Genomic DNA, 57,671 nt, shown 5'->3' with positions numbered 1-57,671 from the left:
ACCCATAGCACCCATTCCTTTTTCGTTAACAACAGCAATGTTTTGCTCAATAATACTTTTTATCTCCTTTACAACGTCTTCTTCAGACATTGCGCTAAGTCCTTTAATTTCAAGTATTTTGTCAACATTTGCATATGGATTTTCAACAAATCCTTTCAATACATCAACGATTGCTTCTTTTGAAACTTTACCGTTTTCAATACATTCAAACAGTTGTTTAAAGTGTTCTTCTTCAAGTAATTCAGTATTAAATCCTTCTCTTCTAATTTCTTTAACAGTAGCTTCAATAGTCGTAGCAATTAAAGTCGGTTTAATACCAGCGTATGATTTTGCAAGCTCTTCAAATAAATCAACGTGGTAAGACATAACCATTTGTTTTGCTAAATCGTTGTTTAAGTCATATTCTTTTATAAATCTTTCCAATTTTTCTTTTGGCATTTCTGGAAGATTATTTCTAATGTTTTCAACGAATTCGTCCTCGATTGGTATGTTAGGAATATCTGTTTCAGGATACATCCTTGCAGCACCCGGTAAAGGTCTTAAGTATGATGTATTACCATCTTCTAATGCTTTTCTTGTTTCTTCTGGAATTCCTATTGTTATAGCTTCGTTTGCCCTATCTAAAACAGCACCTAACGCTCTAACAGCTTTATCTTCCCTATCCCCTACAATGATAACAGCATCTTTTGTTTCAGCTTTTGCACCCATGAATTCTTTAAGTGCGTCAACTTCTTCTTGTGTAATTCCGTATTTAGGCAATTCGTCAGTATGGAATAATCCCCCAACGCCTCCGATTACCTTTCCACGGTCGGAGAATTCAGTTCCCAATCTTCTGTTTGGCTGAACTTCTTTACCGATTAAACCATCAAATCCTTTGAGTAAAATTGCTTTAACTACGCCTTTTTTCTTTAAAGCACTTTTAATTACTTTTGATTCAGTATTTTTGAATAATTCGGTAACATCGACAATGTTTTCAATACCTGTTTTTACTTCGGCATTTCTTTCAATTAATTCTTTTTTAATTTCATTTAACTTAATTTGTCTTATTACTTCGTTTTTAATAATTTGCTCGATTAAATCAAGATTTTGAACCCCTTTAACCTCAATACGTGCACCTTCTCTAATAGAAATGTTCACATCTTGTCTAATGGTTCCCAATCCTCTTTTAGCTTTTCCTGTGGCTCGCAAAATTGTACCGATTCTTCTCGCAGCTTCTTTTCCCATTTCTGGGGTTGTGATGTCAGGTTCTGTGGTAATTTCCAATAAAGGAATTCCTAATCTATCAACACAATAAATTACTTTGTCTTTTTCATCTCTTACTTTTTTACAAGCATCTTCTTCTAAACATAAACTTGTAATTCCAATATTGCCGTATTCTGTTTCTATACTACCATCTTGCGATACAAACATAGTTCTTTGGAATCCAGATGTATTTGAACCATCAATAACCATTTTACGCATAACTTGAACTTCATCAACTACGTGCATGTTCATAAGCTCTGATACTTCAACAGCTGTGTAAACTCCTTCTTCACAAGGTCCTTGAGGTGGTTCATCATCTAATTCTACAAGACAATTTGTGTCATTATAGTACTGATAAACATAGTTTTTCTCTTTTTTAGATTCGATGAGGGCTGCTTTATCAATCTGACCCATTTCACTTTGTGAAGGCCTTAAAACTCTTTCAATTTCCCCGTGCGGTTCATCATCTCTAATTTTTGTAGGGCAATTACAAAATAATTTCCTGCTCGTGTTTAGCTGTTGGTGTATCTCCAAACCAACTTTTAAACCCAATTCTTTATAGTCTAAATTTAAATTCAAATCAGAATTTGACATAATATCACCAATAATCAAATGAATAAATAATTAAATAATTAAATGAAGTTATTTTTAAAGTTATTTTTAAATTTATATTAATATTTATGATATGAGATATTTAATTTACATCAATTAAACTAAATTCGGTTATTTCTCCCGCAATATTTTTTCCCATTAAGTCCTTAACTTCTTTAAAATCATAATTTGCCAATAAGTACATCATTTTTACAAGTGCAGTTTCAGCGGTCATATCTTCACAGCTAATTACGCCCATTTTTTGCAATTCTACACCGTTTGAGTAAACGTTCATATTTACCCTACCGTTGATGGTTTGTGTTGTCATGGCAACCAATAATCCGTTGTTTATAGCGTATTCAATACCTTCAAATAAAGTTTCTGGAGCGTGTCCTAATCCAGTACCTTCCAAAACGATTCCTTTGTAACCATTATCTGCATAATACTTTAAAATATCTGAATTGATACCTGGATAAATTTTTAAAAGTGCTACGCTTTCTTCTAAATTCGTGTTTATTTCAACATTTGAACTGTTATCCATAACATTCTGTTTTAATTTTCTTTCGTCTGCAAGATATTCAATTTTATAGTCTTTTTCATTTGTCTTTTTGTTTTTTGAAAGCATATTCATTTTAGCAACAGGTTGAGCGTTAACAGATTTAAAAGCATCTCTTCTTGAAGAGTGTAATTTTCTAACTTTTACGCCTTCGTGTAAGTAACAGTATTCGTCACCGTTTTCGCCGTGCATAAGTACGTAAACACCGCTTAAACCTTCTGTAGCAAATTTAGTCGAAGCAATTAAGTTTAAAGCAGCGTCTGAAGAAGGTCTGTCGCTACTTCTTTGAGCACCAACTAAAATAATAGGTACATTTGATTTAACCATAAATTGAAGGGCTGAAGCTGTGTAGTGCATGGTATCTGTACCGTGTGCAATAACAATTCCATCTGCTCCGTTTTTTACTTCCTGTTCAATATGTTCAGCTACTTCTTTCCAGTAAGCCGGTAACATATTTTCACTTAAAATGTTCATTACTGCCTTTCCAGAGATGTTCGCAATATTCAAAAGTTCGGGAACTGCCATAATTAAGTCGTCCGCTGTAAAAGCAGGGTGAACTGCACCGGTTTTATAGTCTACTCTAGAAGCAACGGTACCGCCAGTTGATATAATTGATATATTTTTCAATTTTTTATCTTTGTTTATGTTTAAGTCGGTTTTAACGTGTTTAGGTGTTTCTCCTTTACTTAAAAGCTTAATTTCTTCTATTTTTTCCTTTTTTATACCTGCGTTGTATCCGCTACTCATTTTTATCATAATAACGTCTTCTTTTAAACAAGGCATTACGGTACCCTTGTATGTGGTAGCGGTTTTGTTTTCCTCGGCTTTTAGTGTTAATTCTATTAAATCTCCAATATCTAAGTTCTCATTACGCATAATTCAAACACCTGATTTGTATTTTCCTAATTTATAAGTTTATAATATTTTTTATTACTTTTTTAAAAAAGTTTTAAGAAAGTTTTAATACAAATTACATATACAATACCTTAATATATATAATTTAATATCAAAGTTTTTATAATTGATTAACAAAGTCTATAATATATCTTTTATTTAATTAAATATCTTATCACAATAAATAAAATACTTATAAAATCCGTATAAAATAATCTAATTTAGATTAAAGTACTCTGAATTATTTATTAAGTGCAAAGTATTATATATTAGAAAATTATATCTATTCTTTACAAAATTTAAGCAGTTAATTTTTTATTGCGAGGTGTTAATATGATGGATACACAAAGACCATTAGACGCATTAGGAAAATCAATCAACACAAATATCACCGTATTTTTAAAAGACGGTAAAGAAATTAAAGGAAGATTAAAAGCATACGACTTACACATGAATGTTGCTTTAGAAAACGCTAAATTAGGAGAAAAAGAGTACCCTATGTTAGTTGTTAGAGGAGACAACGTTTTATACGTTTCATTATAAGTTATAGTAAGTTATAGTCTGAACTTAGCGATTAAAAAAGAATATAAGTTGTTAGTATAATTTTAACTACTAGCAATATTTATTCACTTTTACATTCACATTTATAATCGTGAATATTTAATAATAATTATGTTTTATATTTTCAATTGTATTGTTATCATATTTATCGAGTCATCACAAAAGGTGTTGTAGTTGATATTTATGGTATCATCATGCTATCGAGAATTATACAATAATATATTTATACTATAAGTATATATTATGTTAAAGTACTATACGTAACAATATAAACGTAATAAACGTAATAATGTAAATAAACAAAGCTTTAAAGTTAAAAATCAATAGATTGAGCTTTTAGTTTTGAGTTTATTTTTATAATTTATTATAAGCAAACACGGTGAAAAAAATGTCCAAAGGTACCCCATCACAAGGTAAACACAACAAAGGTTCCAACCACATTATCTGCAGAAGATGTGGAAAAAGATCATACCACGTTAGGAAAAAAGTATGTGCAGCATGCGGATTCGGTAGAAGCGCAAAATTAAAAAGATTTGCATGGCAATGGAAAAAATTCAACGGAGAAAGATTAAAATAATTGAATAATAATTAATTAAAATTATTAACTTAATTAAAATTAATTATGTATTCATTATTCTTAATCAATTCTTTTTTTAAAATAGATTACAAGATAGTTAACTAGATAGTTAACTAGATATTTTATTAGATATTTTACTGATTGTTTATTATGCTTTTTTTTACACAATGTTATTTTCAACAAAATTTAAACTATATTTAAACTATATTTTTGGCTTATTATATCTCCTAATAGGTTTATACATCTATTTTTATCAATAATTATTTATAATATTTTATTTAAGTATTTTTAAATAAGCGAATAATCAATTTTATTACTATATCATTTGAATAACAATTTAATACAATCATTAATATAATATACCTCTTGAAACAAATATTGTTATCAAATTATATATTTATTTAAATCTATAAATGATACTAAACTATACAATTCAATAAGTATTACAAATATAAAAAATTATGACAATTATGCTATAACGGTGATTTTTGTGACTAAAGTGAATAAGGTGAATGGAGCAGAGGCTTTAATAAAAGCATTGGAAGCCGAAGGAACTAAAGTAATATTCGGATATCCCGGGGGCGTTTTAGTATCTTTCTACGAATCTCTATGCGATAGTAATATGATACATATACTAACAAGGCACGAGCAAGCCGCTGCGCATATGGCAGATGGCTACGCCCGAGTTAGTGGAAAGGCGGGCGTTTGCATAGGCACATCAGGCCCTGGTGCAACCAATTTGGTAACTGGCGTAGCAACCGCGCACATGGACTCATCGCCGGTAATAGCTTTAACAGGGCAAGTTAGCTCAAATATAATAGGTGACGACGCTTTCCAAGAGATAGACTCTTTCGGCATATTTATGCCAATAACAAAGCATAATTTCCAAATACGTCAGGCTGACGATTTAGTGGACATAATGAGAAAAGCACACGAAATCGCTACAACAGGTAGGCCTGGACCAGTACACGTGGATATGCCATCTGATATATTAACAGGGGAGCTTAGCAAAGCTGTAAAAATACCTGCAGATATAAATATATCAAGTTACAAGCCTACAACCGTGGGACACCCATTACAAATAAAAAAGACCCTAGAAGCAATAATGAATTCCAAAAAGCCCCTTATATTAGCAGGTGGTGGAGTTTCAATAGCTCACGCAAGTGAAGAATTATTAGAGTTTGCAGAACTGTTGAATATACCAGTATGTACCACTTTAATGGGTAAAGGCTGTATATCTGAAAAACACGAGCTTTCAACCGGATTAACGGGTATGCACGGTACGCATGCTTCAAATAACCTTATAGATAAATGTGATTTATTGATTGCAGTAGGTTGCAGGTTTTCGGATAGGGTAACTGGAAAAGTTTCAGAGTTCGCACCAAATGCTAAAGTTATACACATGGACATAGATCCTGCGGAAATAGGCAAGAACGTTTCCGTTGATATTCCTATAGTAGGTGATGCCAAGAGAATATTACAGGATTTAATAAAACAATTGAAGAAACAGAAAAGAAAACACGAAGAATTATCGACATCTGAAAATACACTGGAAAATTCTAATTCTAAATTTTTGGATATATCAGAATGGTCCGATGAAGTTAAAAAATTAAAAGAAGAATCTGAAAAAGAATTAAGTGTAACTGCTGAAGAGAAACAGAAAACAAAAGAAACAAAAGAAACAAAAGAAGAAGAAAAAATAGAAAAAATAGAAAAAATACATCCCAAAGTTGCAATATACGATTTAATGGAAGCAATATATGATATCGACCCAGAACTTGAAAATACGTATGTTACAACAGACGTTGGTCAAAATCAAATGTGGATGGCAAGATACTTTAAATTTAAGAAGGATGCTTTAATAACATCTGGCGGTCTCGGTACAATGGGTTTTGGATTCCCTGCAGCTTTAGGAGTTAAGTTTGCAAAGCCTAAAGCAAACGTTATATCTATAAGTGGTGACGGTGGATTCTTAATGAACTCACAGGAGTTAGCCACAATGGCACATTACGACATACCGGTAGTAGCAGTTATATTTAACAATAGAGCTTTAGGAATGGTTCATCAATTGCAATCTGTACTCAATAACAGGCAGTCACAAATAGATTTGGGCGAAACACCAGACTTTATTCAATTAGCTCATAGTTACGGAGTTATGGCCGAAAGAGTTTCAAACTCCAAAGATTTAAAAGAAACACTTAAAAAAGCAATATTAATGAATAAGCCATACGTTATAGAAGTTATGATAGATTCAGGGTATGCTGTAAAGGTTGTAGCACCGGGCGCTAACTTAACGAAAATGATTGAGCCAGAAAATAAAGAACCTTGCTCAGAAAAAATATTGTTCAAAGATATGGTTTCAAAATTATAAAATAACTGAAAAACGAATTAAGAAAAGAAAAATTAAAAAAACTAAAAAAGAATTAAAAATTAAGCGTTATCAACATATATAATTAAGTTTAAATTTGAGTTTTACGGTGGTAATCATGGATAAAAGGCATATTATTACGGTTTTGGTTCTCCATAAACCGAGTGTCCTACAAAGGATTTCTGGACTTTTTGCAAGAAGATGGTTTAACATTTCGAGCATAACTGTTGGTACAACGGAAAATCCCGATATCGCAAGGATGACAATTGTTGTAAAAGGCGACGATACTCATTTAGAGCAAGTTTTAAAACAATTAAACAAATTGGTTGAAGTTGTTAAAGTAAAGGATTTGAAACACAATAATTACGTGGAAAGAGAATTGTGTATCGTAAAAATTCATGCACCTACCGAAAGCGGTAAATCCCAAATTACGCAGTATGCAAATATTTTTAGGGGTAGTATCGTTGATTTAAGTGCTGAGACTATAACTGTGGAAATTACGGGCGATGAATCTAAAATAAACGCATTTTTAGATTTGGTAAGACCTTTGGGCATTAAAGAAGTTGCAAGGACTGGGTTAACTGCTTTAATGAGGGGTTCTAAAATTTTAAAATCTAATAAGAAATAATAAGAAATAATAAGAAATAATAAGAAATAATAAGAAATAATAAGAAATAATAAGAAATAATAAGAAATAATAAGAAATAATAAGAAATAAATATATTTTTATTTTATTTAATCATTTTAATCTATTTCTAATATTTATTATCTTTTTTACTCTTTTTTACTACTTTTTATTACATTTAATTATTTGTCCACATTTATTTTAAATTTTTCAGGTTATTTTAGACAAGATTGGTTATTAAGGTTTTATATAATATAATGGGCAATAAATATATTTAATAATTATTAGGTTATTAAATATGACATATAATGAGGGATTTATGTATGTTAAAAACTAAAAAAGGACAATTATCGATGGAGTTGGCCATAGCAATATGTGCAGCAATAGTTGTCGGAGCTGTGGTTGGGTATTCGTCCCTATCCTTTGTAAAAGATACTGGAAATTCGGTGGGTGAGGCTAGTAAATGCTTCAATGATCCTCTTTCCGATTTAAAAAATGAAGACAATGAATCTTCAAGTTCCGTACTTACAGTAACTAATGATACGGGAAAAGGACAATATGTACACGACCGTTCAAAATATCCCCCCGCTTTTGGCAGTAATTTATCCTTTAAAGAATGCCCTCTTACTAAAAAAAGTAACGGTAACTATCTATTTAGGCTAAGAAACGGTAGTTCAAATGAGTGGGATTACATGATTAACCCTAATACAAATGAATTATTTATTAAAAATGGGAATTCAGTTGTAAAAAGATTACCTATTGGCGACGCATTAACTTTAAAATTAAATAGTGGCTCTATAACTGCAGATATCGATGATAAAAACGGGAAATATCATTCGATAACGCCGGCCCCTAAGTCTAACAAAAGAACAAATATCGTAGACACTACATCTTCCAAACCTTTTGAGGTAACAATCTCAAAAACAGAAGGTGGCTATTCGATTAGTACAGATATGCAAAGCGATACTACGGACTTCCCATACTATACATAAAAAATGATTAATTTTTTATTTTTTTAATTTTTTTATTCTTTTAGTTATTTAGTTATTTAGTTATTTTTTTTATTTTTATTTTATTTTATTTTTATTTTATTTTATTTTTATTTTATTTTTATCTTTAAATATGACATACTTTTATTATTTCATCCATTTTTTATTCATTTTTTAGTCACTTATCCCTTATTTTGAGTTTTTTAAATCTATTTAATAACTAATATATAGTATAAAAGCTTAAATTTTAGTAATTAAAAATTAAACGCGGGAAAGAAAATGAATAAGTTAAAAATTGCAGTTTTGTTGGGTACAAGACCTGAAATTATCAAAATGTCGCCCATAATACGATATTTAGAGAATGTTAACGAACTTCAAAGGATAAAAAAATTAAGCAAAATGGCAGGCTACGATTTATCCCATGATAGTTCAAAAGCTGATGCTGACGAAAATAATGAAAAAAAGGATAATGCTTTGTCTAAAAATACCTTAGATATTTTAGATATTGATAGTACTCGGGTGGAATATATAATTATCCACACAAATCAACATTATTCTCAAAATATGGATAAAATATTTTTTGACGAATTAAATTTGCCAAAGTCCAAATATAATTTAAAAATTGGTTCGGGAAGACACGGCGAGCAAACTGGAAGTATGATGATAGCACTTGAAAAAGTATTAGTTGAGGAAGAGCCTGACATTTTATTCGTACAAGGGGATACCAATACTGTGTTGGCAGGTGCAATCACTGCATCAAAAATGGGTATAAAAGTAGCTCACGTTGAGGCAGGATTAAGAAGTTTCGATAGGACAATGCCTGAAGAATTAAATAGAATAATGGCAGACCACATTTCCGACTTTTTACTTGCGCCAACAAACGTAGCAAAGCAAAACCTGTTAAATGAAGGTATCGACGAAAATAAAATTTTTGTTGTAGGTAATACCATAGTTGATGCAACCTTACAAAATTTAAAAATAGCTAAGAAGAAGGGTGAAAATCCAGAAATCTCTGATAATACGCTATTAAACATAACAAATGAAAAAAACACTGATTATTTCTTGCTAACGCTACATAGGGCGGAAAACACTGATTATTTTGATAGGCTATCAAACATCATTGAAAATGTTATCAATATAGCAGATAACTATTCAAAAATCATATTCCCAATTCACCCTAGAACTTTCAAGAAATTAAAAGAATATGACTTACTTTCAAAGCTATCCAATAACCCGAACATCCAAATAATAGAACCAGTGGGTTATTTGGACTTTTTACTATTGGAAAATAATTCTAAATTAATACTCACTGACAGCGGAGGGGTACAAGAGGAAGCATGTATTTTGGGCGTACCTTGCCTTACAATACGTGAAAATACTGAAAGACCTGAAACCGTGGACGTTGGTAGTAATATAATAGTTGGTTATGATTACGATAAATGGGTAAATGGATTAACTACAATATTGGGTTTAGAAATCGAAAAGGATACTGAGAAATGTGCTATTTGTAGTATAAAAAAATGGGATAATCCATTTGGATGTGGAAATTCTGCTGAAAAAATACTTGAAATAGTATTCTCAAAACTTAAAAATTAAATTAAAATTAAATTAAAATTAAATTAGAATTAAGTTAAAAATGAATTAAAAAAAATAAAAAATAAAAAATTAAATCATTTATTTTTTTATATTATTACACGATATATGTAGTATCTAGATAACACAAACGTGGTAAATGTCAAAAATTTAATATTAAACTTATTTAAATGTTGTAAACTATAAACTATACATACATTTTAAAGTTTTAATCTAAAAAATATCGAGAGGGAAAATATGGTAAAACTAAACGAAGAAATGCAAAAAGCTTTAAGTGGTTTATTATTCTTAGCAACTGCTTCAAAAGAAGGAATCCCTAACGTAGCGCCAATGGGTGCAAATATAATCGTAGATGACGAAACCTTGATTATCTCTGATAATTTCATGAAAAAAACAATTGCAAACATTAAGGAAAACCCGCTCGTAGCAATAAATGTTGTAGATTGTAGGGCTTGCTCATTACAGTTTAAAGGAAAAGCTGAGTACGTTACAGAAGGAGACTACTTTGAAATTACAAAAAAATGGATGGCTGAAAAAATGCCACACATAAAACCAAAAGGAGCAGTCGTTATCAAATTCACAGAAATTTACAGTGTTAAACCTGGTGACAACGCAGGTAAATTACTTGAAACTGATGATTAATTAATATTTACATATATTTAACTATATTTAAATAATATTAATATTATTTTTTTATTCTTATTTTTTATTCTTATTTTTTAGCTCTTTTTTTATTATTTTTTAAGATTATTTAAATAAAATTATGTACTGTTAATTTTAAAATACGATTAAATACCTTTTTATAACTTGTTTTAGATATACTATTGATACTAATGAGTTTCTATTTATTCTTAACTTTACCATATTTAGTATACAATTTAAAATTGTAACCTTATCAATATCTGATTACCTGATTACCTGATTATGTGTGATATTTATGAAAATAGGCATTATTTCTGAGGAAAGAGACTGGATAACTGACGAATTAAAAAATAAACTGGAACAAAACGATATAGACCCAATAATTATAAAGCCATCTAAAATAGTAAACACCCTGTCAAAAAAAGGCATAAAATTTGAACATAACAGTAGAAATTTATTCGATTTAGAATGTGCTTTTGTAAGAAATATTGGATTTGGCGACGAGATGATGCACAGATTCGATATGATAGAAAATTTAAGCCATTTTATACCTATTATAAACCCACCTCAGTCAATACAGGACTCGGGTAATAAGTACAGGACATCTTTTTTATTGGCAAAAAATGAAATACCTCAAGCAGAAACTATAATTTCCGAAGATATTAACAAAATATTGGCTTATTCGGATAAATTTGATGATAGTGTTTTAAAACCATTTTTTGGAAATGGCGGACAAGGTTTAGTCCGATTAAAAGGTAGGTCTACCGTTACAAAATTAAATACGTTAAATACATTTAAAGAGTCGAACCCTGCTTTTTATATGCAAAGATTTGTAAATAATCCAAACAACGTTTACCGAGATATTAGGGCTTTTGTGATAGGCGATAGAGTAGTTTCAGCCATGTACAGAGAATCTGACAATTGGATAACAAATATTAAGCAAAACGGTACGCCTAAACAATGCGAAGTAACCCGAGAAATAAGTAAGTTAGCATTAGCTGCAAAAGAAGCACTCGGTTTATACTACGCGGGCGTAGATTTAATAGAAAGTGAAACAGGTTTAAAAGTAATTGAAGTTAACGCTTGCCCATCATGGGAAGGTCTTTCAAAAGTTTCTGAAGAAGATATTACACAATTATTGGTCAATGAAGTCAGTAGAATTGTTAAAAAACATAAAATGGATAAATTAACTGAAAAATACGTTAGATAGTAATAAGATAATAATACTAATAAAAAATAATATAATAAAATAATAAAGAATATAATAAAATAATAATTATAATTTATTTAAATAATTCTTTTTTTAATAAACTAATACATTCAACAGAGTTTTTAGAATTTTTTTGAATGTTTAATAATTTTTCATCAATTTTACCGGATTTTATACGTTTTGTAGAATAGATATACTCAGTATAACCTTTTAATGACAAATTATTCTTAAATTCATCTCTAATAACATCCCTATTGAAAATTATTTCCTCTGAAGTTTTATCCAATTTTTCATCATGATATGGAATCCCAATAGGCGATAGGGCAATAAGTCTTTCATCTACTTCTGAAATCCTTTGAAGTTCACAATTATTATTATTATTATTATTATTATTATTGACATTGTCGTTTTTATCCGAATTATCTTCATTAATGACATTGGTATCATTACAGATGGTATGATAAACAGGTTTACCTTTAAAAGCTATTGTAATACCTCTTTTACGACCCACAGAAACGCCTTCATATACATTATATCCTATTTCAAACAAAGCACTCCTAAATGGAATTGAAGAAGAGTACGAAATAACCATACCTCCATCTTTAAGTTTTTCATACATTAATTCTAAAAATTCAACCGTATAAAGCACAGGATCACGAGCTGGCGAGAAAGCATCATGACAAACTACATCATAATAATTATTGGGCATTTTTTGTAATATAACTCGTGCATCGTCATTAAAAACTTGAATATTCCCATCATTATTTCCTTTACTATTTCTTTTAGAATTAATTTCATTTTTGATATTTACAATATCAATATCAATATCAATATCGTTAAAATTCTTAAAAAACTCAAAGTATGCCTCTTTGATAATTTCGTGCTCTTTTAATGGAATATCCAAACATAGGGAAAGAAATAAAGTTTCCTTACTTATTTCAACCATGTCAATACTGCAATTTTTATTTTTCGAAAGACAAGCCATCGCATTATAGCCCATACCGCTACAAAGGTCTAGCATATTGCAACTACCTCTGATTTCTACTTTTGAAGGGATTGCAAACTTTTGAATGCCTTCGGTAAGCGCGCCGACTCTAGAGTGCATTAATTCATTAGTGTCTTCCGATTTTAATGTATAAGTTCCATCATCCGTTTTAACAAGCATATCTATTTCAGTACTTGTTAATTCTCCTATTAAATTCTTTGAAAGTTCCAAAAGTCTAGTAGAGTATATGTCTTTTATTTCCTGAGTTTTTAACATTTCTAAAAATTTTTTTATATATCTATCAATTATTTCCGTAGCTTTTGAATTAGGCAACATAATAACACCAAATAAATTATAATAAAAATAAAATTAAAATTTCATAAAATTAAGTATAATATACAATAGCCATAAAGGTATAAAAATAAATCTAAAATATAAAATTAAAATATCTAAAAGAAAAGAAGTATATGAAAAAATAAAAGAAATTATTGTTTTTCAACTATTTTAACGATTTTATCAACAATCTTTTTAAATTCTTCTGAAGCTTTACAGTCTAAGGTAACCATTGGGATACCTTTGTCTGAAGCCTCTCTTGCTCTTACATCTAATGGGATAGGGCCAAGGAAGTTAACATTTAAAGCTTTTGCTGCTTTTTCTCCCCCACCTTTTCCAAATACATCTACCACTTCATCACAGTGTGGACATACGAAACCGCTCATGTTTTCAACTAATCCTATGATAGGTATTTCAAGAACTTTCGCAGTTCCTACGGATTTTCTTGCATCCATAACTGAAACTTCTTCAGGGGTTGTTACAATAACCATACCATCGATGTCTGGTATTGACTGTAATGTGGTTAATTGTATATCTCCAGATCCTGGAGGTGTATCAATTAATAAGAAATCAAGTTCGCCCCATGAAACATCGCTTAAAAACTGTTTGATAGCTCCGCTTGCTTTTGGACCTCTCCAAATGATAGGTGAATCTTGGTCAGGTAAGAAATAGCCAATTGACATTGTTTTTATGCCTTGTTGTGTAACGATTGGCATAATTCCGTTTTCATCACCCGTAGGTTGTACATCATGGACACCTAACATTTGGGGAATGTTTGGACCGTGAATATCTCCATCAAGTACGCCAACAGAATAGCCCATTTGGTTTAAGGTAGCTGCAAGGTTTACCGTAACTGTTGATTTACCAACTCCACCTTTACCACTTACAATAGCTATTTTGTGTTTTATTTTATCCATTTTTTCTCTAATTACTTTGTTTTGTTGTTCTATCATCTTTTTGGTGTCAGAACATCCTGAACTCTGTCCACAAGAGTCGCAATTTCCACTGCATTCTTCTGCCATAGTTTCACCTTATATCTAATTAAGTTATTATTTATGAAATTTTATTATGATATTCCATTTTTTATTTATTATTTTAATATTTTATCAATTTACCATAATTTACTATTTAATAATATCTTTGGTATTATTTAAATATTTAAACTTAAATCATTATGGATATTATTAAATAATATGTCATCTAATATAAACAGTTCTACAAAAACACACATATGAGTATAACTATGGGAATAAAATCGAAATAAATAATAAAAAAATAAAGAATAAAACTAAAAATAAAACTAAAAATAAAAAAATTAAATTTAAAATAATTTAAAATAATTTAGTGTGAAGTTGGTACAAATTTGTAACCGTAGCTGATTACGCCTGATTTACCATCTTCTTTAATTTTTCTGAATTCTGTTTGTACAGGCATTCCAATTTCAATTTTGTCAAGGTCACAGTCGATTTGACCAGTTATCTTTGTTCCTTCTTCCAAGTCAATGATTCCCACGATGTATGGTGAGTTCTTTTCAAAGTCTTTAGGTGGTGCTCTTACAATTGAGTATGTGTATACAGTACCTTTACCTGAGAGTTGGATATCTTCCATTTCTCCTTTTCTTCTACATTCTGGGCATACTTTTCTTGATGGGAAGTATACGTTACCGCAAGTTTTACATTTTTTACCGATTAAATTATATCGTTCTTGCATATGTCTCCAAGTTCTAACAACCATTATTCCACCAAATTTTTATTTATAATATCGTTGTTTAATTTAATATCCATTTCAATACGTATTTAATAAATAATTAATAATTAATTAATTATTGATTTTAATAATATTCTATTTTCCAATTATTTTCCGATTATTTTCCGTTTCCATTTTATTATATTATCTGTTAACTGACAATAAGTGTGTACAAACAGTACCGCCGGTACCTCCTACGTTAGCAGCAATACCGTATCCGTTGTTAATAGCACTTTGTCTGTCTTTACATTCCTTGTCTTGTTTAAGTTGCCAGTAAAGTTCCCCAACTTGTCTAATACCTGTAGCACCTAAAGCGTGACCAGCAGCTTTTAAACCACCACTTGGGTTGATTGTAACGAACTTATCGTTGTCAATTCTTGTGTTTCCTTCTTCGATGAATTTTCCAGCTGTACCTTTTTTACAGAATCCTAAATCCTCGGTTAAAACTAAACCGTTAATTGCAAAACAGTCGTGAACTTCTGCAACATCGATTTTATCAGCACCAACGCCCGCCATTTTGTAAGCGTAGTTTGAAGCTACTTTTGCAGCCTCGAGTGTGGTCATGTTTGGTCTGTCGTGTAAAGCAATTGTATCTGAAGCTTGTGTAAATGCTTTAATGTAGATAATATCGTCCTTATCTGCGTAATCTGTAGCTTTATCCGCGTCACATACAATCATTGAAGCAGCACCGTCTGAAACAGGTGAACAGTGCAAGAGTGTTAATGGGTCAGCAACAGGTGAAGCCCCCATAACTTGTTCAACTGAAACTTTTGACCTGAATTGTGCGTATTTGTTGTTTACTGCGTTTTCGTGTGCAATTGAGCTCCATGTGGATAATTGTTCGAGTGTTAAGCCGTACTCGTACATGTATCTTTTAGCCATCATTGCGTATAATGAAGGGAATGTAGCACCAACGAATGCTTCCCATTCTTGGTCTGAAGCTGTTGCAATAGCTCCTGTAGGGTCTGCAACATCAGTCATCTTTTCCACACCGCCAACAAGTACAACATCGTGTTGACCTGCTGCGATTGACATACAAGCACTTCTTAATGCTAAGCTACCTGAAGCACAAGCTGCCTCTACTCTAGTACATGGAATAGGGTTTAATCCCGCGTAATCTGCAATTAACGAAGCTGTGTGTTCCTGTCCAACGAATAAACCACCGCTCATTGTACCAACGTACATCGCGTCGATGTCATCGCCATCTACTTTTGCGTTTTCAATTGCTTTTACTCCTGAATCTACGAGTAATTCTCTAAATGAACTTTCCCATAATTCACCGAATTTAGTTTGACCATATCCTATAATCGCTATATCTTTCATTATTTTCACCTAATAGGTAGGTTTTTTAATTTTTAATTTTTAATTTATTATATATTCAATTTATTAATTTTCCAAATTTTATTCAATCATTCCGCAATTTAAATTAATCAGTAAATAACTCATTAAATAATTATTAAATAATTATTAAATTAATGATTAAGTCCTAAAATTATTACATTCTAATTTTTTCTCTGTATTTCATGTACACAGCATAGTCGATGTACTTTTTGTGTGCCAATAAAGTCTCTGTTGTAACTGCCTTTTCAGCTGCGCCTGCAATGTTGTCTGTAACAGTAATATCGAAAGCATCGCTACCTGCACCACTACCGTATGAAACCGCAAAAATCCTGTCTCCTGCTTTTGCGTGGTCTAAAATGTTTGATAATCCCAAAGGAACAGCTCCTGAGTAGGTGTTTCCTAAGTATGGAGTTAATAAACCGTATTTCCATTGTTCTTGGTTGAATCCTAATTTTTTAGCTGCGTTAATGTAGAATTTACCGTTTGGTTGGTGGAATACACAGTAATCGTAATCTGCTGGTGTTGTACCCATTTTTTCAAACATTCCTTTAGCTGCGTTTAAAACGTGCTTAAAGTAAGCTGGTTCTCCTGTAAATCTACCGCCGTGTTTTGGGTAGTGCTCATGTTCTCTTCTCCAAAAGTCTGGCGTATCTGTTGTAAAAGAGTATGTACCATTGAATTTTGCTAAAATTTCGCTTTTTTTGTTACCGATAATGTAAGCTGCACCACCTGCTGCTGCAGTATACTCTAAAGCATCACCTGGAGCACCTTGTGCGGTATCTGAACCTACGGCTAAACCGTATTCAATCATTCCGCTACCTACGAGACCCATACACATCTGGATACCTGCAGTACCTGCTTTACAAGCAAATTCTAAGTCTGCTGCTGTGTAATCTGGTGTAGTACATATAGCTTCTCCAACAATACCTGATGTAGGTTTAACTGCGTAAGGGTGGCTTTCACTACCTACGTATATAGCTCCAATCTTTTCAGGGTTAATATTTGCCCTAGCAAGTGCTCTTCTTGCAGCTTCTACTGATATTGTAGCTGTATCTTCGTCTGGTCCTGGAACGCTCTTTTCGTTTACTACTAAACCTCTTTTAATAGCATTAGCTTCTTTTCCCCAAACTTTAGCGATTTCTTCAACTTGTATTCTGTATTTTGGTATATGGCTTCCATATCCTACGATACCCACTTCGTTCATTTACTCACCATCATAGTATTTTTAGATTTTTAATTGATGATATTTACTAATTTATCGATTTTATTGAATTTTGTTAATTTTTATTACCCTTTATCAATTTTTATCGATTGTTTAGCTGTTAATGTGTTAATTTATATATTTAGTATTGATATTGATATTGATATAATATTATCAAATAATTTTTGCTGTATTCCCAACAAAATAAACGTTATAACAAGAAATAATAATTGTAATTATAATAATTACAGAACTATAGAATTATACAATTTTAATAGCAATAAATAATTAAAAAAAGCTTAACAAGCCTCTTTTAATTTTTTAAGTAAATCATTTGTATTCAATTCCGTTGTTATCAGGGTAATACCTTCTAACTCCGCTAATTTAACGGCTAATCTATCAAGATTTGATACACCGTTAAATATTACAACTCTTGGCTTGATGTTGCTTACTCTTATCGCAACCATCGGACTCCTACCTGCAGAAACTTCTGTAAATACCAACGCCCTTTCACTTGTCCAACCATACAAATTGATGAAATCTTGACCATTCATTTCTAAAATGGCCTTTTTACTATCAATAACTGTATGTCCGAATATTTGGTGGCTAATACCAGACTCTCCGCAGATAATTTTGCCGTCTATGGTTTCTAACATCTTTCCAACGGTTTTTGGATTTTGATACTCTTTTAATTGAAGTATCGCATTCATGGAGGTTGGATTTAAGACGTTTTTAAGAGCTTTAATAGTATGCCCACCCTTTTCCTTGTCAAGTGCTATAAGTGCGTTTACGTATTTTTTAACAATGTTTACTCCAGGGTTTTTTCTTCTTCCGACTTCGTAATCACTTATGACCGATGGAGAGACATCCAAGTTTCGAGAAATCTCGACTTGAGGAATGCCAAACATTTCCCTCCATTTTTTCATAGTTTTACCGATATCGTCGGAATATACTATTTCACCCATAATATGTACAGCTATTTTTTCCATATAATTCTTATACCTAAAAAATACTATATAAATATTTCGATTTTAAATGTATAGGTTTTCGATAAATGACGATGTCTATATATTTGCAATATCACTTAAAACAAAATGAAAAAATAATATTTATTAAAAATCTTGACAAAATAGGCTATATTTTATATACTAATTTAAAAATTATATTATTTTTACATAAATTTTACATTATTTTAAGGAATATCGGAAGATATACTATTATTTTAATATGTCCCACAAGGATTTTAAAAAAACTTACATAATCTTTTGACTTAATTTATTTAGCAAATTGACGAATTGTGTTATAATCACCCGATTAATAAAAAAAATACTAAGATTATTAATAGTATTAAGATTACTAATAATAATAATAATAATAATAATCAATAAAACATAATAAACTAAAATATAAAATATAAAATAAAAATAATAAAAGATAAAATAAATTAATCTGTTCTACCATTTCCTAATAATTTGTATTTAAATCCGAATTTTTGCCATAATTCATGATTTAATATATTTTTGGTATCTATAATATGTTTATTTCTAATTTTTGACTCGATAAATTCTATTTTTTCCGAAGTAGTTTCTTTAAATACGTCGTGGTCAGTTAAAACCAATATACAGTCTGCATTTAAAACACAGGTCTCTAAATCATAGAGTGGGTATTTAAATAACTCTGCATGTGGATCGTAAGTCATTACTTTATATCCTGCATCGTTTAATAAGTCAACAACCTTTTCAGAAGGACTTTCCCTTGTATCTTCAACATTTCCTTTGTATGTAGCTCCAAATATACAAATTTTCATGTCTTTTTTGGATAAATTAAACTCTTCTTTATACTCTCTTAATTCGTCTTCAACTTTTTTAAATACGAAATTTGGCATATTATCGTTTAATTCACGAGCAGATTTAATAAATTTGGCATTATCTGAAACTTCAACGATAAACCATGGGTCAATACTAATACAGTGACCTCCCACGCCAGGTCCTGGGTTTAATATGTTAACACGAGGGTGTTTGTTTGCTATACTTATAGCTTCCCAAACATTGACGCCTATTTCGTCACAGATTTTAGAAAATTCATTAGCAAGAGCGATATTAATATCTCTGTACGTATTTTCCATTAATTTTACCATTTCTGCAGATTTTGAGTTTGTAGTGTATATGTTACCTTCTACAAATGACTTATAGATGTTCTTAGCCATTTCTGCAGATTTTTGGTTTATACCACCAATAATTCTATCGTTACCGGATAATTCTTTTATTATTCTACCTGGTATAACTCTTTCAGGACAGTGAGCAACGTAGATTTCGTTAACTGATTTTTTAAGCTCTTTGTAAACTTTTTCAGTAGTTCCTGGCGTAATGGTACTTTCAATAATAACTAAATTACCTTCTTTTACATGAGGTCTGATATTTTCTACGGCACTATTTATGTACTTTAAATCGCAACTTTTGGAGCCATCACCATTTGTACGAGCTGGAGTAGGTACACAGATTATAAAAACATCTGCAGGTGCTGGCTGAGTACTAACTGTTAAATTTTTAGAGTTTATAGCCCCTTTTACGATTGTAGCTAAACCAGGTTCTTCGATTTTTAAGCTACCGTTTTTAATTTGATTAACTTTGTTTTGGTCAATATCAACACCTAAAACATTATAGTTATAATTGGCTAACATTGAAGCCGTAGGTAATCCTATGTATCCAAGACCAACAACGCAAATGTTATTAATCTCAAATTCTTGTTTAGGGCGTAAATCTATCTCGGAATTTACTTCTTTATCACTTGCCATATTTACAATACCAGGAATTTCCATTTTTTGTAATTCTTTGATATTTGAATTAGAACTGACTGCCTCAATTCCTAAATTTTCCAACTCTTCCATTTCACCCATGGTTACGTCATAGGATAAACTTTTAATTCTTTTTGAATCATTTGTATTGTTAGATTCACTTAATGAAGTGTTTTCAAATTTTTCGTTTTTTTCAGTAAAATCCTTTTTCCCCTGATTATTGCCCAATTTAAGGTTAGAATTTTCTACCTCCATTTAATCACCTACTAATTTGATATTGCCCACGTTACGCACACTAATTGTATTTGTATTTTAAATTATTTCAAAACTTTGATAATGTTAAGTTATAAAATATATAATTTTTTTATATTTTCTTTATTTTTTTATATTTTTGTTATGATGTTATAGATTTTTATTTTGTTTGAATATGCCTTAATTTCTTTTAAAGACCCAAAATGCAGATTTAATGAAATTACTTGTTATTCCAGGGATATTTTTAAGTAATCTTTAAATTTTAAGTAATTTATTTTTAATTAGCTTACTAAATGCCCTAGAATCTTATAAATCCTATAATCCATCTATATATTATTTTTTTATATTTATCGGTTTTTATTTTTCTAATAAGTCCTATTATTTTTTTAACTAACAGATTATACGTTAAAGAGTTTATTAGCAAGACGGTATGCCCAAGAACCTTCAATAATTACGCTGAAGAATATTGTTACAAATGTAGTAACTAATATGGACCCTGCAATTGCTTCTGCAGGCATGTAAGCGGTTATTGTCGAAGGTATAATTGATGGATTTGCCATAATGTTTGAATATATCATAGCACCCATAGCTGCAGGAACTACTCCACGAGGAGCCTCTAAAGCAAAGTAAGCCCTTTCTTTGAGGGTATTTACATTGGGGTATGCTGTACTTATTAAAACACCAATAGGTCTAGCAATGAATAATGCAGCTAATGCACAAACTGAACCCAATAAAGCATATTCTTTCAATACTGTAAGACTTATACTTGCACCCAGGAATACGAATATTAGAACTCTAATAAACACAGACAAATGGTTACCAAATTCTGCTAAATTGTCGAGTTCCTCGGTTTTTGCAGGGTTTTTAGTAACTACGTTACCAATGTATAATCCCATAATGGCAACAGCCATATATCCGCTAAATCCGTACCCTGTTAAGCTTGGTATTATTTCTTCGCCTATATACCATATTAAAAATGCGATACCCATAGTTAATGGCGATATATACTCTCCAAAGTTCCTAGTTCTAACGATATATTCGTAAACCTTTCCGCCAAGGTAACCGAGTCCTAAACCGCCTACCGCAAGGGTAAAGAATTCAATTATCGGATTTGCAGTACTTACAAATCCTAAACTCGTAAGGATTAATGATGTAGCAACAATACCTAAAGGGTCGTTAAATACGCTTTCAGCTTCTAAAGTAACGGCAATGTTTGGGTCAATATCGGAATTTGCAAATATTGGTATCAAAGTAGCCGGGTCTGTAGCACTCGTTACAGCACCAAATAAATAACCTATTGGACTTAAATTTGGAATTCCAAATATGATATTAAACAGTAACCCTGAGATAACAAGATAAATGATTAACCCAATAGTGTCGAGCCTTATAACTGTACTTAACACTCTTTTTAGTACGATCCATCGCATTTCAAAAGCTCCCATTAGTAGCAATACAATAAGACCTGCAGAACCAATAAATGAGAAAACTGTTTGAGCATCTACTGTTGATACAATCCCTAAAAATGGACCTACAAAAAGCCCAAAAGTTAGAAGTACCGGTATGTCCGGGATTCCCAATTTTTTTGCTATTTTGGCTAAAAATGACCCAAATACAAATAATAAGGCCATATAACCGATTAGTATCGGAACATCCATAGTAACACCCATTAATCCATATAACAAGTAATTATATAATTGATAATTTAATAAATTTTTAATAAATTAATAAATTAGTAAATTAGTAAATTAATAAGATATTTTAATCTACTTTAAATTATTTTTAATTTTTATTCAATTTATTCCAGTTTACTTTATTAATTTATCATATACTCTATTTATTATAATATTCGCGATAAGAGAAATAATTTAATAATCAAAAAGTTTAATTACAAACTGATTATTTAATATACACATATAATCGTTTATTTTTTCATTTGTTAAATAGTTTTTGATTAATTATATACTGTATATGATATAACAGATTTTTTAAATTATTGAACTTACCATATTCAGTTTTTTTTAATTTTAACCACCCTGACTATATTAACGATATTTTGAAATATATAATAACTAATATTTGCTAATATTGGTCATTATAACGTGTTATATATCGTTTTTACCGTTAAATATATTTTATAGTCTATTTGTGGTCTAAAACTGGGTTTTTCACATACTTAATAGAATTATATAATAATCTACATTAAACTATTTATAGTTAATTAGCTCTTTTAAATTAAAAAATAATATTTTAAAAATAATATTCTAAATTTCCAAATATAAATTTCTAAATACAATAATAAGCAGTATTAATATAACAAAGTGTAATTTATAAATAGTAAGGTTTAAAAACTATGATATAATATACTATTCAGCAAAACAATTTTAAAATATCCTTTAATAATTTAACTAATAGCTATAATTTAGTAATTGTAGTATTCTAACTATAATTATAATCATAATATACGCATAACTATAAAATTAAACTAAAATTAAACTAAAATTAAACTTAAAATTTAAAATTATACCAATCATAAATATTACAAAACTAACAACATTACTAAAAATATTACTAACTAATACTGCAAAATAATACAAGTATATAAATAAGTAATAAAACTACAACTATTAACAAGATACTAACATATTATGAATATGGTGAAATCGTGATTATACTCGTAAGTCCTAAAAATATTGAAGAAGCAAAAGAAGCTAACGCAGGAGGGGCGGATATCATAGATGTTAAAAACCCACCTGAAGGTTCATTAGGTGCAAATTTCCCTTGGGTAATCAAAGAAACAAGAGAAGTAACCCCTAAAGATAAATTAGTTAGTGCAGCAATTGGAGACGTACCATTTAAGCCAGGTACAGTTACTTTAGCAGCTTACGGTGCTGCTTTAAGCGGTGCAGACTATGTAAAAGTAGGTTTGTGGGGTACAAGGTCATACCAAGAAGCTGTTGAAGTTATGAAGAATGTTTCAAAAGCTGTTAAATCAACCGGTGAAGATAAAATCGTTGTAGCTGCAGGATATGCTGATGCTTACAGAATTGGCGCTGTTGACCCATTGGTAATCCCAAAAGTAGCAAGAGATTCCGGCTGTGATGTTGCAATGTTAGATACTGCTGTTAAAGATGGAAAAACATTATTTGACCACTTAAGCATTGATTTATTAAAAGAATTCGTGGAAGAATCACACGCATATGGTTTAAAAGTAGCATTAGCTGGTTCAATTAAAAAAGAAGAACTCCCAATGTTAAAACAAATTAACTGTGATATCGTAGGTGTGAGAGGCGCAGCTTGTACCAAAGGCGATAGAAACGAAGGAACTATTCAAAGAGACTTAGTTGAAGAATTAGTAAAAATATGTAGAGAATAATTTAACATAAATTAACATAAAATATCTCTCATAATTTATTTTTATAGAACTTTAATACTTTTATAAAATTATAAAAAGCTTTAAATAAAATGGGTAACAAGGCAATATATTAGCAAGTTATTAGCAAGTTATTTGATGAATGTATTATTTTACTTAATTTTAAGTACTATATTGATTATGCCCTCGTAGGCTAGTTAGGATAGACTCGTGGACTGCGGATCCATGGACTCGGGTTCGAATCCCGACGGGGGCGTTTTATTAATTTAATATTTTTATATTAATCTATTTTTTAAAATACAATATTAACTTTTTGAAAATAATATTTATACAAATTTTTATACAATTATATCCTTATACAAATATATTTTTATATAAGTATAAAGTTATATAATCCTAATTCAAGATTTTAATCTTATATCTTATGATAATCAATAGGAAAATCAACAAACGAAATAATATACCCTAAAATATGGTTAATCACGGTGTAAAAATGAAAGTAGCAATCACAAAATTTTTAGGTACAAACTGCGACGGCGATGTATTCCACGCGGTAGAATTAGCAAAAGGAGAACCTGAATACGTATGGTTTACTGAACAAAACTTAGATAACTTTGGCGGAGCAGTAATTCCAGGCGGTTTTTCATACGGTGACCACTTGAGAGCAGGTGCAATTTCAAGTAAAACCCCAATTATCGAAGCATTAAGAAAAATGGTAGACGATGGCAAGCCAGTTTTAGGTATTTGTAATGGTGCACAGATAGGGCTCGAAGCAAACTTCTCAAAAGGAATTCTTACAGACAACAACTGTGCTCATTTTATCTGCAAATGGGTTTACATTAAAGTAGAAAACAACGAAACACCTTTCACAAAACAATATGCAAAAGGAGAAGTTTTAAAAATTCCTATAGCACACGCAGAAGGTAAATTTTACGCAGACGAAGAAACTATCAAAGAAATGTATGAAAAGAACATGATAGTATTCAAATACTGTGACGCTGAAGGAAACGTTACAGAGGAAGCAAACCCTAACGGTTCAATTGATAACATCGCAGGTGTATGCAACGAAGCTGGAAACTGTGTTTTATTAATGCCTCACCCAGAAAGAGCAAGTGAAATTGAGCTTGGTTCTAACGATGGTTTAAAAATGTTTACATCAATGATTGAGTAAAAATAAAATGTAATATACAATATATAAAAATAAAATAATAATAAAATAATAAAATAATAAAAATAATAATAAAATAATAAAAATAATATTCTTTTTTTTTAAATTTAAGGTTAACATGCAGTTTAAAATAACAAATTTTTGATAATCGTAAAAACGTAAAAATATTCAATAAAACAGTTAAATTGTAATTAATAATATTAAAAAAGTAAAAGTAGTAATGATTATTTTAAAAAATTAATCTTTTACTAAATCCTTACCCTTTCTGAGTTCAATTTTACATGCTGTTGGCATTTTCATTGAACATCTTCTTAAAGCTTCTTTTGCAATGTTTGCTTTCTCAACTGTTGTTGAAATGGTAATGATTTCTTGTCCTTTTCTAACTCTTGCAGCTGTACCTGTAGCTTTACCAAATGACAATCTCATACCGTCAGAAATCCTGTCCGCACCAGCTCCCGCAGCCATTTTATTTTCTCTTAATATTTGGTGTGGGTAAACTCTAATATGGAATTTGTAACCTAATCTACCGCATTCTCTTTGGATAAATTTGTTACCAGCAATCCTTGCTGATTCCAATGCGTTGTGTCTAATTTGACAGTCTGTTTTTGATACTAAGTGGTATTCTACTGGGAATTCTGTAGCCGTATTACCCATAACGTAGTGAACTACTCTTGGTTGTGGGACAGCTCTTACGTATTCTTTTCTTGTGTAAGAAGGCTTGTTTATTTCTCTGTAACATCTTCCTGGTCTTAGTGCCATAATTATTCCTCCGTAATCGTGTTTTAGTAAAAGAGTCGTCTTTAAAATATGATATAATATACATCTATCTAATAATATATAAAGATTACCTCTATAAATTATCCAATAATAGTTAAATATATTGTATTGTACATATATAAAAATTTTATTTATTAATTAATGTACTATTTAGCAATATTTTATTAATTTAACATAAAATCATGCTTTATATCATATTATCTAGCCAATTATTTAAATGTAACTAATTTTTAAATAATCTTTTATCGACATAATCATTTTCAAAATATATATGTTATTCTTGTTTTTATATCTTATCATTTATCATTGATATACAAGAATATACCACGGAATATATTAATAACTATGCTTATAAAAAAGAAATAAATAGTATGACGTAAAAACACATGTAACTAAATTATAGAATAATATGTCTAAAATACAAAATACTTATAATTATTAAATAAGTATAAAAGATGTATAAAACTTAAAATCATTATGGAAATATATTAAATCAAATTATTAAATCAAATTATTAAAATTACGAGATGATAAAAATGTCAATGGTTCCAGAATCACACCCAAGATACAAATCATTATTAAACAGAGGAAAAGTTGTAGAAGCTTTTGAATCTGGAGTACTCGCAAAAGGCGGTTTAATTGCTCACGGTAGGGGTGAAACTTACGACTACCTTATAGGTGAAACAACCCCAAAAGTCGCAAAAGAAGCAATAAAAGCAAGTGCTGCAATGCTATTGCTTGCTAAAAACCCCGTAATATCCGTAAATGGTAATAGCATCGCACTCGCAAAAGATGAATTAATCGATTTAGCTGCAGAATTAAACGGAAAAATCGAAGTAAACTTATTTTATAGAACCGAAGAACGAGAACAAAAAATCAAGGAATTGTTTGAGAAAAACGAAAGTAACAACGAGAATTATAAAAATAATAAGATAACACTATTGGGAATCGATGATGCGAACAAACAAATGCCAAACGTCGACCACTTAAGAGGTAAAGTTTCAGAAGCGGGAATTTACACAGCCGATGTAGTATTAGTACCTTTAGAAGATGGAGACAGAGCTGAAGCACTTATCGAAATGGGTAAAAATGTTGTAGCAATTGATTTAAACCCTCTTTCAAGAACTGCGCAAAAATCTACCATTACGATTGTGGATGAGCTTACAAGATGTATACCACTCTTAACCGAAGAAATAATAAATTTAAAACAGCAAAAATTGTCAAATGAAGAATTAAAACAGATTGCAGAATTTGATAATAAAAAAGCATTAAATGAAGTTTTAAAATTAATTTCTGATAAATTAACAAATCAATAATTTAATAAAATAGCAGTATTGGTAAATTACATTTATTATATTCCATTATATTATATTCTATTATATTATATTTTTTTAAAACAGTTTAATTATTTTAAAAATAGAATGGATATTTATGTTTCATTTTATTTATTTTATTTCTTGGTAGCATGTCAGATAGTGCTGATATCGTCATCTGTATGAAGTCGTTTAAAAAATTACAGTCTCATACATCAGCGGGGGTAACTTTCATCATCCATATCTCCAAGGTTTATACCAGCTTTTTTAAAGGAAACCGGTTTATCTAAAGCCCCATTTTAGATAATAGAAATAGTGATAACTTCACTATTCTAAATAAAGGCCAGAACGCCGTTATAAAAAATATTATTTTTCAATATTTATCCGACAAAAAGTATACTTTTTTACTAAACACGATTATCCGTAAATACGGATATGTTACTAACTTATATAAATCTATTGCTACCTTACAGTTTTTTTAGAGGTGATAGCAATGCCTAAGATGTCATTTTATATGACCGATGACAATGAGAAAGAACACTTTAAAAAGTTGGCAAGAAATATGGGTTTCAGTAGCATTTCCACTTATGCAAAATTTGCAATGGAATTCACAAGTAAACAATACCCTCATTATATGGATTTATTAGCGCTAATGAATAGGGTAGATTATAAATTAGATTTGATTAAAGTAGAAAATCCAAATAAACAGAATATAAACCCTTATTATAATCAAAACCAAATAAATGGGGAAAGGGGAAGAGAAAGAGACAGAGAACAAAGAAGTCCAAGTTATAAATATGAAGATATAGACAACGTCTTACCAGAAAATCAGGAAGACGTAAACAAAATAACAGACCTAATAAACAATAGTATTTCAGGTTCAAACGTCTTAAAATTAAAAAGTAATCTTTTAAAACTCTTGAATACTGAACCGGATAAATGGTGGTCTTTTAAAAACATTTTAGAATATTTAAACATAGATAATAACCTAAAGCAAAAAGAATTTAGAATACTTTTAGAAAGAGACAGAGAATTTAACGCATTAGTTGAACGTAGCATTGGACAAGATAGAAATACTTACTTTAAATTAAGAGATGAAATGATACCACTTAACGAAGAATACGAAATAATAGCGATTAATTAAAGCTAAAATAATGAAATAATTAAAAATATAAGTTTTAGGTGGTATAATGAACGAAGAATCAAGGAATTTAGCAAAAAGATATTTAAACTTTTTATCTGCACGAAGTAAGGACACTATCAAAAGTTATAGAGTTTCGTTAAATATTTTCATGGAATTTTTCCCAGAAAAAAGCTGGGAAAGTATAACAATCGATGACGGGTTGTTTTTCTATAATAATTACAGAAGTCATAACGGAAAACCAATTCAGATAAGTACAACGATTAGACGTTTAACAGATGTTAGCCGTTTTTACGAATGGGCAATTGAGAATAATTATTTAATAAATAATCCTTTAAAGCTCTATGTACGTACTTTACGACCCCAGTTAAAAGAACGGCAATGTTTAAGTAAAAATCAAGCTAAATTATTACTTTCAAAAATAGAAGACTATCATTATTACATATTCACTTTATTTCTTATAAAAACAGGTGTCCGTATAAGTGAATTCATAAATATTTCGTTAAATGATATGGATTTATCGGATAGGTCGATATTAATCAAGAGCGGGAAAGGAAATAAGGACAGATACGTATTCATTGACGATGAATTATTACTTCACATAAAGCAATATTTAAAATACAGAGAATTTTTAAACCCTAAAATAGATAGATTGTTTTTAACCAAAGGAGGTTATAAACTTTCAGAGGGTCAAATATCAGATTATAGAAGATATTTAAGAACTATATCGAAAGATATCTTAAATATCACAGTAACGCCTCACGTACTACGCCATACATTTGGAACATTAGCCTGTGAAAGCAATATGAATATTGAAATATTATCTAAAATAATGGGTCATGCAAACGTTAACACGACAATGACTTACATACACTCAAGTAAAGAATTTAGAAAAAAAGAATTTTTAAGGGTAATGAATAATAAAGACTATCTATAACCTTTATCTTTTTTATACTCTTCAAATACCATTTTACCGAAATCAGAGAGTTTATAAGATGTTTTATTACTAAAAATACTTTTATTATGCGTTTTATAATTTATTAATTCAAGAGTTAACAAAGTATTTATCATATCTGTTTTTAATCTATTATTTAAAACGTATCTGGAAACTTCACTATTTAAAAGATAATCATCAATTTCATACATTTTATTAAGTAATTTATAGTAACTTACATCATCCAATAATTTATAAAATATCTTATAATCATTTAATAATTCAAAATCCTCTTTAGATATCATTTTATAGATTTTTGATTTATTTACTGCATAAACAAATCTTCCAAGTTTTGTTATTTTATATTTTTTACCAAAAGTACCTCTTGAAGTTACTAATTTTTTATGTTCACAATCTAATAAGGCATATTTGGCAGGTGTTCCTAATTTTTTACATTCTTTGTTAAAATTAGCTGATTTTAATTCTCCTTTTTCATACAATACTCTAAGTGCTGTAAATTCATTAACTGATATTTGGTCTCCTTTATACCATCTTAAATCTGGAATATATTTTTCAACATATTCTGTAGCTTTAACTGGTTCGGTTTTAACTGTTTCAGGTTCTTTTACTTTTTCAACTTCTAACTTTTTAGGTTCCAATTTAGGCTGTACAGTTGGTTCTTCTATCGGTTCAAATTTTGTATTGGAATTAATATCTTCAAGAATTTCTTTTTCTTTTTTAGATTTAATATCAATTTCATATGTTTTATACGACTTGTTTAAGAATCTAAGAATATCAATAGGTTGTTCCACTTCATAACTTTCATAAACTGTAGGGTACAATGAAATATACTTTATATCCTTTAAAGGCGTTAAAAATACATATTCGGGAGCTTCGGGAGTTCCACTTAAACCCATGGCTATAAAGACTCTTTTATTCTCTTTCATCTCGATAGCTCTATATCTATCCATTTGGTCTTTACTTTTAGCCCATTTATACATACTACCGTACAATTCATTTCTAAATTTACATTCAACATAAAATTCTTCATTTGTTTTTTTATTCCTAAACATAAAATCTGGTTTTAAGGAACTTTCTACAAATCTGCTGTTATTCTGTTCGTAATCTGGAGTTTTATGCAACAAATCAAAATATTCTTTTGGAAATAAAACATTTTCAACATATTTTTCAAATAACTTACCTTTGTCAAAACTATTCATACAATCTTTGGTTTCAGTTTCTTTTTTTAAGTTATTTGGGACTTTTTTAGTCGTATTTTCACTATAAACAGTTTTATTGGATTGTGGATTTTTTATAAGATTTTCTCGATATTTTTTATTTTTACTACATTTATCGTCTGGGAGTTCCAACACATCTTTTATTAATTTAAACATAATAATCAGTCCATAATACTTTTAGTTTCATTCATTAACAAATTATATAATTATGTTGACAGAAAAATATAAATATATGTATCACTAATTCAAAAGGTTTTAAACGTTTTTAGTACAATAACTATATAATTTGGATCTGAAACTATAAAAAATGTAGCATTTTGAAATTATGTAATAAAGAATGATGAAAAAAATTAGATGATTGAAATTAATTCTTATATTGAAACTAAAATTTAAGTTTAAACTAAAAATACTATCATTATTATTTAAAATAGGCCCATTTATTTTTTTATTACGATATCGTGTGAATTTGTTATAATAGTGTTATCGCCTTGTATATTACTGCTGTTATTACTGTTTACCATTTCGTTGTTATTAAAATCCTTTTCAACGTCTAACAAATGTTTATATCGTTCGTAAGTCTCTATTCCTTTAGGGGTTAATTTATAGTACCTTTTAGGTAATATGTAGTCTGAAGTATCTTCTCTTTTTGAAACTAATTCGTATTTCTCCATTTCAGTTAATAAAAGACTTAATGTACTCTTATCAATCTTCGATATTTTTTGAATTTCTGAAAAATAAGGTTCTTCTTCAGCTTCGTATAATATCCTTAAAATGCTAAATGTATGCTTCTTATTTAATAATTTTTTAAACATTTTAACACCAAAATTTTAATTCTATGCTTTTTTATGCTTTTTATTATGGTTTAATCTTTATTTACTTTTTGATATTTTATAAATATATATTTATTTGTAAATTTTAGTTAATAAGCATATGTTTGTATAAAAAGAACTATTTTTAAAAAAGTTAATATTTGTAAAATTACTATCGTTTGTTTTAAACCAAAAAGGTTAAATACTTGTATCATCTTAATTATTATTGTTGGTAAATATACAAACGATGATATATTAACCAACTAACATAAAATCAAAAAAGAGGTGGTACATGCGAACTACTGAAATAAGACCCAAGGTATTCGAGGGAACAATAAAAGAATGGGGCAATTCAGCAAGATTCTCAATGAAAAAGGAGTACGTCGGAAAAAGGGCAATACTCGTAATAGTTGAGGAGGAAGAAAACCAAAAAGGACGGATTGATTAAATGTACCCGTTAGTTAAGAAATCTGGACGTACAAGAGAGTATGAAGTTATAGACTGTCAAGGTTCAGAAAATGCACAAGTTAAAATTTATAGCCATGATTTTAAGGAAGTTTCGACTGGCAACTATGTAAAAAATAAATTTTTAGTCCGAGATACTGAATTAAATGAGTTATTTATTTTAAAAACTAAAAATAGTCAAATTTTCAAAGGCGATATTCTTAAAATATTTTATATGAATGGAGAATATCAAATTACGAAGTTAAATAGTCAATAATTATCCAAAAATAACGAAATATAAATAACGAAATAAACAAAAAATAATGCAAAAGGTGCAAATATGAGATTGAACGAAAATAAAGCGGAATTTTTTGGAAAATCATTCGGTAATTCTGTAACTTTAATCGTAGAAAAAGGAAAAGATAAGAACGAAAAAACCGGTAAGTACGACATTTACAATGAAGACAAAGAGGGTACAGTTACCTTATTTTTAGATATGGTAAAGTCATTCGAGAGCAACGGAAAAACAAAATACATAGCAAACATTCCAATATCAATGATTTCTGAATTAGTAACTGAAAGAGAAAAGAACGAACAATTTAAGAAATTTTTCGATAAGTGTTCATCAAATGGTAAAATTTGGGAAATCATCAAATTGATAAATCAAGGAGTTACAGAAAGTGCCATTGATTTGGTGGCCAAAGATTTGGGAATCTCTAAGGAACTTGTAAATAAAGCTTACGAGCTTGTAAAAGACTATTCAAAGGAACACAACAATAAACAAAATGCTTAGGTGGGTTAAATGGCTACGATTGATTTAAAATCCATTCCAAGACCTGCACGAATTAATTTAGGTTACGGCTCTGCTACTGCCTACCCATTTATTGCCGAAGATGACGAAGAAACCAAGATTATAAACGCATTTGACCCCGATAGAAGCGGTTACGTTGTAATTAGGTCATATGCAAACTGTGTTTCAAAGGAAAAAACCAAAGAAGTTTATTTATCATATATTGACTTCTTAAAAATGGTTAAAGCCTACGAAGAAAACAACGATTTCCGAAATTCTATATTAGTCGGTTATGAAAAAGCAGTTTTAAAAGAATTGAGACGATTAAAAGCCACTGGTGTGGGATTTGACAGTCTTAGAAAGATTGCGAACGATTTGGGAGTTAGTGAAGTTAAAGTAATGGAAATATTTTCGGAAGATGAGTAACAGATTAAAGATGAATAAACGGTCTTGGGCGGTAAAATGAGCGTTAATATTAACAAAATTAAATTTGACGATGGTTACGCTAAGAAATATGATAAAAGGATAGTAATTGACAGGGTTTATGTATCCATACAATGTCCTTTTTTATTTTCAGTTTTAGGTAATGGATTTAATAAAGATATTTACGATAATGTACGGAAGAATTATTCGCAATTCGTCCAAAGAATAACTGAAAAAAAGGATGGAGGTAAAACTGGAGACTTTCACTTTAGAATACCCGTGGAAGTTTGGGAAGATGGAAAACTTGAATCTAACTTGCAAGGTGAAGAAATAGCTTCTATTTCAATAAGTTTCAGACAACCGCACGTAGCAAGGGGTTATTTCAATATGAACCGGCTTTATATGAGCGAACACGGTTTAAATCCTTATAATTCATCATACCGAGACGATAATGTATTGCCGATTTCAATACGGGAAGATAAAAACAATACGCTACTAAAAGAGTATTCAAGATTGTTTATAAATCGAATAAATGAATATAAACGTGAATACTACTATTATCTAAAAGAATTATTTGGTATTGACATTGAAAAACTTAAAAGAGACCTTGATAGGGTAAAAATGACCTATGACAAGCTCATTGAAGTATCTGTTCAAAGTGCGGAGGTTTGTGTCGAATGGCTGAATTGTGAAAGTTTGCAATTTAATTATATCACTGAAGCAAGGAAAAACAATTATCTAAAAGTTTACGGAGACCTTACCCAAACGGAATATTATACATCCCCCAAAAAAGGAAACAAGGTTCAATTTAAACGATATCAAAAAGGAGCGGGTATAAATCGTCATGAATTTACATGGCATTCGGAGCTCTCTCGACAGTGGATAGTTGAAGATATTCAATACTTGCCACTTAGCATATTTGAGGGAGTTAATGAAAGTTACGCCCATTTTGGATTTGATTTCGAGACTATGCGACCTTTAAAATTATCCGGTGAGAGCGTACTCCAAGATTATGCGGATTGGTGGAAATTACCCCTTGATTATGTTAAAACAGTGCTTTACGGCAAATCTTATGTTTTAAAATTCGATAGAAATTCCAAAGGAGTCCGAGAACGGTTAAAATCAAAAGGTTTAATCGTGCCACTTGAAAAGGAGTTAGGTGGCAAGCGGGGTCTTTGGCGTTGGAGTGATACGGTACAAAAAATAAGGTTATCTCTGCAAGGGTGCTATGTTTGCCCAGTTTGTAACAGCGTAATGAGATACGACGAAATGAAGCATAGGCACGTTTGCGAACACTGTGGACGAGTCGATGACCATTCGATATGGCAATTAGGAGATGACCAGTTAGAGGAAGAATATGGAAATAATAGCCAACAATAAATGTATTTTAAGTAATAACTTAGAATTTGGGCGTTCGGTTAGATTTGTAAGCGACTCTTTAAAACAAATTGCACATAGAAGAGCCGACTATTTGATAAATAAAGAAGATACGCCCTTACCTCAAAAAATAATCTACAAAGGATATAGTTTTCCTGCAACAGTCGATTTATGCGTGCCAACGAGACAAGGTAATAACTTAGGTCTTGAAATTTTAGGTAAGATTGACGGCTGGAATTACGTTATAATTTCCCAAAGACCTAAAGATTACGATTTAAGAACTAATCCAGTAGTTTGGGAAGAATTAAAACTTTAATTTCTTATTTATTCCTATTTAATTATAATTATTTTAACTTAATTTTAACAATTTATTGATTAAATTATCAATTAATTATCAAATAATACTTTTAAAAACCGTTATTAATTTTTTAACAAATATTTGTATTTCAATGAGGTTAAAAATGGAGATTGTAAAGAATTACGATAGTACAGTTGTAAAAACAAACTCTAAATGGGATTATTACTTTGGAAATCTCACAGAAGAACAGCAAAAAGAAATTTTTGATAAATTATTCAAAGATTTAATTGAAAGAAATTTAATCGGTGAAAAATCCGAACCAATAGGAATAATTGAACTATGCGGAGCTTTTGGAGATAAATGTGACGATGAAGTAGAATTATCTTTAAAAATGACTGATAAAGAATTTTGGAGGTTTTAAAATGAGTAACTGGTTTAGATTAGAAAAAGGTAGCACACAATACATTACAGCTAAAGAATATTTACAACTTAAAGAAACTATCGAAGAAAAAGTGTGTGAATATACTGAAAAATACATTAAAACTGATGGGGCTTGGTATTATAAAACTTGGGGATTAGCATTGTGGATTACTGGATTTAATGCATCCGAAAACCCTGTAAATCACAATCTTATTGATGGGGAATACGTACCAATTGAAGGAACAGATTGCTATGAGGAATTTAATGCGATACCTTCCATATCTATAGCAAAAATGCATGAAATACAAGACGGTTTAAATATCTCGAAACATGTAGTATATAAACCAGGATTTTGGCAAAAGGAAGATGAAATTTACATTAAAATAGACCCAAAATATTTGGCATCAAAAGAGGGCTATATTGCAGAAAAGAGTTAATTGGTGAGAAAGATGAGATACACCCGTAAAAATTTAGCTGAAATTAACAAGGATATTTTAAAACTTGGTGCAAAACTTAACGAAATGGGCTACAATGTGGTAATTAACACTAAAGAAATAGTTTATTCAATCGATTTATACTTTAAAGGAGCCACCTGTTCAGAATTAGAGATATTACCTAACGGAATGGGATATAACAAGATGACTTCAATCGATTTGTTACTTACAAGTCCAACTATTACAGAAGTTAGGGCTGAAGAACTTTACAAAATTTTAGAAGTTGTCGAAAAAATCTACCCTGCAAATGTGCTTTACGCATCTTTTCAATCTTGGTACACTACTGAAGAATACAACAACGTAGAATGGATTAACGGTTAAGGGGTTATAAAATGTACGTTTACTATAAAGTTAAAGAAAATTCCCAACTTCAAGAAAAATTAACAGAATGGGTAAAAGTGAATGATACAGGGGACGAGGATGCAGAAGAAAGAGAAAAAAAGTTATGCAAATTTAGAGAATTTTTAAAAGATATAGGTTTTTCTTTCAAAAATAAAGATTACGGTGGATATGGTTGGATTAAAAATGAGGACAAAATAACTGTGTTGGCAGTAGATATTAAAATTTGTGAATTAAAAAACGATAATTTAACAATATTAACCAAAGAAGAACTTAAAAAATTTGAATTTAAATAGGTGATAATTTGAACTTCAAATTACAATTTGATAAAACGAGATATAATAACTTGGTAATTTACATTTCTAACATTATAACTATCTTATTCACACTCTATATATTATCACAAGCGATTACAATTCAAAATATGGTTTATATCTACATAATAATTACCTGCAATGCTATATTGATTTACTTATCTAAAAAAGAACTCAAAGAGTAGATAAAATGATAGCAGTAGAATTTAATTCAAGTTCCAAATACTTCGATAAAGAGTGTAGCGATAAAAAGAACAATACTGTTAGAAATAATGACGGTGGTAGCAGATTTAAAGTATTAAAAGAATTTGCAGACGGAACTTTAAAAGATTTAGCTATAATAATAAGGTCAACAGACGGCAGAAGATTTATAAGACAAATAAATGACGTTTCAATCTATGGAGATTTGTTTATAATCACATGGAAACAAAGACTAAACGATAACGAAGTTAATTACGAGATACGAGCGTAGGAGAGGAGATAATATAAAGAGAAAAATATACATACTTTTATTTTTACTTTTTTTAATGAATACAGTTAACGCCTATGACTACTTTGGAGATTCCGAAGTAGAAGATACTACAGACGGTAGTATGGACAATTTTAAGGTTACGTCACACTATTTTAATCAAACTACTAACGATTTAACAATAGTTATTAACAATTATGACGGCAATTTAAAAACTGTAAACACTTATGACGTTTACGGGCAGAACTTCAAAACAATTTACGTAGAAGCTGGTAAAAACAACTATACATTTAACAACGTAGGTTTAAAAGGTGGTAAATTCTTCATAGCACTTTATAACGATAATGGAATGATACTTTATAAAAAAGATGCAACAGTATTAACACTACCTGATAAAATTTACTTAGCCTCAATTTATGCCATAACTTGGTTTGGAGCTCAAAATATTATATTAAATATCTTAATCTTTGCAATATGCCTATTTATAACTAAAAGAATACTAATCGATAAAATGCTACTTGCCCAATTTGCGGAATCTCTACCAATTGTACTTATAAGTATTATAAGCTACATAATATTATTATTGACTTATAACAACGGTTTAAGTTGGGATATAAGGCTTTTATTATCATACTTTAACTATATACCTTGTATAACTATAATATTAGCTTATTTAATTGGATTTAAACTATTTGATTTACCGTTACTAAGATTAGAACTTTTAGAATTTGGAGAACGAAAAGCTAAACTAATCAGAGTTTTAAGAACTCACGACTTTGATAAAATAAGGTGGATAGATGGCAAATATTACACATTTAAAATGCCTAAACTTAACGGCTTTGACTTCTATGATAATTTAGTAGATGATAGCGGTGATATGTACTACATAAAGAACTATAACATTGAAAAATACCCTGATAAAGAATATAATGAAACTACGTTTTGGAATAGATTACTTAGCTACTGGGAAAAGACCAAAGATAAAATAAATGACTATTTAGGAACTATAAAAGGTACAATTTCAATAACACCTGCAGAAATCTTAACGATGGATGAACTAAGATGTATACTACTCGATGGAAATCTTGATAAAATGAAACAGGAACTTTACCAACAACAGTTTGAACTTTACGATTTAAAAGATTCATTCGGTGCAGACGTTGTAAATATGGCTAAAAAGTCAAGAGATTTAATAGATTTCTCGGTAACTCCTGAAAAATCAAACATATTAAAGAATTACGTATCTAAAATGTATGAAGAAGAACAAAACAGTTTATTCGATGTAGATTTAACTAAAAAGGAGGATAGCAATGACGGAGGAAATGAAATACGACGGAATGACGGAAGTAAGTCAAATAGTTCAGACTCGGGCAATGACTAAACTACAATTTTTCTTAGAAAGATGTTGCAACGATGATGAAAAAGATTTATTCATAGAAAGAAGAGCCGAGACCTTTGCAATGAAGAATCCTGCAAAAATAGGGTTTGTACTTCAAGCAACAAAGGATAACGAAACTTGGACAAGATATAAAAAACGTCAAGAAATTAAGAGACTTCAAAAGGATTAGGTGATATAATGTACATTTCTATTACAGAGCTTTTAGAACTTTACAAACCTAATTTAGACCATTTTTCCTTTTGCGTTTTTGGAGCAAGAGGAACTTATAAAACTACTCATCTAATGGGAATTTACGAAGAGCTTAAAAGAAAAAAGTATAACGTGGTCTTTGGTTACGATGTGGAAGATATACAAATATGTGACTGCTTAATCTTGGATGATTTCGCTACAAAATTTTATAAAAGAGACTTCTCATCAACAGAAAATAAAGAGTTTGCGAAGATTTTACAAGAAATAAGAACCAATATTCCTTTAGTCATAACATCTTGTCCTGATTATTCTTTACTTGATAAAGATTTCAGAGATTTCTTTGAACCTGCACCAATTGTAAAAAATGGTTTTATAAACTTAGGTGGTAGAATCTTAAAAGTGAATCCACCATCTGAAAAAGTAGAAAAAATATTACGTTCAAAAGAGTTGCAAGGTAGAACCGATAGATTTTTACAAGGAATTGAAAGAATAAAACAAGCAAGAGAAAAGAAAAAGAAATGATTTATTTAATTATTTTTTATTAAATTTATCTTCTTTAAATATATTATTTGCCCAATTAGGATATTTTTTAGCTATTTCAAATATTTCAGGATGTTCCTTATATAATTTACTAATAAAATCAAGTAATTCTTTATGTTTTTCATTATTATTTAATTTTATTATTTTATCTTTGGTAGATGGTAGTTTAATATTTTTTCTAACAAATTCAGTGGCTTTAGTTATATCATCCATTTCTTTTGTAGATGGTAGTTTAATATTTTTTCTAACAAATTCAGTGGCTTTAGTTATATCATCCATTTCTTTTGTAGATGGTAGTTTAATATTTTTTCTAAGGGTCTCAAATGAGTTAGATACGTCATGTAATGTTTTTTCTTTACATGTATTTTTAAAATGTTCTTTTAACGTATTATAGTAAGGATTATTTTCATTGTCTTTATTTCTTAACCATTTGCAAATATATATATTATCAAAAGTTTTTTGGATGTATTCTAATTTACAGTTTAATTGGAACTTTGGGCTATTAATGTCATATTTAATATCTGAGTTATAATGAGTATCCATATCAGGTTCAAATAAAATATTTTTATCATTTAAATACTTCAACATTATTCCAATAGTCATATTGTAGTCGAAATCTTCTTTTACATATTTTTTCATAGTTTTTGAATCCCTAACTTCCCAACTATTAAATATTTCATAGCAAGATTTATAATCTTCAATATCTTTATTATTTATCATATGGTCAAAAAATGACTTAATTAAATCATTAGCTTCATTAGGGTACTCTTTAAAGATTTCAGAGTTATTAGTGATTCTTTTAATAATATTTATCATATCTTCATTTAGAGTATTATTTTGCAATTTTTTAATAAGCATTGAATATACGAGCGGGAAATTTTCAATAGCCAAATAATAAATAAGATTAACTTTTCTATCGTCAAAGTTATTATTTAATATTAATTCGATTATACCTTCGTAATTAGATTTGTCTATTTTTTTACCATCGTAATTCGGATATAGGACATCCCCCATAATTTTAACAAAAGTTTTAAGTTTTTCAGATGTATTAACTCCTGTTTTGTTTAAAATTTCGATAAGCTGTTTTTCTTCTTTGATATTTTTTTCATCAAATAATATATCAAATGCACTATTTGGTATAAGATTTTCTACATTCAATTTAAAATATGTATTAAATTTTTCAGAATTATTTATAGATTTATATTTTTCAATGGGTTTATGTTTATTATGAAATTGTTCGAGATGAAATTTACTAAGTTCTTCAGGTTCTATGTCATCATTATCTGAGATAATTAAAAATTCGGGAATAAAATTTGATAGTATTTTTGCGTAGTATTCTGAATATTCATTTTTAATAATTTTATTTATTTCATTTGTTATTTCGTCATATACTTTTTGTTCAGTTACCCTTTTTCCATTAATATATTCACCAGTTAAATTGTATGGGGTAAATCTCCAAGGTAATTTTTCAGACAAATAATCATACATTTTTTTGTACCGATATTTTAGTATTGTAATTGCTAAAAAATCAAAAGGATTTACATAGTCACGAACAATATTAAATTCAAAGCGAAAATTATTATATAATCGATTAAAATCTCTCTGATTACCAATTGTTTTTAATATTTCAAAATCTTCTAGTATATCTTTGTAACTGCAAACTTTACTAAATTCCTCATATTTGAATACTTTTTTTAAGAAATCTTCTGTTAATTCTTCTTTGCTAAGTTCAGGTATAGGAAATTCCGCTTGAACGATTTTTTTAATGTACTCTTCGCCCATTTCGGTATCGATAATTCTTTTAGATTTGCCATTTACATATAAATGTTCCAAACCACATTGTGCATCTGCAAGAGCTTTTGAAACTACTTTTTTATCGTAACCTAATATATAAACAGTATTTGGAAAATTTGCAACAGATTTAATTAATTTAAACATTAATTTTATTTCTTTACCTGTTAATCGGTCTAAATCGTCTATAATTATAATAATATTAACATTTAAATCTTCAAGATTTTTTTCTATTTTTTTCTTAGTTTCAAATATATTTTTATTTTTACTACCATAACCTGAAAATGAGCTAAAATTTAAAGATAAGGAATTTGTAATATTGCCACTAGTCGTGGAACTTGCAAATGCAATTAATCCCCCATATCTTTTAAGTAGTTTACCTAATTTTTTAGATTTCTTTTTAAGTTCATACTTATCATATTCTAATGTGTCATATTTTATGATTATATTATGGTATATTTCTTCAAAAAATGAATTTATTAAGTCTTCTTCGTTTTCAAAATACCAAGGATTAAACTCCATTATGACATTAGTTTTTGAATATTCTTCGATATTTAAATTACAACATAATTTTAACCAATTAAATCCATATTTTAACCAATTTTTTATATGCAGTTTTATGTTTGTTATAACTGATTTACCAGTATTTATAAAATTATATAGTGGATTTTTTTCAAATTTTTCTTTGGTTATGTATTCTTTTAGCTTACCATATTCTTTATCAAATAGTATTATATAACTATTTTTAATCAACCAATAAAAAAAAGCGTATATGATTATATAGGCTAACGCATCTGCCATATTTTCCGAAATATATAATGTTCCAAAAACTACTAATGAAAGTATTATAGCAATTAAATATGAGTTAATGTTATTAATTAAATTATTTTTCACATATATTATTAATGAATTTTCACTAATAAACTTAGGAACATAGTTATTACTTTTAAGCTTAAAACTTTCATAATCTTTATTATGTAATTCTTTTAGTCCATTAAATAAAGATGTTTTTCCGCAACCCCACTCCCCTACTAAACTGATAACATAACTATTTTTTTCAGGATTTTTAAAATTTTTAGTACCTTCATATATTTTATATAATAATTCTCTACGAGATTGATTTAATTCTTCGACACGACTTTTTGGACCATCTGATTCGTAATAGTCATATTCCTCAGGAGATTCTTTAGTATCATTTCCTATATCTTCACTCACAAAATCACCGAAATAAACAATATAATTAGTTTGTTAATTTATCTAATTAATTGTATAAAAATATGATATATTTCAAATTTAAAATATTTTAATATCCCAATATCCTGTTTTTAGGATATAAAACGTTTATTTAAATACTTTTTTCGAAATAACTCTTAATTAGAGCTTTAAGAGGTGATTACAATAGGTGATTATTAGATATTTAGTTAATAAATTGGCAGTTCCTATGGCTTCTGTATTGCTTATAATAGCCTCCGTTCTCGCACCTACGGCGTGGTATAGGGCCAAAGTAACTGAATTTTTACAATCTTTCGGATTGTTTGCAGGGTGGTCAATAGATGAGGTCTGTGTTTTGCTCGTTGCCGTTTTAATGATTTCAGCATTTTTCATTTCTTACTTCCGCCCAACTGGTAGGATTTGGAAGAAAAGGCCTAAAAGAAGACGTTATTAATTTTCATTATTTCATATTGCACCTAAACGGAAATAACCTAAAATAAATTTAAAATAAAACTAAAATAAATCTAAATAACTTAAATAAATTTAAAATAAAACTAAATGGCACTTTAAGGAGGAAAAAATGGGATATCCAAACAATAAATATAATAATTACAGAGGAGGTGGGGGCAGTTATAAACCTAAGGTAAATTCTTCAAGTTTTAGGTTCTTGGCTTACGTTGTAGGTTGTGGAATTGCTTTAGGGACTGTATTCTCCGACTTTTTAAGCGTGATACCTGCTGGACTTGGTACGATTGTAGGCACACTTATCGAGGGTGTTGGCTATTTCGGGGTCGTCGTGTGCGGATTTATTTTATTTGCAACCGCTAAAAGGAAAACTTTTACAGATATGCTTTCTTTAGCTTGGCTTTTAGTATTTATAATCCCCTCGTTACTAACCAAAGTAATGGCGTTCATATTAAGTTTTGTAGCTCCTGCAGTAGGTAGTGGCTCTGTTGACGTTATAGTCGGCGGAGTAATCTGTTTAATAACTTTGCTTGCTTTAAGCACATTATACAATGAATTTGGCTAATCAAATATACAATTGCTATCACTAAAACATATGAATATAAAATATCAATTTACGAGGTGAATTAATGGGTAATAAAATAGAATTGTTCCCCGTTGGAAAAATAAGCCCTGTAGAAGCGTTTGGAATTTTAGCTGGTGCTTTTACTCTTTACGATATCGTTTTTAATGCGATAATCTTTGAAAATATCTATTATTCAATAGGGGTTTATGCTTTAGCTTTCATAGCTGTAGCACTTAGTGACAAATTCGGGAAATTTAAGTCTAAAAGGTTAACAATTTACGAAATAATCGGTATGTTGATTTCTGCTTTTGTGATAATCAATTATGGATTTTTACAACTCGATGTATTGAATGAATTTACAATTAAAGTCGTTGCTTGGGGTGCTTGTTTTGTAACACTCGTAGCTATGGCAAAATCAGATTAACGGGGTGAAAGAGTGAAAAAGAACATGGTATTGATGATGATATTAGCATTAATTATGATGATATCTACAATTGTTCCTACCCTCGCCGAACCTGTACCAGTAACTATGAACCTGATGTTAACGTCTAATCAAGATAACTATACGGTCTACTTAGACAATGAACAGATTAACAATTCACAAGGCGCATATTTTAGTAACGTGTCAGGACCTACGAGCGGTTGTATGATATCAAGAATGTATGAAAATAATTCAGTACATAATTTTACGTTTAAAAAAGACGGATTTGAAGATATAATTAAAAATTATACTGTAAAACCATATACTAACTTAGTAAATTTAACATTAACATTCGTACCAATCGAAGTTATAACTGAAATTAATGATACAAATAACGATACAAATAACGATTCAAACAATAATTCAGAAATAATTAACGATTCAAACAATGATACTAATTTAGAAGATAATAATACAATAAATAATTCAAATGACGATGTAAATCAAACTAATAATAATGATACTATTAATAATACAAATAATACTAATTTAGGCAATAGAACAATAATTTTAGTAAATTTAGACGATAATGACGATATAAGAACTCAATTAGAAACTTTAATCAATGATAATTTAGGCATCGTAATCGTTGGAGGAATGGCTTTTATAATTGTAGGTGTGGCTACAATAGGTGATAAAAGAAAGAAAAAACCAACATTTGACAATAGTAATGGATTCAAAAGCAACAACAATAATTACGGTAAAAAATGGTGATAGATAATGAAAAAACATTATTATCTATTCCTTTTATTTTTATTGGTAACAATAAATTCATCCTTTGCAAGTACTGGTTATTACATGGAGTTTTCAGATAGTTATACTCCCGAATTATTGCAACAAAAGTTTAATACGAGTTGGCAAGGATACGCCCCTCAAATAGAAAGTTATGAGAATAACATAGTATATTTTCAATCAGAACAAGACTTGATAAGAGCTTTAATAAATCCTGTATATACTGCTACTAACTTATATATTGATAATGTAAAAGTGTTTTCAAACAATAAGAGATTGGATTATGCAATATATCGAGTATCTGGGAGCACAATACAAGTAAATAAAGTATTAGATTACAATTATACATCTTATGCCCCATGCAATGGATATATAATGGGAGATGCAGAAGGAGAGTCCTTTGTAGATTGTGGAGCTTATGTAAAATTAGATGGAACAACGGTTTATGGTACAAGTGCAGGCAAAGTATACGGCATTAAAAGAGTAATGTTCGGAGACTCTGGAAATTTACAATTAAATTTAGTTAGCGATTGTGGATACACAGCGTATGCACACACTTGGGTAGTTGCATTTGGTAACGTTCAAATTCCCGAAGCTCAAAAGTTAAAAGCTCCATTACCAAAAGGACAATTGACTATTTTCCTTGACGATGAAGAATGTAGCTGTACTTTAAACGGGGAAACTACAACGATTAATAACAATACAAAAATCACATTACCTGTTGGAACATATCATATTAACTTTTCAAAAGTTGGATATTGGGGCGAAGAAAGAGATATAACAATATCGGAAGACGAATCTATGACCTTGCATATAGATTTATTCCCAAGAAGCTCAATGTTTAAAATCCAACAACTTGATACAATATCTACTTATCAAAACAATGACTTTGTAACAAGATTGAGCATAAAACCTGTACAAGAAGTTACAAGTGTACGTTTAGAATTCCCAACTACAGAAGCTATTTCAGTTTCAAAAAATAATGAAGAAATAGCAATAAATGACGATGAAATATATGATTTAGGTACTATTGGAACACAAGGAATTACTTTGACCGTTAAATTACCTGCTGGTGCGTTAACTGGTTCTAAATCTAATAGTATTAGGGTAGTTGGAACAGATTTCAGCGGACAAACATATATTGCTACTAAACTAATTAATTATCAAGTTAATGAATTACCGGTTTTAGTAGAATTGCCTGCTTTATCAACTGGTACAAATACATTTAAAATAACTGAAAAAACTGGTAATCCTCAAAGAGTATCTATATTATTACAAGATAACACGGGAAAAAGTATTTACTCCAAAGACTACGATTTAGGAAGTTATCAATCTTATAACTTTAATGTAGATTTGGAAGTTAAAGACTATAATTTAATAATTTCAGGCGAGGACTATAACGCTAAATATCCATTAAATATTAAAAACTCTATAACACTTGATAATAATGAGTTTCAAGTATCAAAAGGCGGTCAATTAGATATTCCTTTATCACTAAAAAATCCTTACTTAATTACAAAATATTACACTGTAAAAGTTATGGGGGCTTCACCAAATTGTTTAACAAATGATACAGAATTAACCTATTCAATAGCCCCTCAAGAAACTAAAAATGTGTTAGGAAAAGCCATTCTATTGGATAACTTAGAATTTGATAGCTACACAGTATTAGTTAAAGTTTACTTAGATAATGAGGAAATAAGTTCCGATACGGTTACAATAAATATTAAAAGTAATACAATACCATTTTTTGACGATGAAAATGGATTAAGCATAACTACAATTATTATAATCGTTATAGTGCTTGCTTTAGTAGTTGGTGGAGTTGCATACTTTAGAAGTAAAAAGAAGATAAAAATAGGTAAAAAGGTGATAAAATGAAACGATTAATCATTTTATTATCCTTATTCCTTTTAATCTCACCTATTATGGCATATACACCTCACGATAGCGTGGAAGACATGCAAAATGGACAGAATAATATAATAATAGGTTGGATAGATGGGTTTTTCTCATGGTTAACTGGTGAAGAACCTGAGGTAATACCAATTGTTAACAAAAGTACAACTGGTCAAACTTTAGTAGAAAAAAGAAACTTCAAAGAATATAACTATGCAGAAGACTCCAAACAATTAATAGACCTATTAAAAGAAAAGACACAATCAGAATTAGTTTTATACGCTATCGAAACGTCTGGAAATAATGACATAACTACAAAAATATATGCCCCTGATAAAATATATGGATATTCGGCATTCCCTGTAAAATTATCCATATCAAAAAGTACTGGCGAGAAAATACACGTCGAAAAAGTAGTTATGTACGTAAAATCTAAAAATAATCCTGAAATAAAATACTACTTATTTAATAAACGATATGAACAGACTTACAATGAAACTGAACATTCTTATGATTCCGAATTTACTATATCCGGTACAAATTCAGTAGAAACAATAATGAAAGCACCGGATACTTATTCCGATACTGTAAAAAGATTTACAAGTAGTACGAACGTTGATTATTCAGAAATCGAAGAAATATTAAATTCAGATGTTGAACCATTTGAAGTTTATTATGAAGTTCACGCCCACATTGAAAGATATATATCCCATACAGAAACCGATGAGAATGGGGAAGAGCACGAAGTTAAAGAAAGAGACGATACAGACGCTTTACACTTAGGTAACACTGTAGGTTTAGACAGTAGGATAAAAAACGGTGACTATATGATAGGTAGCTTTAACGAAGGTTCCCTACCGATAGACTACCTCGAAGAATACGGAGATAAACTTATACCTTACGAAAGCGTATGCCAAGGTTCTACATCAAACATTTTATCACTTTTATGGAGTAGCCCCGTTAATGCAGTAAATAGAAGCCCTGATATGAGATATGTATATATTGACAATTGTGGGGAATTATTTACAAGGGCAGGAGTTCCATGCAGAATTTACGACGATGTAGCAGTAATAACTTTAGAAGAAAATACAAACCACGATATAACAATTTCAAGCAAAAAAGCATTACAAAAGGGTTATTTTACAAGTATAGACCCTATGACAATTTACACATCTTACACTACAGATAATGAAGATGATTTATTAGCATTTAACACATATGCTATCGTTTACGGGGAAATCGAAAGAAATGACAGCGTAAATCTACCAGTATGGACAATCAACAAACCCGAAATATTTGTATATGGTTCTGAAAGGACTGTATCAGGTCAAATATTAGACGAAATAAAAGATTTACAAAACCTCACAGAATGGAATACTGCAACAAAAACAACTGTACTTAAGAAATTAAATTCTACAAAAGAAGGATTAAACTCTAAAATCATAACTGCCCAAGCTTATAAAGAAAAAGCAAAAATAGCAGGTTCTTCCCAAGGGGCAGATTGTGCAGATAAAGCAATAGCACAATATCAGAAAGGTATCGATAAAATAGATACATATTACTTAGAATTTAAGAAACTATTATCAAGTAACGACAGAAGTAACAGAGAGCGTGAAGTATCCGCCTTGTTAGAAACTGTAAGAGTGTACGAAATAGCCGGAGATGAATATACAAGAGCTTCCAAATTATATACTTATGGAAAAGATGAGCAAGCTAAAAGTGTGGCTGAAGATGCTGAAGATTTAGTTAAAGAACCAACAGTTCCTTTATTTGGAGACGGAGGACTTATAGATAATGTAAACACAGGAATAGGTAATATAGTTCAAAATGTCCCATTCGGTGAACAATTAAACAACTTAATACAAAACATACCATTCGGATACGTTGGCATCTTATCTTTCGGATTAATAATTGTAATATATCAAAATAGAAGTTCTATATCGAAAAATTATAGAAGTTATAAAAGAAGATATTAAACGACATGCTCAAATACCTATTTTTTTAATTTTTTAAAATTTGTAATACAATTTATAAAACAAGTATTATTATGTATGATTTTAACTTTTATTTTTGAAAAATTGATAAATAATTTAATAAAATCCCTTAGAATATTGTTAAAATATATAAAAAGGACAAAAGTTTTAAAATGTCTGGTGAAGATCTAATAATTTGTCGAATAAACATATGTTAAATTGGAAAATCTTCAAATGCGAAACCCCAGGTTAAACAATTTTTTGAGATATCCGTCCAAAGATTAACATATGTTTCAGGAATATCTTTAATATCGATTGTATCTTTAATATCGTTAATATTATCCACTAATAAATTTGTCTTTTTACCTATTGGGGGTATTATGTATAAATCCTTACCATATCCCTCTCCATCTAAATATTTAAAATCAAAATATTTTTCATGAATAATACATCCTTTACAATTTCCTTTTGATTTTTTAATACAGTCCTTTAAACTCGTTTTAATTTTGCCAATTTCTTTATTATCATATCCAAAATGTTCAAGGAATTTTTTATAATATTTATAATTTTGACTATTGGTTGCATTTTTTAATGTAATACCTTTTTTATAGTCATAAGTATGAACAATATGTTCATAGTCCTCAGTTATCAACCTAGTAAGCATATCTAAACCTTTTTTTTCCATAGGTCCATGACAATTTATTAATTGGTATATGTTTGGAGGAATCGTATTTTCTTTTTCAGAAACATTTTTTGGATAAATTAATTTTGAAATTATTTCTCCATTTTCAATTTTTTCTTTATTTTGATCATATATTTCTTTAACTTTATTGTATGTTTCACCCATTGAATTTTTTTGGTTATTTTTTATATCTGAATCCACAATTGTTAAACTAATACACTTATCCTTTTTTCGGTCTAAATAATTTTTAACTTTTCTGTAAGTACCCCCTCCTGAACCTCCTATTTTTTCATAATTTATACAACAGTGATTTTTAAGATCCTTTTTGATTAAATATTTTTCCAATATATATTTTGATAATGTTATATAAAATTCACAATCGTCTTCATCTTCGGAAATTAAATATGATTGAGATATTTTATATTTCAAAATTTCTTTTATATCTAGTGATATTGTAGTTTTTATTCTGCCATCGAAGTATTCTTTAGTATTATAATTTTCACTATCAATGATGGTAATTGCTTCACAAATATATTCTAAAAAATGTTCTAGTTCTGAAGATTTATCCCGATATACTTCGTAAAAAATATTTTTCATATTTTTGGGTAAATTAGAGTTCATAATGGCTTTAAATGTGTCGTAATCCTCGATTACTATACCGTGTAATCCTTGCAGTGCTGATAACGCAAGTATTTCAAAAGATTGAATATTTTTATTAATTAAGTTTGTGTTATTTAATGAATTATCCAATATAATTAGCATAGGTAATCCCACTCCGGTAAAAAGAAACCAATTGGCCACCTTTTATTTAACATCCCATCTTTGGTGAATTCAACTTTTTTAGGAGTACTTTTTGAGTCTTCTTTTTCAAAAATGTAGATATTAACCCATTCTGGATCTAAATAATTTGCTTTAATCATATAAGATAATGAATTTATAATATTTTCACTATGTGTTTCTAAAATGAATTTTATATTGTGAGGGGAATTTTTGGATTCTTTTAATAAATCCACCATTGTCTTTAGCATTTTTGATTGCATAGCAGGGTGTAAATGTAATTCTGGCTGTTCCATAGCAAAAATTGTTTTTATAGAGCGTCTACCATTTAAAATTTTGTTTTTATCATTTTTAGCATTCCATAGTATTAATAATATTGGCAATATTTGAGAATATCCGAACCCTGAATCTATTAGGTTGATTTCGTTATTGCCTTCTTTTATCATTACCGATAGATAATCATTATTTGGTCTTATCTTAAATTCAATTCCAAACTTTTTTTTAGTCCAATTTTCAAAAGCATATGAAGTTTTTTCGTCAAACTTGTCTAAGAATAGTGGTACATTAATACCTTCGGGATCAATTTGATCTATAGATATTCCAGACCTTCGATAATATCTTTGAGCATTTGCTCTTAAAGGATAAATATAATCCAAATTTGTAAACTCTTTTTTCATGATATAACAAATGGTGTTAATAATCTGAACAGTTAAATATAATGTAATGTATTTTTTCAAACGAATTCTATTTTGATCAGACAGTTTTATTTCACTGTCTTTTAAAAAACTCTTAATTGACGAATCGATGTTTGTTAATTGATCCCATCTTATATAATTTAATAATTTTGTTAATATTTCACTTTCGAAGATATAATCTTTCATATCAGTATCTGACAGTATATTGTGCATCTTCTGAATAACATTATGATATAATTCTGGTGCCGAAAAGATTTCTGTTCCTTCGAATTCAATAAAACTGTTGGCTTCTTTAAATTTTACTTCTTTACCATTAATCGTCCATTTTTCAAGAGATTTTAACTTTGGATTTATTTTTGAACTATACCTTATACGCTTAAATTCTTCTTTTAATGATATATCTTTTTTAGAGAGTATAAAAAGTGATTCAAATTCATTGATTTTTATTGACATACTCGTAATTTGATTAGAATTTACCGTAATTGTAAAGTAAACCTTTAGATTTTTATCAATGTATGGATTTCTTAATTTGTTACTATAACGTACATAAGGCATTCTGTTCATATTTTGCGTAATAGTATAATAGTCAAAACCGTATTCAAAAGATATTTCTTCATTATCTTTATCATGTAAACTATTTTCAAAATTTCCAAAATCTACGTAATCGCCATACCATAAAATAGGTTCAGATGTTTTTTTTTCAATACTTTGTTTCATCAAGGGAAATGTTCTTAGGATACTACTTTTTCCAGAACTGTTGGTTCCTAAAAATATATTTAATTTATTTAGCTGGATCTCTTCAGTATCTTCAAAACATCTTAAATTTTTAATCCGTAATGATTCCACATTTTCACCTAATTGTTTTTACATTGTTAAAAATTTAGAATCAATATTATATATAATATTATGATATTATAATATGGATATTGTTATTAGTTTTTTTTAAAAATAATTTAAAAATAAAAAAATTAATTATTGAATTTTATGTGTCGATTCTTTAACTTTTAATCCTTTTCGATTTAAATAAGCTATCCATCTGTTTTTGTCTTTTAGATTTGGTCCGAGTGTTACTTTTTTAATATATCGATCGTATTTTCCGTTTTCATCATTAAGACTTTTTTCAATATTTATATACATTTTTTGAGGATACGTATCTTGAGGGTCAAATTTAATATGTTCCTTATCATCGATAGGTAATGTAACTAAAACTCTCATCTCTTGTTCTTCTTTGTAGCTCTTCGATTTTATAAGATAGCTAACATCTTTTAGTATTGATAATGTCATATCAGATACTATTTTTATTTCTTCCTTTTTTAAGTCAGATGTTATTCTATTATCTGGGAAACACAATTCTTTTAATTCTGATAATGGTCCTTGTATATTTTTTAAATAATCGGCTAAATCTTCAAGTTTTTTATCTTTGGTGGTTTTATTATTCTTATTATTCCTGGGATTTATATATTTTTTAAGATCTTTATCTATAACATATGTAACATGGTATAAATTATATTTTATATGTTGTGAATTAAATATTATACTGCACAATTCAGATTTTTCAACATTGTCTTCTCTATCAACATTGTTTTTGCCTATTAAATCGCAAATTATTTTTGAAGATTCCAAATATGAAGTATTATCTTGGTCAAAATAATCCTGATTAAATACTAAATTCAATCCTCGGGCTTCCTTTTCATTTTCATCTTTTCCATAAGTCCTCCACAAAAATAATTCATCTTCTTCTTTTAAGAAACTACCTATAAAAGTTGCCTGAGGATTATAACCGTCATTTTCACTATTAAATAATTTTTTATATTTTTGTTTTAACGCATCAATTAAAAGAATACCTTCCTCAGGATCATTCATATACATTGCATTATAAAGTCTAAAATATGAATTTATTACATTATGTCCTTTGCTTATTCCCTCGTTTGGGATTAGGTTCTCAATTGTAGGTGGTGTGGTGTAGTGTACAAATTTTTTAACGTCTTTAAAATTAACAAGTTTTTTATTTTTAAATTTCATTGTCGCATATGCTAACTTTAAGGAGTGTTCAATAATTAAATTACTAATTTCTTCGCTACATTTTAAGTTATTTATATAATATTCAGTTATTTCCAACAACATATTTGTTTGTTGATCGCTAGTATATGGTAAAGTATAGCTTTCAGATGCAAGCCGATAATTTTTGGAGGCTTCTTTAGTATTTCCAAGTTCCATATTAACGTTACCTAACCCTGCACATATTGCAGAATAATTTTGGGCATGATCCATGGATTTTTTTAAGTCTAGTGCTTTACGGTAATTGGATAAAGCTTTATTAAATAATTTTTTATCATTTTTTTTAGATGCTCTAATATAATAAGTATTACCTATACTCAAATAAGCACTACTATTTTCGTACTTTGGGTCTATTGATTCGTTGTATTTTGCTAAAGCATTCTTAAACTTACTTTTCTTTAAGTAAATATCTCCCCATATATTATATATTACAGCTTTTAAGTAAGATATAAAAGGCATATTCATAACATCATTTTTTTGTTTACTCTGCTCGGGACCTTCTTTTTCAAATCTGAGAAATGCTACTTCAGCTTGTTTAATATACATTATTGCTTCTTCATATTGTTTTAATTCACTATAAATTAGACTTTTTATACAATATAGGGGTATAGTTTCAGGACTTTCTAGATCTTCTGAACTATTCAAATATTTGTTCACATAGTTAAGTGCATTAGTGTAATCTTTAGAACTATAATATATATATGATTTAAGGGAATAATATTCTAAATCATCACAACCTAATGAGTTAGCTTTTTCGATATATTCTTCAGCTTCTTTAAAATTACTATATTTATAATATAATAATCCCTTTTGATAATAAGCTTCATAGCGATTATCGAAAATATTAATTGCCTCGTCTATTCCATTTAAAGCTTCATCAAAGCTAGAATTTATAATTGCTACACATGATTCCTTCAATAACTCTTGATATTTTTTTTCATTTTTTGTTAATGTATGTTTATCGTTTAGCTTTTCTTCCATAATCCACCCCTATTAACACATTCCTAAATATTATTAAAAATTTAGACATTTCTTATAATATATACTTAACCAATTTTATCCGATATATCGGGCATAAATAAGTTTAAACTAAAAGTTATATTGGGGCAATATTAATCTATTGCCTATCAATATTGGAGTTGATAGCATAAAAACCTGAATCAAACAAAAAAATAGTATCAGTCAAATCATATCGTAAAAAAGATGGTACAAAAGTAAAAAGACATAAAAGATCAACACCCAATAAATAATTAAATTTTCTTTTATTTTTTATTTTTTTAATTAATAGTTATTTGAAAATATTTTTAAAAAATTATGGGCACATATTTTTAAAATAAAGTAATATAAACGTGCCAAATTACATAAATACCTATCAACGTTACCAATATGGTTTTAATTAACCCAATAACTTTATCTGTCAAATTCCCACCTCAACATTAATAATAAATTTATTAATTTATTTCATTTCATTATTTTTATAATATTCTTCAGTTATTTTAAGGGCATCTCTTTTAAATTTTTCAAAATGTAATCTATGAGTTCCATAAACTTCAATATCCCTATAAGTTAATTCAGTTAGGTCTTTTAAGAATAAATTATCTTCTTTCTTTTCGTTAAATTCTGAATAGTCTAAAATTTCTTTTAGTTCTTTATTTTCCTGCCAATATAATATGTAAAATAAAATTGGTCTATACTTATACATTAATTCATACTCCTGAGATATATTATCCCTATTTTTATCATCTGTACCATATTCTTTACACAATATAACTATAGTATTAATCCATGATTTATCAATATAATTTAAATAAATGTTTTTTAATATTAGGTAAAATAATGTGTTAATTATATTATTTGATTTAATATCTAACTCATATTTTGTATGGAATTCATTATATGTTGTATCTTCTATGAAATTATATTTTCCTTCTTTAAAATATAGAATTTCATCTAATACCAAATTTTGTTTGTATCGATCATTTAAATTATTTAGTTTAATTAGTTCATCTAAATATTTAATATATTGTTCTAATATTTGATCGATTAAATATTTAATATATTTACATTCTTCTTTATCCTCTATTAAATGATTATATACTGTACCAAGGTATACAATTATACTAGTATAACCTAATAATTCATAATATCCTGGAGTATTTGTTTTGTTTTTTATTATAGATATAAGCACTTTGTATCTTAATTCCATAATTTTTTCAATATTTCTATAATTATAAGGAATTATATGATAGTTTAATCCATTTAAAAAATAATCTTGACATTCATTATTATCTCCTAATCTTACCATATATTCTTTAAATTCATCGATTAATATATTATAGTCCTTATCTGGATTATCTACCTTTTCAACTATTTCCACAATATATTCACATAATATTTCTAAGTCATTTTTTTTAGTTATGCCATGTAATAAAGATTGGTAATTATGTAATTCAGCTTGATAAGGTTGTTTTAAAACCGTTATTTCATTAGTTTTATCCATTATGAGTTCTTTAATTTCAAATATAAATTTTTCCTTTTTTTCTTCATTAAGCGTTTCAGAAGTTATATATTTTAAATTTATATTATTTTTTTGAATATAAAGATGAGCTAATTGTATATTATACTCATGTAATAATTTTTCAATCGAATTAAAGTTAACATTGTAATACCCCAAAAGCGTTTTAAACTCCAATTCGCAAATATCTTTTTCTTCCGCTTCTATTTTTGAACATATGTCAGTACTGAATGCACCATTCTGATAGTTATATTTTTCTTTTGATACATCCATTAAGGTGATATGTTTTTGAGGTAGGGTTCTGGAAAGATTTTTTATACACTTTCGAATTAAAATTTTGTTACTGGTGGAATATATTATAAAAACTATGAAAAATATTATAAAAATAATGTCATAAATTAACATATTAGAAAGAACACAGCCGTAATTATTATCTAAACAAGAAATAATCTGAAATATGAGTGCTATGATAATGTATACAATTAATATAATATTATATATGGACCCAAACATATTTATTAAGATATTCCTATTTGAACCAAGTGGTGGTTTTATAGTTAAAATTATTGCAATAACTGCAAAATATATTGTTAAAATTGTATAAAAATTATCGAATATCAAAGTAACTAGTCCAGATCCCTTTAATATGTTTATACTATTTTCTGACATAAAAAAAAGAGATAATAAAAATAGGATTAAACCAATAATAGCTATTATTATGATTGGTATTTTATAGGGGGAACCAATATGATCATAATGTTCTAAAAGTTCTTCAATATCCATATATTTAGAAATTTTATAAATCATAATTATTTTTTTAATAATATTCCTCAAAATAAACACCTTAAAAACTATAATATAACAATTTTATTTTTAAAAATATATAACCCTTTTTAAGTAAATTTTTAGGTAATAAATTAATATTATTAAATATAATATATTAAACTAATTTTAAAAAAAATATTATATGCTAAAATATGTTACAGGTGGAAAAATGAATATCCTTACTAAAACAGACTTTAATAACTTAAACGAAAAATTTGATGAAATAATAAATGAACCTGTAGAAAAAATAATTGTTGAAACTACCTTTCCTAATTTGGATACTTTGAATGATTCAAATACTCCCTATAATATAAAATGTGCAATATTATTTATTGATATAAGGGATTCAACGGGTTTAGTAAACGAAGTTGGAACTAAGAAAGCAGTTAAAATATATCGTAGTTTTATGAAAATGGCGGTAAAATGTGTTAGATGTTGTGGTGGAAATACTCGACAATTTTTAGGAGACCGAATAATGGGCGTATTTTTAGATGATAAAGAGTCTGACGAAAATCCCATTTCTGCGGTTGAAAAAGCATTAAATGCTGCAAAATCTATGAATACAGTTTTAGATTATTCTTTAAATCCTAAGCTATCCAAAAACTCCAAAAAATTTTTAACTTATGGAATTGGAATAGGTTACGGTCCAGCATTAATAACAAAAGTTGGAATGAAATCTAAAGGTAAAACTCGAGAATGGGGCGACGTTTGGATTGGCAATGTAACAAATTATGCCAGCAAATACGCAGATTTAGCAAAACAAGGTGAAATATTTATTGGAGAAAAAGCATATTCTAAATTAAATGAAACTATCAAATCTGAATATGATTTTAAAGAAGAAAAAAGATATAAAAACGGTAAATACTACACTGGATATATTACTAAAAATCAATATTTGGACTATTGCGATGAATTATGTGATAAGTTTGAATATCCTGTAAAAAATACAAAAAGTCGTAAAAAAGAGAATGATTACGACTTATTAATTGAATTAAATAAAAAAAATGATGAAATATATTCTCTAAAAAAAGATATTAAAAATTTGGAGTATAAATTGTCAAAAAAATCTGATGAACTTAATGATTATAAATTAAATCTTATTAAACGTAGGGTGGAGCTTTATAAATAAATCTTAAATCTTTGTATTTAATATAATTTATCGTATTAATCAGGTAACATATAATTTTATAAGATATTGAGGTTAATTATGGAACAAAAACTTGAAAAGATTTTTGAAAACGTTAACAGGTGGCTTTCTTTTGCAGAAGCTAAAAATGCTGCAATTGTTGCATTTGACGGTGTTGCAATTTTTGGATTATTGCGATTAACCCCTGAAACGTTTTCAGAAAACCCTTTATTTAAGTATGTTTTCGGCTTTGTTGTATTAATGTTACTTATAAGCTTATTTATTTCGTTATGTTCATTTATTGCTAAGTCAGAAAATATTTCTGAAACAGATAATTTACTATTTTATGACCATATCTGCAAGTACAATTCTGAAACTTACTTAAATGCCATATTTAAAAAATATAACGAAAATCAAGAACCTTCTGAATATGAAAAAGAACTTGCTCAACAGATAGTTATAAATTCAAAAATAGCTGGGGAAAAGTATAAAAAATTTAATTACAGTATTTTCTGTATTATATGTAGTATCATGCTATTATTTGCATTTTTAACTTATTTTTACTTTAATATTGGTATTTTACTTTTAATTTTCTTACTATTCGTAATTTTATGGTTTAAAAATTATTTAAATAAATGATTATCTATTCTTTAATATTTTCTAAATACTCGTTCATCCAGGTATTAAAATAATCTCTTCCATAAATTTCTTTATTTTCTAAACTTTTAATTTTATACAAGTGTGGTTTTCCACAGCTTGGCCACTCGTTCCAAGGTAGGGTTTCATAAACTTTTTTTGTCATTAATACTCGAGGTTTATCTTCTTTATATGCATTGTCACATAATTTAGAAGATATATTTACTACGTCGCCCATCCAAACTATATCGTTTACTCCAGTCCCTTTACGGCCTGCCTTTATCATTAAAGTAGAACCATAATCTAAACCAATTCCAACTTTAATCTCACAAATATTTTTTTTAAATAATTTGTAATTGAATATATTTATTAAAGAGTTTATTTGTCCGGATAAGTGGAATATATCTTCACAAGTATTTTTTGGACTAGTACCTTTAAAAATTCCTGAAACACAGTCTCCTACAATGTTAATTTGTTTACAACTTTTATAGCT

Annotated in this window: 54 protein-coding genes and 1 tRNA gene (2 of these 55 cut by a window edge); 35 read left to right on the top strand and 20 right to left on the bottom strand. The window is 28.8% G+C overall.

Features of this window, described 5'->3' with window-relative positions; translation table 11 throughout:
• Window positions 1-1,836 carry the 5' portion of a Glu-tRNA(Gln) amidotransferase subunit GatE gene (gene gatE / locus J2127_RS02910; protein WP_209731962.1) on the bottom strand. It extends 102 nt beyond the left edge of the window, so 1,836 of the gene's 1,938 nt are visible here — the first part of the coding sequence; the start codon lies at window positions 1,834-1,836; its stop codon lies off the left edge, out of view.
• A gap of 100 nt (window positions 1,837-1,936) precedes the next feature.
• Window positions 1,937-3,265, bottom strand: a complete 1,329-nt coding sequence (gene gatD / locus J2127_RS02905) for a Glu-tRNA(Gln) amidotransferase subunit GatD (protein WP_209731960.1) — start codon at window positions 3,263-3,265, stop codon at window positions 1,937-1,939.
• 351 nt (window positions 3,266-3,616) lie between these two features.
• On the opposite strand from gatD, the gene J2127_RS02900 reads away from it, so the two are divergent.
• From J2127_RS02900 to mptN, 8 genes are all read left to right on the top strand, one after another.
• On the top strand, window positions 3,617-3,826 hold the full coding sequence (locus J2127_RS02900; RefSeq protein WP_209590886.1) for an LSm family protein: 210 nt from the start codon (window positions 3,617-3,619) through the stop codon (window positions 3,824-3,826).
• 406 nt (window positions 3,827-4,232) lie between these two features.
• Window positions 4,233-4,421 (top strand): 50S ribosomal protein L37e, encoded by a 189-nt coding sequence (locus J2127_RS02895; RefSeq protein WP_013179660.1) that lies wholly within the window; start codon window positions 4,233-4,235, stop codon window positions 4,419-4,421.
• Between the two features lie 508 nt (window positions 4,422-4,929).
• A complete protein-coding gene (locus J2127_RS02890; protein WP_209732288.1) occupies window positions 4,930-6,792 on the top strand; it encodes a thiamine pyrophosphate-dependent enzyme in 1,863 nt (620 codons plus the stop codon).
• 115 nt (window positions 6,793-6,907) lie between these two features.
• Window positions 6,908-7,417, top strand: a complete 510-nt coding sequence (ilvN, locus tag J2127_RS02885) for an acetolactate synthase small subunit (protein ID WP_209590884.1) — start codon at window positions 6,908-6,910, stop codon at window positions 7,415-7,417.
• A 320-nt stretch (window positions 7,418-7,737) separates the two neighbouring features.
• Window positions 7,738-8,406, top strand: a complete 669-nt coding sequence (locus J2127_RS02880) for a hypothetical protein (RefSeq protein WP_209731958.1) — start codon at window positions 7,738-7,740, stop codon at window positions 8,404-8,406.
• Window positions 8,407-8,682: 276 nt separating this feature from the next.
• Window positions 8,683-9,999 (top strand): non-hydrolyzing UDP-N-acetylglucosamine 2-epimerase, encoded by a 1,317-nt coding sequence (gene wecB / locus J2127_RS02875; protein WP_209731955.1) that lies wholly within the window; start codon window positions 8,683-8,685, stop codon window positions 9,997-9,999.
• A 234-nt stretch (window positions 10,000-10,233) separates the two neighbouring features.
• Window positions 10,234-10,638: a pyridoxamine 5'-phosphate oxidase family protein gene (locus J2127_RS02870; RefSeq protein ID WP_209731954.1), complete on the top strand. Its 405-nt coding sequence runs from the start codon at window positions 10,234-10,236 to the stop codon at window positions 10,636-10,638.
• Window positions 10,639-10,933: 295 nt separating this feature from the next.
• Entirely contained in the window at window positions 10,934-11,848 is a 915-nt protein-coding gene (gene mptN / locus J2127_RS02865) for a tetrahydromethanopterin:alpha-L-glutamate ligase (protein WP_209731952.1), read from the top strand.
• Window positions 11,849-11,921: 73 nt separating this feature from the next.
• Here mptN and J2127_RS02860 read toward each other — a convergent pair whose 3' ends face one another.
• From J2127_RS02860 to J2127_RS02825, 8 genes are all read right to left on the bottom strand, one after another.
• Complete coding sequence (locus J2127_RS02860; protein ID WP_209731950.1) at window positions 11,922-13,169, bottom strand: MnmC family methyltransferase; 1,248 nt, start codon at window positions 13,167-13,169, stop codon at window positions 11,922-11,924.
• A gap of 149 nt (window positions 13,170-13,318) precedes the next feature.
• Window positions 13,319-14,188: an Mrp/NBP35 family ATP-binding protein gene (locus J2127_RS02855; RefSeq protein WP_209731948.1), complete on the bottom strand. Its 870-nt coding sequence runs from the start codon at window positions 14,186-14,188 to the stop codon at window positions 13,319-13,321.
• Between the two features lie 319 nt (window positions 14,189-14,507).
• Window positions 14,508-14,900 carry a Zn-ribbon domain-containing OB-fold protein gene (locus J2127_RS02850; RefSeq protein WP_209731946.1) on the bottom strand — a complete coding sequence of 131 codons (393 nt, stop codon included), beginning with the start codon at window positions 14,898-14,900 and terminating at the stop codon, window positions 14,508-14,510.
• A 156-nt stretch (window positions 14,901-15,056) separates the two neighbouring features.
• The gene (locus J2127_RS02845) at window positions 15,057-16,235 is read right to left on the bottom strand and encodes a thiolase domain-containing protein (protein ID WP_209731945.1); all 1,179 of its coding nucleotides are present in this window, start codon (window positions 16,233-16,235) and stop codon (window positions 15,057-15,059) included.
• Between the two features lie 172 nt (window positions 16,236-16,407).
• Entirely contained in the window at window positions 16,408-17,457 is a 1,050-nt protein-coding gene (locus J2127_RS02840) for a hydroxymethylglutaryl-CoA synthase (RefSeq protein ID WP_209731944.1), read from the bottom strand.
• A gap of 296 nt (window positions 17,458-17,753) precedes the next feature.
• Window positions 17,754-18,443, bottom strand: a complete 690-nt coding sequence (locus J2127_RS02835) for a helix-turn-helix domain-containing protein (protein ID WP_209731943.1) — start codon at window positions 18,441-18,443, stop codon at window positions 17,754-17,756.
• A gap of 455 nt (window positions 18,444-18,898) precedes the next feature.
• The gene (locus J2127_RS02830; protein WP_281063927.1) at window positions 18,899-20,503 is read right to left on the bottom strand and encodes a nucleotide sugar dehydrogenase; all 1,605 of its coding nucleotides are present in this window, start codon (window positions 20,501-20,503) and stop codon (window positions 18,899-18,901) included.
• Between the two features lie 395 nt (window positions 20,504-20,898).
• Complete coding sequence (locus J2127_RS02825; protein ID WP_209731942.1) at window positions 20,899-22,155, bottom strand: cation:proton antiporter; 1,257 nt, start codon at window positions 22,153-22,155, stop codon at window positions 20,899-20,901.
• Between the two features lie 1,007 nt (window positions 22,156-23,162).
• Between J2127_RS02825 and J2127_RS02820 the strand changes: the two genes are divergently transcribed.
• From J2127_RS02820 to purQ, 3 genes are all read left to right on the top strand, one after another.
• A complete protein-coding gene (locus J2127_RS02820) occupies window positions 23,163-23,873 on the top strand; it encodes a (5-formylfuran-3-yl)methyl phosphate synthase (RefSeq protein WP_209731941.1) in 711 nt (236 codons plus the stop codon).
• 179 nt (window positions 23,874-24,052) lie between these two features.
• A tRNA-Arg gene (locus J2127_RS02815) sits at window positions 24,053-24,126 on the top strand.
• Between the two features lie 237 nt (window positions 24,127-24,363).
• Window positions 24,364-25,041, top strand: coding sequence for a phosphoribosylformylglycinamidine synthase I (gene purQ, locus J2127_RS02810; protein WP_209731940.1), 678 nt, complete (start codon window positions 24,364-24,366; stop codon window positions 25,039-25,041).
• Window positions 25,042-25,275: 234 nt separating this feature from the next.
• On the opposite strand, the gene rplJ is transcribed toward purQ, so the two are convergent.
• Entirely contained in the window at window positions 25,276-25,797 is a 522-nt protein-coding gene (gene rplJ / locus J2127_RS02805) for a 50S ribosomal protein L16 (RefSeq protein WP_209731939.1), read from the bottom strand.
• Window positions 25,798-26,351: 554 nt separating this feature from the next.
• On the opposite strand from rplJ, the gene J2127_RS02800 reads away from it, so the two are divergent.
• The 3 genes from J2127_RS02800 (at window position 26,352) to J2127_RS02790 (ending at window position 29,206) form a co-directional block, all read left to right on the top strand.
• Entirely contained in the window at window positions 26,352-27,131 is a 780-nt protein-coding gene (locus tag J2127_RS02800) for a 4-phosphopantoate--beta-alanine ligase (protein ID WP_209731938.1), read from the top strand.
• A 490-nt stretch (window positions 27,132-27,621) separates the two neighbouring features.
• On the top strand, window positions 27,622-28,272 hold the full coding sequence (locus J2127_RS02795; RefSeq protein ID WP_209731937.1) for a hypothetical protein: 651 nt from the start codon (window positions 27,622-27,624) through the stop codon (window positions 28,270-28,272).
• Between the two features lie 46 nt (window positions 28,273-28,318).
• Entirely contained in the window at window positions 28,319-29,206 is an 888-nt protein-coding gene (locus J2127_RS02790; RefSeq protein ID WP_209731936.1) for a tyrosine-type recombinase/integrase, read from the top strand.
• On the opposite strand, the gene J2127_RS02785 is transcribed toward J2127_RS02790, so the two are convergent.
• A complete protein-coding gene (locus tag J2127_RS02785) occupies window positions 29,197-30,597 on the bottom strand; it encodes a hypothetical protein (protein ID WP_209731935.1) in 1,401 nt (466 codons plus the stop codon). The two genes, J2127_RS02790 and J2127_RS02785, sit on opposite strands and share 10 nt — an antisense overlap.
• 281 nt (window positions 30,598-30,878) lie before the next feature.
• Window positions 30,879-31,253 carry a MarR family transcriptional regulator gene (locus tag J2127_RS02780; RefSeq protein WP_209731934.1) on the bottom strand — a complete coding sequence of 125 codons (375 nt, stop codon included), beginning with the start codon at window positions 31,251-31,253 and terminating at the stop codon, window positions 30,879-30,881.
• A gap of 289 nt (window positions 31,254-31,542) precedes the next feature.
• On the opposite strand from J2127_RS02780, the gene J2127_RS02775 reads away from it, so the two are divergent.
• The 14 genes from J2127_RS02775 (at window position 31,543) to J2127_RS02710 (ending at window position 38,728) form a co-directional block, all read left to right on the top strand.
• Window positions 31,543-31,698, top strand: coding sequence for a DUF2080 family transposase-associated protein (locus tag J2127_RS02775; protein WP_209731933.1), 156 nt, complete (start codon window positions 31,543-31,545; stop codon window positions 31,696-31,698).
• A complete protein-coding gene (locus tag J2127_RS02770) occupies window positions 31,699-31,971 on the top strand; it encodes a hypothetical protein (RefSeq protein ID WP_209731932.1) in 273 nt (90 codons plus the stop codon).
• Between the two features lie 63 nt (window positions 31,972-32,034).
• On the top strand, window positions 32,035-32,487 hold the full coding sequence (locus tag J2127_RS02765; protein WP_209731931.1) for a hypothetical protein: 453 nt from the start codon (window positions 32,035-32,037) through the stop codon (window positions 32,485-32,487).
• A gap of 9 nt (window positions 32,488-32,496) precedes the next feature.
• Complete coding sequence (locus J2127_RS02760) at window positions 32,497-32,910, top strand: hypothetical protein (RefSeq protein WP_209731930.1); 414 nt, start codon at window positions 32,497-32,499, stop codon at window positions 32,908-32,910.
• A 36-nt stretch (window positions 32,911-32,946) separates the two neighbouring features.
• Window positions 32,947-34,287 (top strand): TFIIB-type zinc ribbon-containing protein, encoded by a 1,341-nt coding sequence (locus tag J2127_RS02755; RefSeq protein WP_209731929.1) that lies wholly within the window; start codon window positions 32,947-32,949, stop codon window positions 34,285-34,287.
• The gene (locus J2127_RS02750; protein ID WP_209731928.1) at window positions 34,265-34,600 is read left to right on the top strand and encodes a hypothetical protein; all 336 of its coding nucleotides are present in this window, start codon (window positions 34,265-34,267) and stop codon (window positions 34,598-34,600) included. Before J2127_RS02755 ends, J2127_RS02750 begins: the two co-directional genes overlap by 23 nt.
• A gap of 133 nt (window positions 34,601-34,733) precedes the next feature.
• Window positions 34,734-35,003: a hypothetical protein gene (locus J2127_RS02745; protein WP_209731927.1), complete on the top strand. Its 270-nt coding sequence runs from the start codon at window positions 34,734-34,736 to the stop codon at window positions 35,001-35,003.
• A 1-nt stretch (window position 35,004) separates the two neighbouring features.
• Entirely contained in the window at window positions 35,005-35,439 is a 435-nt protein-coding gene (locus J2127_RS02740; protein ID WP_209731926.1) for a hypothetical protein, read from the top strand.
• Window positions 35,440-35,451: 12 nt separating this feature from the next.
• Window positions 35,452-35,817 carry a hypothetical protein gene (locus tag J2127_RS02735; protein ID WP_209731925.1) on the top strand — a complete coding sequence of 122 codons (366 nt, stop codon included), beginning with the start codon at window positions 35,452-35,454 and terminating at the stop codon, window positions 35,815-35,817.
• Window positions 35,818-35,828: 11 nt separating this feature from the next.
• A complete protein-coding gene (locus tag J2127_RS02730) occupies window positions 35,829-36,131 on the top strand; it encodes a hypothetical protein (RefSeq protein ID WP_209731924.1) in 303 nt (100 codons plus the stop codon).
• Between the two features lie 208 nt (window positions 36,132-36,339).
• Window positions 36,340-36,621: a hypothetical protein gene (locus J2127_RS02725; RefSeq protein WP_013179693.1), complete on the top strand. Its 282-nt coding sequence runs from the start codon at window positions 36,340-36,342 to the stop codon at window positions 36,619-36,621.
• 55 nt (window positions 36,622-36,676) lie between these two features.
• Entirely contained in the window at window positions 36,677-37,999 is a 1,323-nt protein-coding gene (locus J2127_RS02720; protein ID WP_209731923.1) for a hypothetical protein, read from the top strand.
• Complete coding sequence (locus J2127_RS02715; RefSeq protein ID WP_209731922.1) at window positions 37,941-38,186, top strand: hypothetical protein; 246 nt, start codon at window positions 37,941-37,943, stop codon at window positions 38,184-38,186. The genes J2127_RS02720 and J2127_RS02715 overlap by 59 nt, the downstream gene beginning before the upstream one ends.
• Window positions 38,187-38,194: 8 nt before the next feature.
• Window positions 38,195-38,728, top strand: coding sequence for a hypothetical protein (locus J2127_RS02710; protein ID WP_209731921.1), 534 nt, complete (start codon window positions 38,195-38,197; stop codon window positions 38,726-38,728).
• Window positions 38,729-38,737: 9 nt separating this feature from the next.
• Here J2127_RS02710 and J2127_RS02705 read toward each other — a convergent pair whose 3' ends face one another.
• Together J2127_RS02705 and J2127_RS02700 are read right to left on the bottom strand one after the other, a co-directional pair.
• Window positions 38,738-41,752, bottom strand: coding sequence for a P-loop NTPase fold protein (locus J2127_RS02705; protein WP_209731920.1), 3,015 nt, complete (start codon window positions 41,750-41,752; stop codon window positions 38,738-38,740).
• Between the two features lie 159 nt (window positions 41,753-41,911).
• Complete coding sequence (locus J2127_RS02700; RefSeq protein ID WP_209731919.1) at window positions 41,912-42,142, bottom strand: hypothetical protein; 231 nt, start codon at window positions 42,140-42,142, stop codon at window positions 41,912-41,914.
• A gap of 187 nt (window positions 42,143-42,329) precedes the next feature.
• On the opposite strand from J2127_RS02700, the gene J2127_RS02695 reads away from it, so the two are divergent.
• The 5 genes from J2127_RS02695 (at window position 42,330) to J2127_RS02675 (ending at window position 47,867) form a co-directional block, all read left to right on the top strand.
• A complete protein-coding gene (locus J2127_RS02695) occupies window positions 42,330-42,779 on the top strand; it encodes a hypothetical protein (RefSeq protein ID WP_209731918.1) in 450 nt (149 codons plus the stop codon).
• A gap of 64 nt (window positions 42,780-42,843) precedes the next feature.
• Entirely contained in the window at window positions 42,844-43,203 is a 360-nt protein-coding gene (locus tag J2127_RS02690; RefSeq protein ID WP_209731917.1) for a hypothetical protein, read from the top strand.
• A 12-nt stretch (window positions 43,204-43,215) separates the two neighbouring features.
• Window positions 43,216-43,974, top strand: a complete 759-nt coding sequence (locus J2127_RS02685; RefSeq protein WP_209731916.1) for a hypothetical protein — start codon at window positions 43,216-43,218, stop codon at window positions 43,972-43,974.
• A gap of 6 nt (window positions 43,975-43,980) precedes the next feature.
• A complete protein-coding gene (locus J2127_RS02680; protein ID WP_209731915.1) occupies window positions 43,981-45,873 on the top strand; it encodes a hypothetical protein in 1,893 nt (630 codons plus the stop codon).
• Window positions 45,870-47,867 (top strand): hypothetical protein, encoded by a 1,998-nt coding sequence (locus tag J2127_RS02675; protein ID WP_209731914.1) that lies wholly within the window; start codon window positions 45,870-45,872, stop codon window positions 47,865-47,867. Before J2127_RS02680 ends, J2127_RS02675 begins: the two co-directional genes overlap by 4 nt.
• Before the next feature lie 211 nt (window positions 47,868-48,078).
• On the opposite strand, the gene J2127_RS02670 is transcribed toward J2127_RS02675, so the two are convergent.
• The 4 genes from J2127_RS02670 to J2127_RS02655 form a co-directional block, all read right to left on the bottom strand.
• Window positions 48,079-49,308 carry a hypothetical protein gene (locus J2127_RS02670; RefSeq protein WP_209731913.1) on the bottom strand — a complete coding sequence of 410 codons (1,230 nt, stop codon included), beginning with the start codon at window positions 49,306-49,308 and terminating at the stop codon, window positions 48,079-48,081.
• Window positions 49,302-50,864, bottom strand: coding sequence for an AAA family ATPase (locus tag J2127_RS02665; RefSeq protein ID WP_209731912.1), 1,563 nt, complete (start codon window positions 50,862-50,864; stop codon window positions 49,302-49,304). Before J2127_RS02665 ends, J2127_RS02670 begins: the two co-directional genes overlap by 7 nt.
• Before the next feature lie 126 nt (window positions 50,865-50,990).
• On the bottom strand, window positions 50,991-53,057 hold the full coding sequence (locus J2127_RS02660) for a tetratricopeptide repeat protein (RefSeq protein WP_209731911.1): 2,067 nt from the start codon (window positions 53,055-53,057) through the stop codon (window positions 50,991-50,993).
• A 475-nt stretch (window positions 53,058-53,532) separates the two neighbouring features.
• The gene (locus J2127_RS02655) at window positions 53,533-54,864 is read right to left on the bottom strand and encodes a hypothetical protein (protein WP_209731910.1); all 1,332 of its coding nucleotides are present in this window, start codon (window positions 54,862-54,864) and stop codon (window positions 53,533-53,535) included.
• Window positions 54,865-55,585: 721 nt separating this feature from the next.
• Here J2127_RS02655 and J2127_RS02650 point away from each other — a divergent pair.
• Together J2127_RS02650 and J2127_RS02645 are read left to right on the top strand one after the other, a co-directional pair.
• Window positions 55,586-56,545, top strand: a complete 960-nt coding sequence (locus J2127_RS02650) for an adenylate/guanylate cyclase domain-containing protein (RefSeq protein WP_209731909.1) — start codon at window positions 55,586-55,588, stop codon at window positions 56,543-56,545.
• A gap of 78 nt (window positions 56,546-56,623) precedes the next feature.
• Window positions 56,624-57,181, top strand: a complete 558-nt coding sequence (locus tag J2127_RS02645) for a Pycsar system effector family protein (protein WP_209731908.1) — start codon at window positions 56,624-56,626, stop codon at window positions 57,179-57,181.
• 4 nt (window positions 57,182-57,185) lie between these two features.
• Here the strand turns inward: J2127_RS02645 and J2127_RS02640 are convergent, their stop codons facing one another.
• A protein-coding gene (locus tag J2127_RS02640; RefSeq protein WP_209731907.1) for an adenylate/guanylate cyclase domain-containing protein crosses the window boundary here: on the bottom strand, window positions 57,186-57,671 show its 3' portion. 267 nt of this gene lie beyond the right edge of the window; 486 of the gene's 753 nt are visible here — the last part of the coding sequence; the start codon falls outside the window, past its right edge; it ends in the stop codon at window positions 57,186-57,188.

It is taken from the genome of Methanococcus voltae, from assembly GCF_017875395.1.
GTDB classification, from domain to species: Archaea; AGJL01; Methanococci; order Methanococcales; family Methanococcaceae; genus Methanococcus; species Methanococcus voltae_C.
The sequence above is the reverse complement of the archived record's forward strand: the minus strand, read 5'-3'. Positions and strand labels throughout refer to the sequence as shown.

Coding starts and splice junctions, on each gene's coding strand:
- gatD (WP_209731960.1), bottom strand. CDS start 3,265: ATGCGTAATGAGAACTTAGATATTGGAGATTTAATAGAATTAACACTA.
- J2127_RS02900 (WP_209590886.1), top strand. CDS start 3,617: ATGATGGATACACAAAGACCATTAGACGCATTAGGAAAATCAATCAAC.
- J2127_RS02895 (WP_013179660.1), top strand. CDS start 4,233: ATGTCCAAAGGTACCCCATCACAAGGTAAACACAACAAAGGTTCCAAC.
- ilvN (WP_209590884.1), top strand. CDS start 6,908: ATGGATAAAAGGCATATTATTACGGTTTTGGTTCTCCATAAACCGAGT.
- J2127_RS02880 (WP_209731958.1), top strand. CDS start 7,738: ATGTTAAAAACTAAAAAAGGACAATTATCGATGGAGTTGGCCATAGCA.
- wecB (WP_209731955.1), top strand. CDS start 8,683: ATGAATAAGTTAAAAATTGCAGTTTTGTTGGGTACAAGACCTGAAATT.
- J2127_RS02870 (WP_209731954.1), top strand. CDS start 10,234: ATGGTAAAACTAAACGAAGAAATGCAAAAAGCTTTAAGTGGTTTATTA.
- mptN (WP_209731952.1), top strand. CDS start 10,934: ATGAAAATAGGCATTATTTCTGAGGAAAGAGACTGGATAACTGACGAA.
- J2127_RS02860 (WP_209731950.1), bottom strand. CDS start 13,169: ATGTTGCCTAATTCAAAAGCTACGGAAATAATTGATAGATATATAAAA.
- J2127_RS02855 (WP_209731948.1), bottom strand. CDS start 14,188: ATGGCAGAAGAATGCAGTGGAAATTGCGACTCTTGTGGACAGAGTTCA.
- J2127_RS02850 (WP_209731946.1), bottom strand. CDS start 14,900: ATGGTTGTTAGAACTTGGAGACATATGCAAGAACGATATAATTTAATC.
- J2127_RS02845 (WP_209731945.1), bottom strand. CDS start 16,235: ATGAAAGATATAGCGATTATAGGATATGGTCAAACTAAATTCGGTGAA.
- J2127_RS02840 (WP_209731944.1), bottom strand. CDS start 17,457: ATGAACGAAGTGGGTATCGTAGGATATGGAAGCCATATACCAAAATAC.
- J2127_RS02835 (WP_209731943.1), bottom strand. CDS start 18,443: ATGGAAAAAATAGCTGTACATATTATGGGTGAAATAGTATATTCCGAC.
- J2127_RS02830 (WP_281063927.1), bottom strand. CDS start 20,503: ATGGAGGTAGAAAATTCTAACCTTAAATTGGGCAATAATCAGGGGAAA.
- J2127_RS02825 (WP_209731942.1), bottom strand. CDS start 22,155: ATGGATGTTCCGATACTAATCGGTTATATGGCCTTATTATTTGTATTT.
- purQ (WP_209731940.1), top strand. CDS start 24,364: ATGAAAGTAGCAATCACAAAATTTTTAGGTACAAACTGCGACGGCGAT.
- rplJ (WP_209731939.1), bottom strand. CDS start 25,797: ATGGCACTAAGACCAGGAAGATGTTACAGAGAAATAAACAAGCCTTCT.
- J2127_RS02800 (WP_209731938.1), top strand. CDS start 26,352: ATGTCAATGGTTCCAGAATCACACCCAAGATACAAATCATTATTAAAC.
- J2127_RS02795 (WP_209731937.1), top strand. CDS start 27,622: ATGCCTAAGATGTCATTTTATATGACCGATGACAATGAGAAAGAACAC.
- J2127_RS02790 (WP_209731936.1), top strand. CDS start 28,319: ATGAACGAAGAATCAAGGAATTTAGCAAAAAGATATTTAAACTTTTTA.
- J2127_RS02785 (WP_209731935.1), bottom strand. CDS start 30,597: ATGTTTAAATTAATAAAAGATGTGTTGGAACTCCCAGACGATAAATGT.
- J2127_RS02780 (WP_209731934.1), bottom strand. CDS start 31,253: ATGTTTAAAAAATTATTAAATAAGAAGCATACATTTAGCATTTTAAGG.
- J2127_RS02775 (WP_209731933.1), top strand. CDS start 31,543: ATGCGAACTACTGAAATAAGACCCAAGGTATTCGAGGGAACAATAAAA.
- J2127_RS02770 (WP_209731932.1), top strand. CDS start 31,699: ATGTACCCGTTAGTTAAGAAATCTGGACGTACAAGAGAGTATGAAGTT.
- J2127_RS02765 (WP_209731931.1), top strand. CDS start 32,035: ATGAGATTGAACGAAAATAAAGCGGAATTTTTTGGAAAATCATTCGGT.
- J2127_RS02760 (WP_209731930.1), top strand. CDS start 32,497: ATGGCTACGATTGATTTAAAATCCATTCCAAGACCTGCACGAATTAAT.
- J2127_RS02755 (WP_209731929.1), top strand. CDS start 32,947: ATGAGCGTTAATATTAACAAAATTAAATTTGACGATGGTTACGCTAAG.
- J2127_RS02750 (WP_209731928.1), top strand. CDS start 34,265: ATGGAAATAATAGCCAACAATAAATGTATTTTAAGTAATAACTTAGAA.
- J2127_RS02745 (WP_209731927.1), top strand. CDS start 34,734: ATGAGGTTAAAAATGGAGATTGTAAAGAATTACGATAGTACAGTTGTA.
- J2127_RS02740 (WP_209731926.1), top strand. CDS start 35,005: ATGAGTAACTGGTTTAGATTAGAAAAAGGTAGCACACAATACATTACA.
- J2127_RS02735 (WP_209731925.1), top strand. CDS start 35,452: ATGAGATACACCCGTAAAAATTTAGCTGAAATTAACAAGGATATTTTA.
- J2127_RS02730 (WP_209731924.1), top strand. CDS start 35,829: ATGTACGTTTACTATAAAGTTAAAGAAAATTCCCAACTTCAAGAAAAA.
- J2127_RS02725 (WP_013179693.1), top strand. CDS start 36,340: ATGATAGCAGTAGAATTTAATTCAAGTTCCAAATACTTCGATAAAGAG.
- J2127_RS02720 (WP_209731923.1), top strand. CDS start 36,677: ATGAATACAGTTAACGCCTATGACTACTTTGGAGATTCCGAAGTAGAA.
- J2127_RS02715 (WP_209731922.1), top strand. CDS start 37,941: ATGAAATACGACGGAATGACGGAAGTAAGTCAAATAGTTCAGACTCGG.
- J2127_RS02710 (WP_209731921.1), top strand. CDS start 38,195: ATGTACATTTCTATTACAGAGCTTTTAGAACTTTACAAACCTAATTTA.
- J2127_RS02700 (WP_209731919.1), bottom strand. CDS start 42,142: ATGAAAAATGCTGAAATCATTAAAACGGCAACGAGCAAAACACAGACC.
- J2127_RS02695 (WP_209731918.1), top strand. CDS start 42,330: ATGGGATATCCAAACAATAAATATAATAATTACAGAGGAGGTGGGGGC.
- J2127_RS02690 (WP_209731917.1), top strand. CDS start 42,844: ATGGGTAATAAAATAGAATTGTTCCCCGTTGGAAAAATAAGCCCTGTA.
- J2127_RS02680 (WP_209731915.1), top strand. CDS start 43,981: ATGAAAAAACATTATTATCTATTCCTTTTATTTTTATTGGTAACAATA.
- J2127_RS02675 (WP_209731914.1), top strand. CDS start 45,870: ATGAAACGATTAATCATTTTATTATCCTTATTCCTTTTAATCTCACCT.
- J2127_RS02670 (WP_209731913.1), bottom strand. CDS start 49,308: ATGCTAATTATATTGGATAATTCATTAAATAACACAAACTTAATTAAT.
- J2127_RS02660 (WP_209731911.1), bottom strand. CDS start 53,057: ATGGAAGAAAAGCTAAACGATAAACATACATTAACAAAAAATGAAAAA.
- J2127_RS02655 (WP_209731910.1), bottom strand. CDS start 54,864: ATGGATGTATCAAAAGAAAAATATAACTATCAGAATGGTGCATTCAGT.
- J2127_RS02650 (WP_209731909.1), top strand. CDS start 55,586: ATGAATATCCTTACTAAAACAGACTTTAATAACTTAAACGAAAAATTT.
- J2127_RS02645 (WP_209731908.1), top strand. CDS start 56,624: ATGGAACAAAAACTTGAAAAGATTTTTGAAAACGTTAACAGGTGGCTT.